The 57096-nt window shown below is 71.0% G+C and carries 50 protein-coding genes, 1 pseudogene and 2 riboswitches (2 of these 53 cut by a window edge); of the genes and pseudogenes, 31 read left to right on the top strand and 20 right to left on the bottom strand.

What is annotated here, in order from left to right; all coding sequences use genetic code 11:
* On the top strand, window positions 1-108 hold the 3' end of the coding sequence (locus CI089_RS03050; RefSeq protein WP_256977427.1) for a hypothetical protein. The gene continues 435 nt to the left of window position 1, outside the view; the window shows 108 of its 543 coding nt (coding positions 436-543); its start codon lies off the left edge, out of view; its stop codon occupies window positions 106-108.
* 728 nt (window positions 109-836) lie between these two features.
* Here the strand turns inward: CI089_RS03050 and CI089_RS03055 are convergent.
* Entirely contained in the window at window positions 837-1718 is an 882-nt protein-coding gene (locus CI089_RS03055) for an endonuclease domain-containing protein (RefSeq protein ID WP_256977428.1), read from the bottom strand.
* 403 nt (window positions 1719-2121) lie between these two features.
* On the opposite strand from CI089_RS03055, the gene CI089_RS03060 reads away from it, so the two are divergent.
* The 8 genes from CI089_RS03060 (at window position 2122) to CI089_RS03095 (ending at window position 9495) form a co-directional block, all read left to right on the top strand.
* The gene (locus CI089_RS03060) at window positions 2122-2685 is read left to right on the top strand and encodes a GNAT family N-acetyltransferase (protein ID WP_094260205.1); all 564 of its coding nucleotides are present in this window, start codon (window positions 2122-2124) and stop codon (window positions 2683-2685) included.
* A gap of 96 nt (window positions 2686-2781) precedes the next feature.
* Window positions 2782-3645: an Fpg/Nei family DNA glycosylase gene (locus CI089_RS03065; RefSeq protein WP_094260206.1), complete on the top strand. Its 864-nt coding sequence runs from the start codon at window positions 2782-2784 to the stop codon at window positions 3643-3645.
* 90 nt (window positions 3646-3735) lie between these two features.
* A riboswitch (FMN riboswitch) is annotated at window positions 3736-3882 on the top strand.
* Between the two features lie 57 nt (window positions 3883-3939).
* On the top strand, window positions 3940-5022 hold the full coding sequence (gene ribD / locus CI089_RS03070) for a bifunctional diaminohydroxyphosphoribosylaminopyrimidine deaminase/5-amino-6-(5-phosphoribosylamino)uracil reductase RibD (RefSeq protein WP_094260207.1): 1083 nt from the start codon (window positions 3940-3942) through the stop codon (window positions 5020-5022).
* Window positions 5022-5654 carry a riboflavin synthase gene (locus tag CI089_RS03075; protein WP_094260208.1) on the top strand — a complete coding sequence of 211 codons (633 nt, stop codon included), beginning with the start codon at window positions 5022-5024 and terminating at the stop codon, window positions 5652-5654. The genes ribD and CI089_RS03075 overlap by 1 nt, the downstream gene beginning before the upstream one ends.
* A complete protein-coding gene (gene ribA, locus CI089_RS03080; RefSeq protein WP_094260209.1) occupies window positions 5651-6970 on the top strand; it encodes a GTP cyclohydrolase II in 1320 nt (439 codons plus the stop codon). The genes CI089_RS03075 and ribA overlap by 4 nt, the downstream gene beginning before the upstream one ends.
* On the top strand, window positions 6967-7440 hold the full coding sequence (gene ribH / locus CI089_RS03085; RefSeq protein ID WP_023955566.1) for a 6,7-dimethyl-8-ribityllumazine synthase: 474 nt from the start codon (window positions 6967-6969) through the stop codon (window positions 7438-7440). Before ribA ends, ribH begins: the two co-directional genes overlap by 4 nt.
* A 40-nt stretch (window positions 7441-7480) precedes the next feature.
* Window positions 7481-7831 (top strand): Fe-S protein, encoded by a 351-nt coding sequence (locus CI089_RS03090; protein ID WP_094260210.1) that lies wholly within the window; start codon window positions 7481-7483, stop codon window positions 7829-7831.
* A 221-nt stretch (window positions 7832-8052) separates the two neighbouring features.
* Window positions 8053-9495 (top strand): MFS transporter, encoded by a 1443-nt coding sequence (locus CI089_RS03095; protein WP_094260211.1) that lies wholly within the window; start codon window positions 8053-8055, stop codon window positions 9493-9495.
* An 81-nt stretch (window positions 9496-9576) separates the two neighbouring features.
* Here CI089_RS03095 and CI089_RS03100 read toward each other — a convergent pair whose 3' ends face one another.
* The 3 genes from CI089_RS03100 to CI089_RS03110 are packed head-to-tail and all read right to left on the bottom strand — an operon-like array spanning window position 9577 to window position 12202.
* Entirely contained in the window at window positions 9577-10407 is an 831-nt protein-coding gene (locus CI089_RS03100; protein ID WP_094260212.1) for an ABC transporter permease, read from the bottom strand.
* Window positions 10404-11264, bottom strand: a complete 861-nt coding sequence (locus CI089_RS03105) for an ABC transporter permease (protein WP_094260213.1) — start codon at window positions 11262-11264, stop codon at window positions 10404-10406. Before CI089_RS03105 ends, CI089_RS03100 begins: the two co-directional genes overlap by 4 nt.
* Entirely contained in the window at window positions 11261-12202 is a 942-nt protein-coding gene (locus CI089_RS03110; RefSeq protein ID WP_094260214.1) for an ABC transporter ATP-binding protein, read from the bottom strand. The genes CI089_RS03105 and CI089_RS03110 overlap by 4 nt, the downstream gene beginning before the upstream one ends.
* Window positions 12203-12264: 62 nt before the next feature.
* On the opposite strand from CI089_RS03110, the gene CI089_RS03115 reads away from it, so the two are divergent.
* The 3 genes from CI089_RS03115 (at window position 12265) to CI089_RS03125 (ending at window position 15672) form a co-directional block, all read left to right on the top strand.
* Window positions 12265-13116 (top strand): sulfurtransferase, encoded by an 852-nt coding sequence (locus CI089_RS03115; RefSeq protein WP_094260215.1) that lies wholly within the window; start codon window positions 12265-12267, stop codon window positions 13114-13116.
* A gap of 22 nt (window positions 13117-13138) precedes the next feature.
* A complete protein-coding gene (rraA, locus tag CI089_RS03120) occupies window positions 13139-13606 on the top strand; it encodes a ribonuclease E activity regulator RraA (RefSeq protein ID WP_094260216.1) in 468 nt (155 codons plus the stop codon).
* A gap of 104 nt (window positions 13607-13710) precedes the next feature.
* Entirely contained in the window at window positions 13711-15672 is a 1962-nt protein-coding gene (locus tag CI089_RS03125) for an ABC transporter ATP-binding protein (RefSeq protein WP_094260217.1), read from the top strand.
* A 120-nt stretch (window positions 15673-15792) separates the two neighbouring features.
* Here the strand turns inward: CI089_RS03125 and CI089_RS03130 are convergent, their stop codons facing one another.
* On the bottom strand, window positions 15793-17694 hold the full coding sequence (locus CI089_RS03130) for a phosphoenolpyruvate carboxykinase (GTP) (RefSeq protein ID WP_094260218.1): 1902 nt from the start codon (window positions 17692-17694) through the stop codon (window positions 15793-15795).
* Between the two features lie 118 nt (window positions 17695-17812).
* Between CI089_RS03130 and CI089_RS03135 the strand changes: the two genes are divergently transcribed.
* A complete protein-coding gene (locus CI089_RS03135; RefSeq protein ID WP_094260219.1) occupies window positions 17813-19255 on the top strand; it encodes an XRE family transcriptional regulator in 1443 nt (480 codons plus the stop codon).
* Window positions 19256-19377: 122 nt separating this feature from the next.
* Here the strand turns inward: CI089_RS03135 and CI089_RS03140 are convergent, their stop codons facing one another.
* Window positions 19378-20502, bottom strand: coding sequence for a winged helix DNA-binding domain-containing protein (locus tag CI089_RS03140; protein ID WP_256977435.1), 1125 nt, complete (start codon window positions 20500-20502; stop codon window positions 19378-19380).
* Between the two features lie 246 nt (window positions 20503-20748).
* Here CI089_RS03140 and CI089_RS03145 point away from each other — a divergent pair, with 246 nt between their 5' ends.
* The 3 genes from CI089_RS03145 to CI089_RS03155 are packed head-to-tail and all read left to right on the top strand — an operon-like array spanning window position 20749 to window position 23236.
* Window positions 20749-21603: an ABC transporter substrate-binding protein gene (locus CI089_RS03145; RefSeq protein ID WP_094260220.1), complete on the top strand. Its 855-nt coding sequence runs from the start codon at window positions 20749-20751 to the stop codon at window positions 21601-21603.
* 20 nt (window positions 21604-21623) lie between these two features.
* Entirely contained in the window at window positions 21624-22469 is an 846-nt protein-coding gene (locus CI089_RS03150; RefSeq protein WP_094260221.1) for an amino acid ABC transporter permease, read from the top strand.
* Window positions 22469-23236: an amino acid ABC transporter ATP-binding protein gene (locus CI089_RS03155; RefSeq protein ID WP_094260222.1), complete on the top strand. Its 768-nt coding sequence runs from the start codon at window positions 22469-22471 to the stop codon at window positions 23234-23236. Before CI089_RS03150 ends, CI089_RS03155 begins: the two co-directional genes overlap by 1 nt.
* An 84-nt stretch (window positions 23237-23320) precedes the next feature.
* Here the strand turns inward: CI089_RS03155 and CI089_RS03160 are convergent, their stop codons facing one another.
* Both CI089_RS03160 and glyA read right to left on the bottom strand, forming a co-directional pair.
* The gene (locus CI089_RS03160) at window positions 23321-24202 is read right to left on the bottom strand and encodes a bifunctional methylenetetrahydrofolate dehydrogenase/methenyltetrahydrofolate cyclohydrolase (RefSeq protein ID WP_094261217.1); all 882 of its coding nucleotides are present in this window, start codon (window positions 24200-24202) and stop codon (window positions 23321-23323) included.
* Between the two features lie 152 nt (window positions 24203-24354).
* Window positions 24355-25629 (bottom strand): serine hydroxymethyltransferase, encoded by a 1275-nt coding sequence (glyA, locus tag CI089_RS03165; protein WP_094260223.1) that lies wholly within the window; start codon window positions 25627-25629, stop codon window positions 24355-24357.
* Between the two features lie 52 nt (window positions 25630-25681).
* A riboswitch (ZMP/ZTP riboswitch) is annotated at window positions 25682-25765 on the bottom strand.
* Between the two features lie 68 nt (window positions 25766-25833).
* On the opposite strand from glyA, the gene CI089_RS03170 reads away from it, so the two are divergent.
* The 5 genes from CI089_RS03170 (at window position 25834) to CI089_RS16540 (ending at window position 30749) form a co-directional block, all read left to right on the top strand.
* Entirely contained in the window at window positions 25834-27366 is a 1533-nt protein-coding gene (locus CI089_RS03170) for a beta-N-acetylhexosaminidase (RefSeq protein ID WP_094260224.1), read from the top strand.
* Window positions 27354-28514 carry an N-acetylglucosamine-6-phosphate deacetylase gene (gene nagA / locus CI089_RS03175; RefSeq protein ID WP_094260225.1) on the top strand — a complete coding sequence of 387 codons (1161 nt, stop codon included), beginning with the start codon at window positions 27354-27356 and terminating at the stop codon, window positions 28512-28514. Before CI089_RS03170 ends, nagA begins: the two co-directional genes overlap by 13 nt.
* Window positions 28515-28576: 62 nt before the next feature.
* The gene (locus tag CI089_RS03180) at window positions 28577-28975 is read left to right on the top strand and encodes a YrdB family protein (RefSeq protein WP_023955620.1); all 399 of its coding nucleotides are present in this window, start codon (window positions 28577-28579) and stop codon (window positions 28973-28975) included.
* Entirely contained in the window at window positions 28972-30339 is a 1368-nt protein-coding gene (locus CI089_RS03185) for an FAD-binding oxidoreductase (protein WP_094260226.1), read from the top strand. Before CI089_RS03180 ends, CI089_RS03185 begins: the two co-directional genes overlap by 4 nt.
* Window positions 30336-30749 (top strand): NUDIX hydrolase, encoded by a 414-nt coding sequence (locus CI089_RS16540; RefSeq protein ID WP_256977438.1) that lies wholly within the window; start codon window positions 30336-30338, stop codon window positions 30747-30749. Before CI089_RS03185 ends, CI089_RS16540 begins: the two co-directional genes overlap by 4 nt.
* Before the next feature lie 107 nt (window positions 30750-30856).
* Here the strand turns inward: CI089_RS16540 and CI089_RS03195 are convergent.
* The 5 genes and pseudogenes from CI089_RS03195 to CI089_RS03215 all read right to left on the bottom strand — a co-directional run.
* Window positions 30857-31621, bottom strand: a pseudogene (locus CI089_RS03195) (ROK family protein); the annotation flags it as partial.
* Window positions 31618-32583: a carbohydrate ABC transporter permease gene (locus CI089_RS03200; RefSeq protein ID WP_088380567.1), complete on the bottom strand. Its 966-nt coding sequence runs from the start codon at window positions 32581-32583 to the stop codon at window positions 31618-31620. The pseudogene CI089_RS03195 and the gene CI089_RS03200, both read right to left, overlap by 4 nt.
* Entirely contained in the window at window positions 32580-33551 is a 972-nt protein-coding gene (locus CI089_RS03205) for a carbohydrate ABC transporter permease (RefSeq protein ID WP_094260227.1), read from the bottom strand. The genes CI089_RS03200 and CI089_RS03205 overlap by 4 nt, the downstream gene beginning before the upstream one ends.
* 64 nt (window positions 33552-33615) lie before the next feature.
* Window positions 33616-34875 carry a sugar ABC transporter substrate-binding protein gene (locus CI089_RS03210; RefSeq protein WP_064955728.1) on the bottom strand — a complete coding sequence of 420 codons (1260 nt, stop codon included), beginning with the start codon at window positions 34873-34875 and terminating at the stop codon, window positions 33616-33618.
* Window positions 34876-34970: 95 nt separating this feature from the next.
* Entirely contained in the window at window positions 34971-36119 is a 1149-nt protein-coding gene (locus tag CI089_RS03215) for an ROK family transcriptional regulator (protein WP_094260228.1), read from the bottom strand.
* Between the two features lie 172 nt (window positions 36120-36291).
* On the opposite strand from CI089_RS03215, the gene CI089_RS03220 reads away from it, so the two are divergent.
* From CI089_RS03220 to CI089_RS03230, 3 genes are all read left to right on the top strand, one after another.
* Window positions 36292-36729: a hypothetical protein gene (locus tag CI089_RS03220; RefSeq protein ID WP_094260229.1), complete on the top strand. Its 438-nt coding sequence runs from the start codon at window positions 36292-36294 to the stop codon at window positions 36727-36729.
* A 123-nt stretch (window positions 36730-36852) separates the two neighbouring features.
* A complete protein-coding gene (locus CI089_RS03225; RefSeq protein WP_094260230.1) occupies window positions 36853-38292 on the top strand; it encodes a L,D-transpeptidase family protein in 1440 nt (479 codons plus the stop codon).
* 68 nt (window positions 38293-38360) lie between these two features.
* On the top strand, window positions 38361-38813 hold the full coding sequence (locus tag CI089_RS03230; RefSeq protein ID WP_094260231.1) for a GNAT family N-acetyltransferase: 453 nt from the start codon (window positions 38361-38363) through the stop codon (window positions 38811-38813).
* A gap of 75 nt (window positions 38814-38888) precedes the next feature.
* Here the strand turns inward: CI089_RS03230 and CI089_RS03235 are convergent, their stop codons facing one another.
* Entirely contained in the window at window positions 38889-41105 is a 2217-nt protein-coding gene (locus CI089_RS03235) for an NADP-dependent isocitrate dehydrogenase (RefSeq protein WP_094260232.1), read from the bottom strand.
* A 115-nt stretch (window positions 41106-41220) separates the two neighbouring features.
* Here CI089_RS03235 and CI089_RS03240 point away from each other — a divergent pair, with 115 nt between their 5' ends.
* The 7 genes from CI089_RS03240 to yicI all read left to right on the top strand — a co-directional run bounded on the left by CI089_RS03240 (window position 41221) and on the right by yicI (window position 49932).
* Window positions 41221-42201: an acetylxylan esterase gene (locus CI089_RS03240; protein WP_094260233.1), complete on the top strand. Its 981-nt coding sequence runs from the start codon at window positions 41221-41223 to the stop codon at window positions 42199-42201.
* Window positions 42198-43115 (top strand): N-acetylglucosamine kinase, encoded by a 918-nt coding sequence (locus CI089_RS03245; protein ID WP_094260234.1) that lies wholly within the window; start codon window positions 42198-42200, stop codon window positions 43113-43115. Before CI089_RS03240 ends, CI089_RS03245 begins: the two co-directional genes overlap by 4 nt.
* Before the next feature lie 211 nt (window positions 43116-43326).
* Window positions 43327-44340 (top strand): LacI family DNA-binding transcriptional regulator, encoded by a 1014-nt coding sequence (locus CI089_RS03250; protein ID WP_094260235.1) that lies wholly within the window; start codon window positions 43327-43329, stop codon window positions 44338-44340.
* Window positions 44341-44471: 131 nt separating this feature from the next.
* Window positions 44472-45776: an ABC transporter substrate-binding protein gene (locus CI089_RS03255; protein ID WP_179223212.1), complete on the top strand. Its 1305-nt coding sequence runs from the start codon at window positions 44472-44474 to the stop codon at window positions 45774-45776.
* A gap of 57 nt (window positions 45777-45833) precedes the next feature.
* Complete coding sequence (locus tag CI089_RS03260) at window positions 45834-46799, top strand: carbohydrate ABC transporter permease (RefSeq protein WP_094260237.1); 966 nt, start codon at window positions 45834-45836, stop codon at window positions 46797-46799.
* Window positions 46799-47695 carry a carbohydrate ABC transporter permease gene (locus CI089_RS03265; RefSeq protein ID WP_094260238.1) on the top strand — a complete coding sequence of 299 codons (897 nt, stop codon included), beginning with the start codon at window positions 46799-46801 and terminating at the stop codon, window positions 47693-47695. The genes CI089_RS03260 and CI089_RS03265 overlap by 1 nt, the downstream gene beginning before the upstream one ends.
* Window positions 47695-49932 (top strand): alpha-xylosidase, encoded by a 2238-nt coding sequence (yicI, locus tag CI089_RS03270; RefSeq protein WP_094260239.1) that lies wholly within the window; start codon window positions 47695-47697, stop codon window positions 49930-49932. Before CI089_RS03265 ends, yicI begins: the two co-directional genes overlap by 1 nt.
* Window positions 49933-50024: 92 nt before the next feature.
* On the opposite strand, the gene CI089_RS03275 is transcribed toward yicI, so the two are convergent.
* From CI089_RS03275 to CI089_RS03300, 6 genes are all read right to left on the bottom strand, one after another.
* Window positions 50025-51836 carry an ABC transporter ATP-binding protein gene (locus CI089_RS03275; protein ID WP_094260240.1) on the bottom strand — a complete coding sequence of 604 codons (1812 nt, stop codon included), beginning with the start codon at window positions 51834-51836 and terminating at the stop codon, window positions 50025-50027.
* Window positions 51833-53683, bottom strand: coding sequence for an ABC transporter ATP-binding protein (locus CI089_RS03280; protein WP_094260241.1), 1851 nt, complete (start codon window positions 53681-53683; stop codon window positions 51833-51835). The genes CI089_RS03275 and CI089_RS03280 overlap by 4 nt, the downstream gene beginning before the upstream one ends.
* 304 nt (window positions 53684-53987) lie before the next feature.
* Window positions 53988-54548, bottom strand: coding sequence for a methylated-DNA--[protein]-cysteine S-methyltransferase (locus tag CI089_RS03285; protein WP_094260242.1), 561 nt, complete (start codon window positions 54546-54548; stop codon window positions 53988-53990).
* Entirely contained in the window at window positions 54545-56059 is a 1515-nt protein-coding gene (locus CI089_RS03290; protein ID WP_094260243.1) for an AlkA N-terminal domain-containing protein, read from the bottom strand. The genes CI089_RS03285 and CI089_RS03290 overlap by 4 nt, the downstream gene beginning before the upstream one ends.
* 307 nt (window positions 56060-56366) lie before the next feature.
* Entirely contained in the window at window positions 56367-57068 is a 702-nt protein-coding gene (locus CI089_RS03295; RefSeq protein WP_143738859.1) for a hypothetical protein, read from the bottom strand.
* A 3-nt stretch (window positions 57069-57071) separates the two neighbouring features.
* On the bottom strand, window positions 57072-57096 hold the end of the coding sequence (locus CI089_RS03300; protein WP_094260245.1) for an alpha/beta hydrolase. The gene runs 1679 nt beyond the window's last position; 25 of the gene's 1704 nt are visible here — the last part of the coding sequence; the start codon falls outside the window, past its right edge — the gene reads right to left on this strand; it ends in the stop codon at window positions 57072-57074.

Raw genomic sequence — 57096 nt, forward strand, 5'->3', positions numbered from 1 at the left:
GCCGGCGTCGAAGCGATGGTCTTCGACGCGCCCCGCAACGGTGCGATGGCCCCGCTGTCGAACCTCGCCGCGATGGCGGTCTACATCTCGCAGAACCCGTCGGTCTGATCCCGGGAGCGCCCCCGCCGCTGCGAGGGCCCGTCCGCTGCGGGCGGCCCCGTCCGCTGCCGGCGGCCCGTCGCGACCGGCGGGGCTGCCGGAACCCCCGTCGCCGCCGGCGGGCCTACCGGCACCGTCCTGCGGGGTAGCCGTCCCCGTCCTGCGGGGTAGCCGTCCCTGTCCTGTGGAGTAGCCGTCGCTGTCCTGTGGAGTAGCCCTCGCGCCGGCGCCCTGTCTCCTCGTCCCGTCAACAGGCTCAGCGCCCCACCCAAGCCTCTACGCGCGACCGCGAGCCGGTTCAGCCTGCGGACGGCACGCGGAGCAGCATGCATCCGCACTCCGGTCGACCGGCGACCGAGACCGGTCGACCCGCCGACCGAGAACCGCTCCACGCGCCGGGCGGCCCGGAGAACAGCCCTGTCTTCGCGTCATCCCCGTTCCGTCAACAGGCTCAGCGCCCCACCCAAGCCTCTACGCGCGACCGCGAGCCGGTTCAGCCTGCGGACGGCACGCGGAGCAGCATGCATCCGCACTCCGGTCGACCGGCGACCGAGACCGGTCGACCCGCCGACCGAGAACCGCTCCACGCGCCGGGCGGGCCGGAGAACAGCCCTGTCTTCGCGTCATCCCCGTCCCGTCAACAGGCTCAGCGCCCCACCCAAGCCCCTACGCCCCACCGCGAGCCGTCTCAGCCTGCGCACGGCACGCAGAGCAGCAGGCATCCGCTGGTCGAAGCGTCAGCGCACGCGAGCCGGCCGCACACCGGATGCGAGAACGCCGCGCACGGCTTCGAGGACCCGATCGGGTCGCCACATGATGTCCGCCGCCATCGGTCGTAGCGTCAGGTAGCCGAGGGCTGCGGCCGCGAGGTCGCGCGCGCTGTCTCGTCGGCGCGCGTCGAGCCCGGAATGGTGAGCATCGCTGTCGCACTCCACGATCAGCCATCCATCGACCAGCAGATCGACTCGTCCCACTCCGGGGATGCGCACCTGAACCTCGACCGTCTTGGCGATTCCGCGCAGGAGGAGCCGCATGAGCGTCTCCGGTCCGGATTCGGCCCGCCCGTCGATCAGACGCCGGAGCGGGCGGTATCGGAGAGGCAGGGCCGCAAAGACGCTGTCGAGATCCGCAGCCTGGAGCAGCCCGAGGTGAAGCGCACTGTCGAGCGTGGCAACGGCAGCTCGGAGCGGCTGGCACTGCACCGCACGCACCAGCGCGTCGATCATGCTCGAGCATGCGAACCATCTGGGGCGCGGAGCGATGGGAGGTGTCCAATGCAGCACCGACTTCGACCCCGCGAGGGTCTCGCGCGTCGGCACACGGGAGGCCGTCCGCGGTAGCTGCACATGCGGCCCGGCCGGCTCGAGGACGAACACCCCGAGAAGGCGCAACAGGCTCACACAGGTGAGACGACCGCCGAGCGAGACCGCGGCGACGACGGATGGTGGCGCGTCCGCGACGAGGTACGACCCCCGCCGGGGCCTCACGAGTCGGCCGGCGGCGACGGCATCCGCGATGTCGCGCTTGCGGAGACCGCCTGCGCGCAGATCGGATGTCGACCAGCAACGCAACTCCATGATCTCTGCGGGAAGCCATGTTGACGAGGCGTGAGGGTCCATGCCGACACGGTGTCTTCCGTGACCCCGCGCACGGCCGGGGTAGGAGGAGATTGTGAGCAGTTCAGCTCACCCGAAGCCTGTGGGAAAGCCGCTGGTTCCGTGCCGCCAACAGGCTCAGGCGCCGCACGTCGCACGATGAGACGCCCCGTGGCGCCTGCAGCCTGTTGACGGCACGGCTCGACGCCGCCTGGCACGCACACAACGACGAGTCATCCGTCGACGCGCGAGCTGTCGGCTGACCGGAGCTCGGTCCCCCGGGACAGCTGAAACGCGTGCCGCCAACAGGCTGAGAGCGGGGCCCGGGGCCGCGAGGCACGGCGGCACCGGGCTGAGCCTGTCCGCGGCACAGCGACGAAGGCTGGGCGCGATCGAACCGCCCGGCAGACCTCAGTAGGGTCGGGGGATGGAACCGGTGACCCTGCGTACTGCGCGGCTCGAGCTCTCGATCCCCACGCTCGCGGACGTCGATGCGATCACGACCGCGGCTCAGGACCCGGAGGTGCCGCGCTGGACGACCCTGCCCTCGCCCTACCACCGCTCGCACGCCGAGGACTTCGTCGCGAAGGCCGCGGCCTGGTGGGACGAGCAGTCCGAGCTGACGTGGGGCATCCGCCGAGACGGCGCCTGGATCGGCATGATCGGTCTCCACCGCACGAGCCCCGGCGGCGCGGCGGAGATCGGGTTCTGGATGAGCGCGCCGGCGCGCGGCCACGGCTACCTGAGCGAGGCCGCACGGGCGGTCATCGACTTCGGGTTCGCCGAGCCGCTGGCGCTCGCGCGGATCGAGTGGCGAGCCATCGCCGGCAACATCGCCTCAGCGCGGACCGCGCGCGGTCTCGGCTTCCGGTACGAGGGGATGCTGCGCCAGGGTCTCTCCGACGTCCGGGGTCGCCACGACGGCTGGATCGCCGGCATCCTGCCTGCTGACGACCGCGCCCCGCAGCCGTGGCCGATCCTCGCCGACTGAACGGGGCCTGAACCAGGCCCGAACCACCCCTGAACCACACCGCGATCCGCGCGCAACCCCGTGCCCCGTGGGGGTGGTGCGTGCCAGGATGACGCCATGCCCGAGATGCCGGAAGTGCAGGGACTCGTCGACTACCTCGGCGGTCGCCTCGCCGGACGCCGCATCGTCAAGGCCCGGGTCAGCGCGATCTCGGCCCTGAAGACCTACGACCCGCCGATCGAGACCCTCGAGGGCACGACCGTGACCGCCGCAGCCCGCCACGGCAAGTTCGTCGACCTCGCCACCGACAGCGGCACGCACCTCGTGTTCCACCTCGCCAAGGCGGGATGGCTGCGCTGGTACGACGTGCTGCCGTCGACCGTCATCCGCCCCGGCAAGACCCCGATCGCGCTGCGCATCGGGTTCGACGACGACTCCGGTTTCGATCTGACCGAGGCCGGCACGAAGAAGTCGCTCGCGGTCTACGTCGTTCGCGATCCGGCCGAGGTGCCGGGCATCGCACGGCTCGGTCCCGACCCGCTGGATCCCTCGTTCGACCGCGACGCCCTCGCGAGCCTGCTGGCGGGCCGCCGCACGCAGATCAAGGGCGTGCTGCGCGATCAGTCGATCGTCGCCGGCATCGGCAATGCCTACTCCGACGAGATCCTCCACGTCGCGAAGCTGTCGCCGTACGCACTGGCGGCGAACCTCGACGACGCCGAGATCGACCGCCTCTACGCAGCCCTCAGCGCGACGCTCGCCGAAGCCGTGGCCGCGGCATCCGGCAAGCCGCCCGCCGATCTGAAGGACGCGAAGCGCCGCGGGATGCGGGTGCACGGCCGCCGCGGCGAAGCGTGCCCGATCTGCGGCGACGAGGTGCGCAGCGTCTTCTTCGCCGACAACAGCCTCGAGTACTGCCCGACGTGCCAGACCGGCGGCAAGCTGCTCGCTGACCGGCGCCTCTCCCGGCTGCTCAAGTAGCGTCCGCTCGGCAGACCGCCAGCCCCGCACATGACGATGCGAGTCGGGAATGCCGCGCGCGTCCCCGCGTTGAGTACGATCGGAGTATTGAACGTGCTCCGGGGTCGGTGAGAATCCGAACCGGCGGTGAGAGTCCGCGACCCTCGAGGCCCTCGGGCCGAGAGGTTGATCCGGTGGAATTCCGGGACCGACGGTGATGCGACGCAAGTCGCTAGTCCGGATGAGAGGAAGCACGGCAGCGTTCGCGCTGCGCGCGCCCACCCGCGTCCCCGGAGACTGACCGAAGGACGAAGGATGCCGGGCACCACCGACCGCGAGATCGCCGCGATGCGTCGCGCTTTCGAGCTCGCCGGCAACGGTCCGCGCGGGCTGAACCCCCAGGTCGGCGCCGTGCTCCTGGCGCCCGACGGCTCGGTGCTCGCGGAGGGCTGGCATCGCGGCGCGGGCACTCCGCACGCCGAGGTCGACGCCCTCTCTCAGCTGCCCGCCGGGGCCGCCCGCGGCGCCACCGCCGTCGTGAGCCTCGAGCCCTGCAACCACACCGGCCGCACCGGCCCGTGCGCGCTCGCGCTCATCGAGGCCGGCGTCGCGCGCGTGGTCTACTCGGCGCCCGACCCGGGCGACGCCTCGGCCGGCGGGGCGCAGCGCCTGCGTGATGCCGGGGTCGACGTCGTCGGCGGAGTGCTCGCCGACGAGGGCCGAGCCCTCATCCAGGACTGGCTGACCGTGCAGCGCCTCGGTCGTCCGCACGTCACCGTGAAGTGGGCGCAGTCGCTCGACGGTCGCGCCGCGGCCCCCGACGGCACGAGCCAGTGGATCACCGGCCCCGCCGCCCGAGCAGACGTCCACCGCCGGCGCAGCGAGGCCGATGCCATCGTCGTGGGCACCGGCACGCTCTTCTCGGACGATCCCGCTCTGACTGCCCGGCGCCCGGACGGCACCCTGTACGACCGGCAGCCGATGCCCGTCATCCTCGGCCAGCGTGCCGTGCCCGACGACGCGCTCGTTCGCCGTCATCCGCGACCGTTCCTGCACCGCGACGGCGAGAACCTGGGCGGCGAGAGCCCAAACGAGCCCTCACTGATGGCGGAGCTGCGAGAACTCGGCGTGCAGCGTGTGTTCGTCGAGGGCGGCCCGACCATCGCGAGCGCCTTCGTGCGCGCCGGACTCGCCGACGAGATCCTGGCCTACATCGCCCCGACGCTCATCGGCTCCGGATCCGCCGGCGACGACCGCCCGGCGCTGCGTTCGCTCGGCATCGAGACGATCGCCGACCAGCGACGTCTGCGCGTGAGCTCGATCGAGACCCTCGGCGACGACCTGCTGATCGTCGCCTCCCCCGTGCCCCCGACATCCCCCTCCGAAGGAGACGCCTGATGTTCACCGGAATCATCGAAGAGATCGGCGAGGTCGTCGCCGTCGAGCCGTCGGGCGACGGCGTGCGGATCACCGTGCGTGCGCCGAAGGCGGTGTCGGATGCCGGCCACGGCGACTCCATCGCCGTCAGCGGCGTCTGCCTCACGGTGGTCGACCAGGGCGACGACTGGTTCACGGCGGACGTGATGCGCCAGACCCTCGACGTGTCGAGCCTCGCCGGGATCGAGCCGGGCCGGGCCGTGAACCTCGAACGCGCGCTCGCGGCGCACACCCGCCTGGGCGGGCACATCGTGCAGGGACATGTCGACGGCCTCGGCCGCGTGCTCGAGGTGCGTCCCGGCGAGCAGTGGCGCGTCCTGCGCATCTCGGTGCCCGCCGACCTCGCCCCGCTCGTCGTCGACAAGGGCTCGATCACGGTCGATGGCGTCTCGCTGACCGTCAGCGACGTGAGCGCCGCGATCGCGCCGGAGGCCTGGCTCGAGGTCTCCCTCATCCCCGAGACGCTCGCCGCGACGACCCTCGGCGACCGGATCGCCGGCGACGCGGTCAACCTCGAGACCGACATCCTCGCCCGACACGTCCAGCGGCTGCTGGCATTCACCACCCTTTCGAACGAAGGAGGCTCCCGATGAGCCTTTCTCCCCTCTCCGAGGCGCTCGACGCGCTGCGGGCCGGAAAGCCGATCATCGTCGCCGACGATGAGAACCGCGAGAACGAAGGCGACGTCATCCTGTCGGCCGCCCTCGCCACGCCCGAGTGGATCGCGTGGACGGTGCGCCACTCGAGCGGCTTCATCTGCGCTCCGATGCCCGCCGAGTGGGCCGACCGTCTCGACCTCCCCCCGATGGTCGAGACGAACGAGGACGCGCGCGGCACCGCCTACACCGTGTCGGTCGACGCGGCCGAGGGCGTGACCACCGGCATCAGCGCCGCCGACCGGGCCCGCACCCTCACGGTGCTGGCCGATCCCGCGTCGACGCCGGCCAGCGTCATCCGCCCCGGCCACATCCTCCCCCTGCGCGCCGTCGAGGGCGGCGTGCGCGAGCGCAGCGGCCACACCGAAGCCGCGGTCGAGCTCATGCAGCTCGCCGGTCTCGAGCCCGTCGGCGCGATCGCCGAGATCGTGGCCGACGACGGCTCGATGATGCGGATGCCGGGTCTGCTCGAGCTCGGCGAGCGCGACGGCATCCCGGTCATCACGATCGAGCAGCTCATCGCACACCTCGACGAGACCGACCCGCGCCCGGCCGGCGGTGCAGCATCGAACCGGCGCCGCGTGAGCCTGCGGGCCGAGGCGCAGGTGCCGACGTCGCACGGTGCGTTCCGGTTCCTCGCATACAAGGACCGCGTGACGGGCACCGACCACATCGCCGTCGTCTCGGGCGACCTGACCGAGGCGGCCCCGCTCGTGCGCGTTCACTCGGAGTGCCTCACGGGCGAGGCGTTCGGCTCGCTCAAGTGCGAGTGCGGACCGCAGCTGGATGCCGCTCTCGACGCGATCGACCGCGACGGCGGGATCGTCATCTACATGCGCGGGCACGAGGGTCGCGGCATCGGCCTCATCAACAAGCTCCGGGCCTACCAGCTGCAGGAGCGCGGGCTGGACACCCTCGACGCGAACCTCGCGCTCGGACTCCCCGCCGACGCCCGCGACTATGCGGCGGCGGCCGGCATCCTCGCGGACCTCGGCGTGGGCAGCATCCGACTGCTGACGAACAACTCCGACAAGGTGTCGCAGCTGCGCGCGCTCGGCCTCGACATCGCCGAGCAGGTTCCTCTGCTCGTCGGCGTGGGCGCCAACAACCACCAGTACCTCGCCACCAAGCGCGACCGCATGGGCCACATCATCGACGACGCCGAGCTGAGCGCGGCGCTCGCCCGCGGCACCGTCGCAGCCACCGCGGACGAGACCACCGACCCCCGACAGAACTCGGAGAACATCGCATGAGCGGACACGGCGCTCCCGAACGCCAGCAGATCGACGCGAGCGACCTGAAGGTCGTCGTCGTCGCCGGCCAGTGGCACGACGTCATCACCGACGGCCTCATCGCCGGTGCCGAGCGCGTGCTCGAGGAGTCGGGGGCAGCCTGGCGCCTCGTGCGCGTGCCGGGATCGTTCGAGCTTCCGGTGGTGGCGAAGGCCGCGCTCGATTCCGGAGCGGATGCCGTCGTCGCCCTCGGCGTCATCATCCGCGGCGGAACGCCCCACTTCGACTTCGTGTCGTCGGCGGCCACCGACGGGCTGACGCGCGTCGCGATCGACACGGGCAAGCCGGTCGGTTTCGGCGTGCTCACCCTCGACGACGAGCAGCAGGGCATCGACCGGGCGGGTCTGCCCGGCTCGAAGGAGGACAAGGGTGCCGAGGCCGCGGATGCCGCACTGCGCACGGCGCTGACGCTGCGTACGCTTCGCGGCTGACACCGTGTCGGAACCCCATACCTTCAGGTAGGCTGAGGGTATGGAAATGCTCCGCGGAATCGTCCTCGTCGTCCACCTCATCGGTTTCGCCACGCTCTTCGGCGCCTGGCTCGTCGAAGCCCTCGGCGCCCGCCGTATCACCCGCGTCATGAGCTACGGCCTCCTCGTCGCCGGTGTCGCCGGGCTCGCCCTGGCAGCACCGTGGGGCACCGACCACGAGTTCAACTACACGAAGATCGCCGTCAAGCTCGTCATCCTGCTCGTGATCGGTGCACTGCTGGGCATCGGCTCGGCCCGCCAGAAGCGCACCCAGGCGGTTCCGGCGGCCATCTTCTGGCTGATCGGAATCGGCACGGTGGCCAACGTCGCGATCGCGGTGCTCTGGCGCTGACGACGCGGGCCCCGGCCCACCACGCACGCGGATGCCGCGACTCGGACGCCGGGTCGCGGCATCCGCCGTAGAATGGACGATCGTGCGTCGCCGACACCGTCGACGCCGCCGGTGATCCCCGCGTCGAACGTCCGCCGCACCACCCCGCCTCGGACGTCCGCCCACCGGCACGCTCCCACGAGGGCGCTCACCCGTTCTCCCAGACAGGCATCACACCGCACATGTCATCCGCCACCGCGGCCCCCGCCGCGCCCGCGAACCCCCGTTCCCGCGTCATCACCGCCAGCCTCGTCGGCACCACGATCGAGTTCTACGACTTCTACGTCTACGCGACCGCGGCCGTCCTGGTCTTCCCCATCCTCTTCTTCCCGAGCGACGACGACACCGCATCGCTCCTGGCCTCGTTCGCGGTCTTCGGCGCGGCGATGATCGCCCGCCCCGTCGGCGCCGTCGTCTTCGGTCACTTCGGCGACAAGTTCGGCCGCAAGGCGACCCTCGTCGCGTCGCTCCTGACGATGGGCATCGCGACGATCCTCATCGGATGCCTGCCCACCTTCAACGACATCGGCTGGTGGGCGGCCCTGCTGCTTCTCGTGCTGCGTCTGGCGCAGGGCTTCGCCCTCGGCGGCGAATGGTCGGGAGCGGCGCTCGTGGCCACCGAGAACGCCCCGAAGGGCAAGCGCGCCTGGTACGGAACCTTCCCCCAGCTGGGCGCCCCGATCGGGTTCATCATCGCCAACTCGGTCTTCCTCGTGATCTACTTCGCGCTGCCGCACCCCGACGGCCCCGCCCAGCGCTCCGAGGAGTTCCTCGCCTGGGGCTGGCGTGTGCCGTTCCTGTTCTCGGCGGTCATGGTCATCGTCGGCCTGTGGGTGCGTCTCAAGCTCGTCGAGAGCGAGACGTTCGCGAAGGCGGAGAAGACCGGCGCGATCCGCAAGTTCCCGCTCGGGTCGGTCATCCGCGGACACTGGCGCGCGCTGATCCTCGGCACGTTCATCATGCTCGCGACCTACGTGCTCTTCTACCTGATGACGAGCTTCACCCTCGCGTACGGCACGAAGCCGACCCTCGAGGCCGCGCAGGCGACCGCCGAGGCGTCGGGAGCGACCTTCGACGCGGCGGCCTACGTCCCGGGCCTCGGGTTCGGATTCACCGACTTCGTCATCATGCAGATCGTCGGCGTCATCTTCTTCGGCATCTTCACGCTGCTGTCGGGCCCCGTCGCCGACTCGATCGGCCGCCGCACCCTGCTGCTGTGGGTCACCGGTGTCATCGCCGTGTTCGGTCTGCTGTTCGCGGTCTTCCTCGCGCCGCAGCTCGACCCCAAGTTCACCGGCGCGCTCGTCCAGGCGTTCCTCGTGCTCGGCTTCATGCTCATGGGCGCGACGTTCGGTCCGATGGGAGCGCTGCTCCCCGAGCTGTTCCCGACCAACGTGCGGTACACCGGCTCGGCCATCTCGTACAACGTGGCGTCGATCCTCGGCGCGGCCGTCGCCCCCAGCATCGCGACGACCCTGTGGGCGCTCGCGGGCGGATCGACCTGGCTCGTCGGCGTGTACCTCACGGCCTCCGCCGTGCTCACCTTCATCGCCCTGTGGCTGTCGAAGGAGACCAAGGACTCCGAGTACGACACCAACATCGGCGACGCGGCAGCCACGCGCTGATCTCCGCTCCGAACGGACGGATGCCGCGGGCCTTCGGGCTCGCGGCATCCGTCGTTTCTGCGCGGGTCGCTCTCCGAGGCGTCAGTCGAGGAACAGGGCGCGCAGCCGCTTCGTGGTGAAGACGAGACCGAGCGCGATCATCACGACGAAGTAGAGCACGTGCCACAGCATTCCGGCGGAGAGGATGCCGGTCGTCAGGCCGCGGATCAGCTCGACACCGTGCCACAGCGGCAGCGCCTGCACGATCACCTGCACCCATTCGGGATAGACCGTTATCGGGTAGAAGGTGGCCGAGAAGAGGAACATGGGCAGCAGGACGAAGTTGATCCAGTCCATGTGCTGGAAGGTCTTCATGTAGCTGGTGACGGCCATCCCGATGCTCGCGAACCCGAAGGCGATGAGCAGCACCGCCGGGAGGGCGAGCACGGCGGTCCACGCGAGGTTGAGGCCGAGCACCTGCATGATGATCATGAAGCCGGTGGCGTAGACGAGACCGCGCAGCAGCGCGTACAGGATCTCGCCGAGGGCGACGTCGAGCGGCCCGAGCGAGGTCGACAGCATCCCCTCGTAGAGCTTGCCGTAGTTGAGCTTGAAGAAGACGTTCCACGTCGAGTCGTACACGGCGCCGTTCATCGCCGAGACCGCGAGGAGCGCGGGAGCGATGTACGCCGCGTACGGGACCTCGGCTCCCGACGAAGTCTCGACCTCGCCGATGAGCGCGCCGAGCCCGATGCCGAGAGACGCGAGGTAGAATACGGGCTCGAAGAAGCCCGAGAGCACGACGATCCAGCTCGACGAGCGGGCCGCGATGAGACCGCGCTGCACGACCGCGCCCGGGTTGCCGGCCCACAGTGCGCGTACGCCCCCGCGGCGCCCCGTCGGCGACGTCTCTCGCACGATCGCGGCACTCATTTCGCGAGCCTCTCGGTGAAGACGCGCCGGCCCCAGAGATAGCCGACGGCGGCGAGTGCGAGCAGGTAGAGCACGTGCACGGCGATCATCCCGGCACCGATGTCGGCCCCGTACGTCGCCGCGCGCCCCAGCTCGGCGCCGTGCCACAGGGGCGAGATCCACGCGATCCACTGCAGGCCGATCGGCAGGGTCTCCACGGGGTAGAACGTGCCCGAGAAGAGGAACATCGGCATGAAGATGAACCGCTGCACGAGAGCGAACTGCCCCTTGTCGTCCTGGATCGACCCGGCGTACGCCATGAGCGGGATGCCGAAGGCGATCCCCGCCGCAACGCCCGCGAGGATCGACAGCCACCCCGTGGCGGGATTCGGCACCGCCCCGAAGGGCAGGAGCCAGATGAAGAGATAGTAGGCGGAGACGGCGACGATCATCCGCGCCGTGGCCCCGATGATGACTCCGTTCGCGATCTGGGGGCTCGACAGTGCCGACGCATTGAACCCGTAGAAGTAGCGGCGCCACTTGAAGCCCGCCATCACCGGATAGGTCATCTCCTCCGAGGCCACCGCGATCGCGGCGGTGACGAGCAGCGCCGGCGCGACGAACGGCAGATACCCGACCTCCTGCCCGTGAGCGGAGATCGGCGCGGTGATGAGGGCCGCGAGGCCCACCGCGAGCCCGAGCAGATACATGATCGGCTGCCCGACGGCGCCGACGACGATCGTCCAGCCGTAGGCGCGCATGGCGCGGATCATGTGCTCGGCGACGTACCAGGTGCCGTAGCGCCGGGGCTTGCGCCCTCCGGCGAGCGCCTCGGCACGCAGTTCGTCGAGCGTGGGATGTGCGGCCTGGGTGCTCATTCGATCAGCGACCGTCCGGTCAGGCGCAGGAAGACGTCTTCGAGGCTCGAGCGGCGCACGAGGCTCGTGAGCGGCGTGAGACCCGCCGCGGACACGCGCTCGAGGGCCGCCTCACCGTCGTGCGCGTAGACGAGGATGCGGTCGGGCAGCACCTCGATGCGATCGCCGATGCCCCGTAGCTGCGCGGCCGCGGACTCGTTGCGGTCGGAGCCGAAGCGCACCTCGAGCACTTCGCGACTCGAGTGCTCGCGGATGAGGGAGGCCGGGGTGCCCTCGGCCATGATCCGCCCCTTGTCGACGACGATGAGCCGGTCGCACAGCTGCTCGGCCTCGTCCATGTAGTGGGTCGTGAGCACGAGCGTCGTGCCGCGCTCCTTCAGCCGGAACAGCCGGTCCCACAGCACGTGGCGGGCCTGCGGGTCGAGGCCCGTCGTCGGCTCGTCGAGCAGCAGGATGCGCGGGTCGTTGATGAGGCCGCGCGCGATCGTGAGGCGCCGCTTCATGCCGCCGGACAGCTGATCGACCTTGTTCTTCGCCTTGTCTTCCAGCTGCGCGAACGCGAGCAGCTCGTCGGCCTTCTCGTGGCAGACCTTGCCCGGCAGACCGAAGTAGCGCCCGTAGATGTAGAGGTTCTCGCGGGCGTTCAGCTCGCCGTCGAGGTTGTCCTGCTGGGGCACCACCCCGAGCCGGGACCGGATCTCGGGGCCGTAGCGATCGGGATCGAGCCCGAGGATCTGCAGGTCGCCGCCGCTGCGGGTGGACACCGCACCGATCATCTTCATCGTCGTGGACTTGCCGGCGCCGTTCGGGCCGAGCAGCCCGAAAGACTCGCCCGGCGCCACCTCGAACGACAGGTCGTCGACGGCGACGAAATCGGGCTTGCCCTTCACGGCGTAGGTCTTGCGCAGCCCACGGGCGGAGATGACGGATTCTGGCACGCGACAACACTAGCGACGACGTCCGACGACGACCGAGGCCGCGGTGCGCGAGAATCGCACGCATGGACCGCATCCTCACCACTGCCGCTGACCTCCGAACCGCCATCGTGGCAGGCCGCTACCCCGACGGCGGCCCCGTGCGGGTGCTCGACGTCAGGTGGTGGCTCGACCGCCCCGACGGACGCCCCGCGTTCCGTGCGGGCCACATCCCCGGCGCGCGCTACGCCGACCTCGACACCCAGCTCGCCGAGCACGGCGAGCCGGCGGAGGGCCGGCATCCGCTGCCCTCGCGCGAGACGCTGCAAGCGGCCGTGCGCGACTGGGGCATCGACGAGGGCGACACCGTCGTCGTCTACGACGACGTCGCCAACCTCGCGAGCGGCCGCGCCTGGTGGGTGCTGCGGGATGCCGGCATCGCCGACGTCCGTGTGCTCGACGGCGCCCTGGCCGCCTGGACCGATGCGGGATTCGACCTCGAGGAGGGCGACGCGCCGGCCGTGCGTCCGGGCACCGCGGTCGTCTCGCCCGGCACGTTGCCCGTGCTCGGGATCGACGACGTCCTCGACCATGCCCGCACCGGACTGCTGCTCGACGCCCGCGCCGGCGAACGGTTCCGGGGCGAGGTCGAGCCGATGGACCCGCGCGCCGGGCACATCCCGGGCGCGGTGTCCGCGCCGACGACGCAGAACAACGACGAGTCGGGGCGGTTCCGGAGCCCGGACGAACTGCGCGAACGTTTCGCGGCGCTCGGCGCGGAACCGGGCGCGACGGTCGGCGTCTACTGCGGTTCGGGCGTCAGCGCCGCGCACGAGGCCATCGCCCTCAGCCTCGCGGGATATCAGCCGGTGCTCTACCCCGGCTCGTGGAGCCAGTGGTCGCAGCATCCCGATCGGCCGGTCGCGACCGGCGCCTGAGCTGCGTCGCTAGTCTGTCGACATGACGACCGCGACCGCCGATCTCTACGACGAACGCGGCGAGGAGTTGGACTCTCTTGCCCTGCCGCTGCTCGACCTCGGTGGTCGAACGGCATTCGACGGCCCCGTCCGCACGATCCGCTGCCATCGCGACAACGCGCTCGTCAAGCGCGTGCTGGCGACCCCGGGCGCCGGGGCGGTGCTCGTCGTCGACGGCGGCGGGTCGCTCGAGTCGGCGCTCGTGGGTGACCTGATCGCCGCCTCGGCGGTCGAGAACGGGTGGGCGGGCGTCATCGTGAACGGGGCGATCCGCGACCGGGCGGCGATCGCCGCTCTCCCCCTCGGGGTCAAGGCCCTCGGCTCGAACCCCCGCAAGAGCGCCAAGGACGGTGTGGGCGAGGTCGACGTCCCCGTCACGGTCGGGGGCGTCGTCTTCACGCCCGGGCGACACGTCTGGGCCGACGCCGACGGCGTGCTCGTCGAGCGCTGACGGCCGGGGCCGCCGGCCGGCCTCCCCCGCACCCACCGCACCCACCGCACTGTGCGGACGAAGTACGGTCGAAGGAGAGAGCTTCGCCGAACCGAGGGGACCGCATGTCCGACACCCGCAGCCGCATGCGCGGCGGACGCCGCCGCACCGACGAAGGCCCCCGCGCCCGCCTCTCGCAGCTGCTCCCCTACCTCTTCGAGCACAAGGGCGTGCTCGTGGCCGTCGCGGTGCTCAGCATCGTCGAAGCGGTCGCCACGCTCGGGCAGCCCCTCGTCGTCGGGCAGGTCATCGAGCGCGTGCAGACGGGCGACACACTCGGCATCCTCGTCTGGGCGCTGGTCATCCTCGTCGTCGTCTCGTCGGCCATCGGCGCTTTCCAGCACTATCTGCTCCAGCGCACCGGCACGGCGGTCGTGTTCTCGAGCCGCCGCCGGCTCATCGCGCGCCTGCTCCGGCTGCCGATCTCCGAGTTCGACGCGCGGCGGACCGGCGACCTGGTCTCGCGGGTGGGCACCGACACGACCCTGCTCTACGCCGTGCTCACCCAGGGGCTCGCCGACTCCGTCGGCAACGCGCTCATCTTCGTCGGCGCCATCGTCGCGATGCTCTTCATCGACCCGTTGCTGCTGCTGCTCATCGTCATCGTGATCGGAGCGTCGGTCGCCGTCGTGGTGGGTCTCAGCACGCGCATCCGTCGCGCCACGCGCGAGCAGCAGGAGCGGGTCGGAGAGCTGGCGTCGGGCGTCGAGCGGGCGATCGGGTCGATCCGCACCATTCGCGCCGCCGGAGCCACCGAACGCGAGGAGGCCGCCGTCACGGGAGCCGCACGCCAGGCGTACGACGCCGGAGTGCGCGTCGCGAAGGCGTCCGCCCTCGTCGTGCCGGTTGCCGGCGTCGCGCTCCAGCTGTCGCTGCTCGTCGTGCTCGGCGTCGGCGGATACCGGGTGGCATCGGGAGCCATCTCGATCGCGAGCCTCGTGACGTTCGTGATGTTCCTGTTCTTCCTGGTGCAGCCGCTCGCGTCGTTCCTCGGGGCGATCACGTCGGTCAACCAGGCGCTCGGCGCGCTCGGCCGCATCCAGGAGGTTCTCGACCTGCCCACGGAGGACTCGACGGATGCGGATGCGGATGCCGCTGCCGGCGTCGCCGTCTCGGGTGACAGCGACGTGGCGATCGAGTTCCGCGACGTCCACTTCCGTTATCCGGAGGCCGTCGTCGCCGCTCGGCGCTCGGCATCCGACGAAGCGTTGCGCACCCTCGCGGACGCACGCGTCGACACCTCGGCGGTGGCCGCGGTCGCCGAGGGAGCCGGTGCTCCGGAGAGCGATGCGGGTGCTGCGTCCGTGGCCGCCGCCGCGGCAGCCGGGGAGGCCGCCGCTGCCGAGGGCGACGTGCTCCGGGGCGTGAGCTTCCGCGTTCCCCGCGGCGCGCGCGTGGCCCTCGTCGGCCCCTCGGGTGCGGGCAAGTCGACGACCCTCGCCCTGATCGAGCGGTTCTACGACGTCACCGGCGGAGCGGTGCTCGTCGGGGGTGACGACATCCGGTCCCTCCCCCGCGCCGAGCTGCGCGCGCAGCTCGGCTACGTCGAGCAGGACGCCCCCACCCTCGCCGGCACGATCGCCGACAACCTGCGCCTCGCCTCGCCCGAGGCCACCGACGCCGAGTGCGAGCGCGTGCTGCGCGCCGTCAACCTCGGCGACGTGCTCGAGCGCAGCGACCTGGGTCTTCAGGCGCCGGTCGGCGAAGCGGGCGTCATGCTCTCGGGCGGCGAGCGTCAGCGCCTCGCGATCGCCCGCGCGCTGCTGGCCGCTCCCCCGATCCTGCTGCTCGACGAGTCCACGTCATCGCTCGACGGACTCAACGAGCAGCGGATGCGCGAGGCGATCGACGCCGTCGCGACCGGCCGCACTCTCGTGGTCATCGCCCACCGCCTCTCGACGGTCGTCGACAGCGACGTCATCGTGGTGCTCGACCACGGCCGGGTCGTCGGCCAGGGCACGCACTCCGAGCTCGTCGCCACGGTCCCCCTGTACCGCGACCTCGCGAAGCACCAGCTGCTGGTCTGACGCGCTCGCCCCGCGAGCCCGCTCGCCCGCGAGAACGCACCGTCGCCGCGAACGCGCACCCTGTACGGTGCGTTCTCGCGGAGACGGTATGTTCTCGTGGCGCGGGCGCCGCGGCCGGGGTCAGGCGCGATGGCCGAGGCGGTAGCGGAGGGCCTCGAGCTCGGCGCGCAGGGCCGCGGGCAGCCGGTCGCCGAAGGTGTCGTAGAACTCCTCGGTGAGGTCGGCCTCGCGCAGCCACGACTCCGTGTCGACCGCGAAGAGCTCATCGAGATCGCGCTGCGGCACCTCGATGCCGTCGAGGTTGAGATCCTCAGTGTGCGGCAGCCGCCCGATCGGGCTGTCGACCGCGCCGACCTCGCCGTTGAGGCGCCGGACGATCCAGTCGATCACCCGCGAATTGTCGCCGAACCCGGGCCACAGGAACCGCCCGTCGGCCCCCTTGCGGAACCAGTTCACCTGGAAGACCCGCGGAGCCCGGTCGAAGCGCAGCTTCTGCCCGACCTTGAGCCAGTGCGCGAAGTAGTCGCCCATGTTGTAGCCGCAGAACGGCAGCATCGCGAAGGGGTCGCGGCGCAGCTCGCCGAGCGTCCCCTCCGCCGCCGCCGTGCGCTCCGACGAGATGGTCGAGCCCATGAAGACGCCGTGCGTCCAGTCGGTCGCCTCGACGACGAGCGGGACGTTCGTCGCCCGGCGTCCGCCGAAGAGGATGGCGTCGAGCGGCACGCCCTCGGCGGCATCCCAATCCGACGCGATCTGCGGGCACTGGGCGGCACTGACGGTGAAGCGCGAGTTGGGGTGCGCGGCGGGCCGACCCGAATCGGGGGTCCAGGGCTTGCCCTCCCAGTCGATGAGCTCGGCGGGCGCCTCGTCGGTGAGTCCCTCCCACCAGACGTCGCCGTCGGGACGCAGCGCGACGTTCGTGAAGATCGTGTTGCCCCACAGCGTCTCGACCGCCGTGACGTTCGTCGATTCGCCGGTGCCCGGGGCGACGCCGAAGAAGCCCGCCTCGGGGTTGATCGCCCACAGCCGGCCGTCGGATCCCGGACGCAGCCAGGCGATGTCGTCGCCGAGCGTCTCGACCCGCCATCCGGGGATCGTGGGACGCAGCATCGCGAGGTTCGTCTTGCCGCAGGCCGAGGGGAACGCCGCGGCCACGTGGTAGGCCTTGCCGGCCGGGTTGATGACCCGGATGAGCAGCATGTGCTCGGCGAGCCAGCCCTCGTCGCGGCCGATCACCGACGCGATGCGCAGCGCGAAGCACTTCTTGGCCAGGATGGCGTTGCCGCCGTAGCCCGACCCGAACGACCACACCTCGAGGGTGTCGGGGAAGTGGACGATGTACTTCTCGTCGTTGCACGGCCACGCGACATCCGCCTCGCCGGGCGCCAGCGGCGCGCCGACCGAGTGGACGGTCTTGACCCAGGGCTTGCCGCCGGCGATCTCCTCGAGCACAGCTGCACCGACGCGGGTCATGATGCCGATGGATGCCACCGCGTAGGCGCTGTCGGTGACCTGCACGCCGATGTGCGAGAGCGGGCCGCCGACCGCTCCCATCGAGAACGGCACGACGTACATGGTGCGCCCGCGCATCGACCCGGCGAACAGGGGTGTGATGGTCGCCCGGATGTCGTCGGGTGCGACCCAGTTGTTGGTGGGGCCCGCATCCTCCTCGCGCTCTGACGCGATGAAGGTCCGCGCCTCGGTGCGGGCGACGTCGCTCGGGTGCGAGCGGGCGAGGTACGAGCCGGGCCGCCACTCGGGGTTGAGCTTGATGAGCTTGCCCTCGTCGACCATCTCGCGCAGCAGGGCATCGTTCTCGGCCGCCGAGCCGTCGACCCAGTGGACCCGATCGGGCTGCGTGAGCGCGGCGATCTCGTCGACCCACGCGACGAGGTCGGCGAGCGGACCGGATGCCGCCGACGGCCGGGCGCCGAGGTCGGGCCGGGCGCGGCGGGGCGCGGCGGTGCCCGCGGCGGATGTGCCGGTGACGGCGGGGCGGGTGAAGAGGTCGGCGATGGCCATGTCGGTCTCCTACGTCGGCGGCGAGATCGGTGATACCTGACGATTCCAACGCACGAATACCCCGTCTTGCGACGCTCTATGCTTTCAAGAAACCTGATTCTTTCCCTATGATCAAGGAATGGCCGCATCCGGAATCGAACTCGCGACCCTCGGGCACCGCATCCGTCACCACCGCGTCGCCCGCGGGCTGACACTCGACGAGCTCGGCGCTCAGGTCGGCGTCGCCGGCAGCCAGCTGAGCCTGATCGAGAACGGTCGTCGCGAGCCGAAGCTGTCGCTGCTGCAGGCGATCGCCTCGGCGACCGGCACCGACGTGACCGACCTCCTCTCGCCCGAACCGCCGAACCGGCGAGCCGCCCTCGAGCTGGAGCTCGAGCGGGCGCAGGCCAGTTCCGTCTTCCGGCGACTCGGCATCGCACCGGTGCGCGCGGGCAAGACGATGAGCGACGAAACGCTCGAGTCGATCCTCGGATTGCACCGCGAACTTCAGCGCCGCGAACGCGAGGCGATCGCGACCCCGGAGGAAGCGCGACGGGCGAACACGGAGCTGCGCCTGCGGATGCGGGAGGTCGCGAACTACCTGCCCGACATCGAGCGCCTCGCCGAGAAGCAGCTGAAGGCGGCCGGGCACACCTCGGGTGCGCTGACTCATCGCACCGTGAGCATCATGGCCGAGCAGCTGGGGTTCGAGCTGCTGTACGTCGCCGACCTCCCGCACTCCGCCCGCTCGGTCACCGACCTCGAGAACGGGCGCATCTACCTTCCGCCGGCGTCGATCCCGGGCGGACACGGCCTGCGGTCGATGGCGCTGCAGGCGATGGCGCACCGCTTGCTCGGCCACACTCCCCCGAGCGACTACGCCGACTTCCTGCAGCAGCGCCTCGAGATCAACTACTACGCCGCGTGCTGCCTCATGCCCGAGACGGCCTCGGTCGCGTTCCTGTCCCAGGCGAAGAAGGACCGCAACCTCGCGGTCGAGGACTTCCGCGACGCCTTCGGGGTGACGCACGAGGCAGCCGGGATGCGGATGACGAACCTGATGACCCGGCATCTCGGCATCCCGCTGCACTTCCTGCGCGTGGATGGCGCGGGGGCCATCACGCGGGTCTACGAGAACGATGGCCTGCCGCTGCCGATGGACGTCACCGGCAGCGTCGAGGGCCAGGTCGTGTGCCGCAGGTTCTCGGCCCGGTCGGCGTTCGAGGAGCAGAACCGCACGGTCGAGCACTACCAGTACACCGACACCCCGGGCGGCACCTTCTGGTGCTCGAGCCAGACCGGGACCACCGCCGAGGGCGAGTTCTCGATCACCGTCGGGGTGCCGTTCGACGACGCCCGCTGGTTCCGCGGCCGCGAGACGCAGAAGCGGGCGACATCCACGTGCCCCGACGAATCGTGCTGCCGGCGCCCCGACCCCGACCTCACGTCGCGATGGGAGGGCAAGGCCTGGCCGAGCGCCCGCGTGCACATGCAGATGTTCTCGCCGCTGCCGCGCGGCAACTTCCCCGGCGTCGACGACGGCGAGGTCTACGCGTTCCTCGACCGCCACGCCGCCGGCTGACCCGCGGCCGGCGCCACAACTCCTCAGATTCACGCCGTCGGCAAGCCGGGCACACGAGGTCGCGCGGGTTCGTACGGGTGGCCGCGGCGAGTTTGAGGAGTTAGTGCGAGGCGGTCCAGGGCTCAGCCGCCGAGGAAGCGCGAGATCCGGGTCAGCGACGCCTCGATGGCGGATGCCGCGACCGACGCATCTGTCACGAGCACGGGCTCCGCTGGCAGGTGGTGGCGCCCCGCGGCGACGGAGTGGCGCCAGGTGCCGATGACCCGCCCGCCGGAGACCAGGATCGGTGCGACCTGACCGTTCGGGGTCGGGCCGATCCGAGCCGCGAGGTCGGGGGCGCAGACGGTCGTGCGGTCGGCATACGACAGGTAGTACTCGTCGAAGGCGGGGAGGGCGACGACATCCCCGCCGTCGCTCTCCGGGCCCGCCCCGGGATCGGATGCCGGCACCGCGGGCTCAGCGGTGGTCGCGGCGAAAACTCCGGCCTCGATCTCGACGACCCGGTCGGCAGCCGCCGCGGCCGCGCGTCGCGACATCCCGATCGGCAGACCCGCCCACCAGCGGAAGTCCTCGACGCGCGCCGGTCCGTGCGAACGGATGTAGCCGGCGAACATCTCGGCCAGCGGATCATCGGGCACCCGGGCCGACGGCAGCTCGTCCACCGCCACGAGGTACTGGTCGCGCGTCGGACCGCCCTCGCGCGGCACCACCGGACCGAACGCGAGCACGCCGCGGACGGCGAGCGCCGACAGGATGTGGTTGCCGCGCGAGCGTTCGGTCTCGATGCCGGCGCCGCGCAGCAGGTCGGCGAACTCGTCACGCGTGAGCCGGTTCCCGCCGCGCAGCGCGTACCGGGCGGCGCGCTCGGCCGTCGCCAGCACCGCCTCGTCGATCGCGAGTCCGCGCAGGATGCCGGCCGCCGCGCGCTGCTGCCGGTCGGCGGTCACCGCGAGCATGCCGGCGAGGTCGACCGAGCGCACGATGTGCAGGGTGCCGCGCTGGGTCCACGAGCGCACGAGCGTGCCGTTCTCGAAGGCGGCATCCACCGCGCGAAGCGCAGGGTCACCGACGGTGCGGACGGCGAGCGCCCAACGACCCGACCAGAACTCCTGCGCCTGCACCGCGAGCATGTGCGCCGCGGCCTCGCCGAGCGACGGCGCGGGTTCGCTCAGCAGGTGCGAGCGCAGCCGCTGCGCCGCGATCGCCCCCGCTGCCTCGCATCCTCCCCCGCCGCCGTCGTCTCGCACGCCGCCGATCCTGCCCGACCCCGCCCCGCGGGTCCAGCCCCTGCGAGGTCCCACTTGGGCCGGGTTTGAGCCGCGCTCACCCGGCCCAACTGGGACTTCGAAGGGTTCGGGCCGGCCACCGGGCCTGCAGGGAGGCCGCGTAACACGACGACCCGCGCGCGCCGCGGCATCCGGGCCGGGTGAGAATGGATGCAGCCGCCGGTGACAGCACGCCGATGCGCGGCATCCGCACCCGGAGGTTCCCCGATGTCCCGCTCTCTCGTCCGTGCCGCCTCGATCGGCGTCGCCGCTCTCGCGATCGTCCTCGCCGGCTGCTCGTCCTCGCCCGCGCCCGCCGCCTCGGGCGATGCCGCGTCGGGACCCGCCGCCGAGGACTACGTCACCCCCGGCAAGCTCACCTTCGCCACGGGCGAGACGGCCTACGAGCCGTACTTCGTCGACGACGACCCGGAGTCGGGCGAGGGGTTCGAGGCCGCCGTCGCCTACGCCGTCGCCGACAAGCTCGGGTTCGCTCCGGAGGACGTCGTGTGGGTGCGTACGAGCTTCGAGGCCGCGATCGCGCCGGGCCCGAAGAGCTTCGACATCAACGTCCAGCAGTACACGATCACCGACGAGCGCAAGCAGGGCGTCGACTTCTCCTCGCCCTACTACTCCGCGAGCCAGTCGATCGTCGCGATCTCCGGCGGCGCGGCCGACGGCGTCTCCGACATCGCAGGGCTGACCGACCTGACGATCGGCGCGATGGCCAACTCCACGAGCGCGCAGACCCTCGCAGAGGTCGCGCCCGACGCCGAGGCTCGCCTGTACAACTCGAACGAGGATGCCGTGGCCGCCCTCGGCGCGGGACAGATCGACGCGATCGTGCTCGACACTCCCACTGCCTACCTCGCGGTCAACTTCTACATCGAGAACTCGTTCTTCGTCGGCGAGCTGCCGAAGGCCGGGATCGAGGACGAATGGGGCCTGCTGCTCGCGAAGGACTCGCCGCTCACCCCGGCTGTGACGGCCGCCGTCGACGAGCTGCGCGAGGACGGCACGCTCGCCGAGCTCGAGCAGAAGTGGCTGTCGGGCCTCACGGAGGGCGTGACGCTCCTCCAGTGAGGGCGCGCTAGCGTCTATCCGTGACCACCTCCGTCCCGAGCGCGCTCGAACTCGAGCGCCGAGCGTACCGGCGCGGCCGCGAGCGCCGGTCGGTGCTGATCGCCGTCGCCTCGACACTCGCCTTCGCCGCCGTCGTCTGGGTGACCGTGATCAACACGGAGGGATGGGCGACCGTCCAGCGGAGCTTCTTCGACCCCGCCGTCGCGCTGCAGGCGCTCCCCGAGGTGTGGCGAGGCTTCCTCGTCAATCTGCAGGTGCTCGCGATCTCGGTCTTCACGGTCGCCGCGGTGGCGCTGGTCCTGGCGCTGCTGCGGACCCTGCGCGGACCGGTGTTCTTCCCGCTCCGCCTCATCGCTGCGGCCTACACCGACCTCTTCCGCGGCCTGCCCTTCGTCATCGTGCTGTATCTGATCGGATTCGGGCTGCCGACGATCCTGAACACCCGGATCGACCCGGTGCTTCTGGGAGTGCTCGCCATCACGCTGACGTACTCCGCCTATGTCGCGGAGGTCGTGCGGGCGGGCATCGAGTCGGTGCATCCGTCGCAGCGTCTCGCCGCCCGCGCGCTCGGACTCAGCTACCCGCAGACCCTCGTGCGGGTCGTGCTGCCGCAGGCGCTGCGCAAGATGACGCCGCCGCTGATGAACGACTTCATCTCCATGCAGAAGGATGTCGGGCTGATCTCGATCCTCGCGGCGTTCGACGCGATCGCCGAGGCGCGGGGCGTGGTCGCGACGACCTACAACTTCACGCCCTACGTCGTGGCCGGCGTGCTGTTCGTGCTGCTCGCGATCCCGACGATCCGGCTGACGGACTGGTACACCGCGAGGCTCCGACGCCGCGAGCAGACGGGATCGATCCTGTGATGCAGAACGGACCCGCCACCGAGCCCGGCAGCGTCGCCGATGTGCTGCACGCCCGCGGCATCCGCAAGTCGTTCGGCGACAAAGAGGTGCTGCGCGGCGTCGACGTGTCTCTCGCCCGGAACGAGGTCGTCGCCCTCATCGGCGCGAGCGGTTCGGGCAAGTCGACGCTGCTGCGCTGCCTCGGGCTGCTCGAGCCGATCGACGACGGGCAGATCCTGCTCGCCGGCGCGGACATCTCCGACCCCCGCGTCGACGCGAACGCGGTGCGCGCGCGGCTGGGAGCGGTGTTCCAGAGCTACAACCTCTTCCCCCACCTGTCGGTGCTCGACAACGTGACCCTCGCCTCGCGTGTCGTGCACCGCGTGCCCCGGCGCGAGGCCGAGGCTCGTGCGCGTGAGCTGCTCGCGCGCATCGGGCTGGCCGACAAGGGCGGTGAGCACCCCGACCGGCTCTCGGGCGGACAGCAGCAGCGGGCGGCGATCATCCGCGCGATCGCGACGGATCCCGAGGTGCTGCTGCTCGACGAGATCACCTCGGCGCTCGACCCCGAGCTCGTCGGCGAGGTGCTCGAGCTCGTCCGCGACCTCGCGGTGGCGGGCTCGACGATCCTCATGGCGACGCACGAGATGGCGTTCGCGCGGGATGTCGCCGACCGCGTCGTCTTCCTCGACCAGGGCGTCATCGTCGAGGAGGGCGCGCCGTCCGAGGTGTTCGCCGCCCCGCGCGAACCGCGCACGCGCGCCTTCCTGTCCCGCTTCCTCCTCTGAGCTCCCGTCGACTCGCCAGAGAACGCGGATCCGGGCGGGCCGGCATCCGCACTTTCTGGCGAGTCGACGCGGGAAGCGGGGGGTTCAGGCGGTCGCGCGCTCGGCGGCCTCGACGACGTTGGTCATCAGCAGGGCGACGGTCATCGGGCCGACGCCGCCGGGGTTGGGCGAGAGGAAGCCGGCGACCTCGGCGACATCCGGCGCGATGTCTCCGTAGACCTTCGACTTGCCGGTCTCGGGGTCGTTCTCGCGGGTCACGCCCACGTCGAGGACGGCGGCGCCGGGCTTCACATCCGCGGCGGTGACGAGGTGCTTCACACCCGCGGCGCCCACGATGACGTCGGCCTCGCGCAGGTGCGCGCCGAGGTCGGTGGTTCCGGTGTGGGTGAGGGTCACCGTGGCGTTGATCTCGCGGCGGGTCAGCAGCAGGCCGATGGACCGGCCGATCGTCACGCCGCGGCCGACCACGACCACGTTCTTGCCGGCGAGGTCGTAGCCGCCCCGCTGCAGCAGCTCGATGACGGCGCGCGGCGTGCACGGCAGCGGGGTCGTGATGGGGTCGTTGACATTGAGCACGAGACGGCCGAGGTTGACGGGGTGCAGGCCGTCGGCATCCTTCGCCGGATCGATGCGCTCGAGGATGCGGTCGGTGTCGAGGTGCTTGGGCAGCGGCAGCTGGACGATGTAGCCGTGGCACGTCGGGTCGGCGTTGAGGCGGTCGATGACCTCTTCGACCTCGGCCTGCGTCGATTCGGCGGGCAGCTCGATCTGGATCGAGTTCATGCCGATCGCCTCGGACTCGCGGTGCTTCATCCCCACGTACAGCTGGGATGCCGGGTCGGCCCCGACGAGCACCGTCGCGATGCCCGGGGTTACTCCACGGGCCTTCAGCGCGGCGACGCGGTCGGCCAGTTCGGTCTTGATGGCAGCGGCGGTGGCCCGCCCGTCGAGCTTCTGCGCGGTCATGTCGTTCTCCGTTCGAAGGGTCGCGGTCGCCCGGTCGCGGTCGCCGGTCCCGGTCGCCGAGAACATACCGTCCGGGCGAGAACGTACCGTGCGGGGTGCGTTCTCGCGGGGAGGGTGCGTTCTCGGCGACCGGCCGGCGACCGGCCGGCGGGTTACTGCTGCAGCGCGGGGTAGAGGGGGAAGGCGTCGGCGAGGGTCGCGACGCGGGCGCGCAGCGCCTCGAGGTCGGCGCCGGGCTGCAGCGCGAGCGCGATGATGTCGGCGACCTCGGTGAACTCGGCGTCGCCGAAGCCGCGCGTCGCGAGCGCGGGCGTGCCGATGCGCAGGCCCGAGGTGACCATCGGCGGGCGCGGGTCGTTGGGCACCGCGTTGCGGTTCACGGTGATGTGGATCTCGTGCAGCAGGTCTTCGGCCTGCTTGCCGTCGATCGCGGCGTCGCGCAGGTCGACGAGCACGAGGTGCACGTCGGTGCCGCCCGACCGTACGGCGATGCCCGCGTCGGCGACATCCTGCTGCGTGAGGCGCTCGGCGATGATCGCGGCGCCGCGCACGGTGCGCTCCTGGCGCTCCTTGAACTCCGGCGTCGCGGCGAGCTTGAAGGCCGTCGCCTTCGCTGCGATGACGTGCATGAGCGGACCGCCCTGCTGGCCCGGGAAGACGGCGGTGTTGATCTTCTTGGCGAGGTCGGCGTCGTTGGTGAGGATGATGCCCGAGCGCGGGCCGCCGATCGTCTTGTGTACCGTCGACGAGACGACGTGGGCGTGCGGCACCGGCGAGGGGTGCACGCCCGCGGCCACGAGACCGGCGAAGTGAGCCATGTCGACCCAGAGGTACGCGCCGACCTCGTCGGCGATCGCGCGGAACGCGGCGAAGTCGAGCTGACGGGGGTAGGCCGACCAGCCGGCGATGATCACCTTCGGCTTGTGCTCGATCGCGAGGCGGCGGACCTCGTCCATGTCGATCAGCGAGGTCTCGGGGTTCACGCCGTAGGCGACGATGTCGTACAGCCGACCCGAGAAGTTGATCTTCATGCCGTGCGTGAGGTGGCCGCCGTGGTCGAGCGAGAGGCCGAGGAGCGTGTCGCCGGGGCGGGCGATCGCGTGCAGGACGGCGGCGTTCGCCGTCGCTCCCGAGTGCGGCTGGACGTTGGCGAACTCGGCGCCGAAGAGCGACTTGGCCCGCTCGATCGCGAGCTCCTCGGCGACGTCGACTTCTTCGCAGCCGCCGTAGTAGCGGCGACCCGGGTAGCCCTCGGCGTACTTGTTGGTGAGCACCGACCCCTGCGACTGCAGCACCGAGACGGGCACGAAGTTCTCGGATGCGATCATCTCGAGGTAGCCGCGCTGGCGGTCGAGCTCACGCTCGAGGACCTGCGCGATCTCGGGGTCGACCTCGGCGAGCGGGGCGTTGAAGTACGAATCGGTCATGACGATCTCCAGACGACGGCTTTCGGGACGGATTTCACGAGCAGAGAAGTTCCGCATCGGCCCAGGCGTGCGGTCGAATGCCGTGTCGGTCGCTCCCCGGTGGTGGCCCACCTCAACGCCAGTCGCGACGCGTCGAGCATAACGGATGCCGCGCTGGTACGCTGGCTCGAAAGTTTGTTAGGCACCCTTACAGATAGGGGCGCGATGACGTCGCTGCCGCTGGTCCCGTTGCCCTCCTCGGTCACGCCCGCGAAGGGGGTGACGTTCGCCCTGTCGGACACCGTCGCGGTGACGGGAGACCCGGATGCCGCGGGCGTCCTGCACCGGCTCGTCCTGACCCGGACCGGCCTCCACCTCGCCGGTTCCGCGTCCCCCGGCACCGCGTCCCCCGGCACCGCAGAACCCGGTCGCGCCGTCATCGATCTCACCGTCGACGGCGACGGCTCGCCCGAGTCTTACCGGCTGACGGTCGCGGAGAACCGCGTCACCGTCCGCGGCGCCGACGCGGCCGGACTGTTCTACGGCGTGCAGACCCTGGGCCAGCTCATCACCGGCTCGCCCGACGGCTGGGTGATTCCGGGGGTCGACATCGCCGACGCCCCCCGCTTCGCGTACCGCGGCGTCATGCTCGATGTCGCGCGCCACTTCCACGACGTCGCGACCGTCACCGCCTACCTCGAGCGGGCGGCGAGCCTGAAGTTCAACGTCCTGCACCTGCACCTGAGCGACGACCAGGGATGGCGGCTCGCGCTGACCCGCCGGCCGGAGCTCACCGCCCGGGCGGCGGCGAGCGCGGTGGGCGGCGGTGCCGGCGGCTTCTTCACGGCCGACGACTATCGCGCGATCATCGCCCACGCCGCGGCGAACCACATCACGGTCGTGCCCGAGTTCGACATGCCCGGCCACACCCACGCCGTCGGGCTCGCCTACCCCGAGGTCGCCGCGCCACCGGCGCTGGACGGGTGGGATGCCGCGGGCGGCCCCACTCCCGTCGCCGGCGAGGCGTACACGGGCATGGGCGTCGGCTTCTCGTCGCTGCGCATCGGCGCCCCGGAGACCGATGCGTTCGTCGACGACGTCCTGGCGGAGCTGGCGGAGCTGACCCCCGGCCCCTACCTGCACTTCGGCGGCGACGAGGCGCACGGCACCCCGGCGGAGGACTTCTCGGCCTTCGTCGCCCGCACCTCGCAGGTCATCGCCGACCTCGGCAAGACGCCGATCGCCTGGCACGAGGCCGGCGTCGCCGCGGATCTCGCGCCCGGGACGATCGGCCAGTACTGGGGCCTCGTCTCGCCGACCGACGGTGCCGACGAACGTGCGCGAGCCTTCGTGGCACGCGGCGGGCGCGTCATCCTCTCCCCCGCCGACGCCGTGTACCTCGACATGAAGCCGGCTGCCGACGCTCCTCTCGGGCTCACCTGGGCGAACGGTCCGACGAGTCTCCAGCGCTCCTACTCCTGGGAGCCGCGCGAGATCGTTCCCGGCATCGCAGAGGACGACATCCTCGGTGTCGAGGCGCCGCTGTGGACCGAGACCGTCCGCGACCTCGACGACATCGACGCGCTCGCGTTCCCCCGCATCGCGGCGGCCGCCGAAGCCGCCTGGTCGGTTCCGGCAGGCACCGCGGCCGACCGCACATGGGATTCCTTCCGCGAGCGGGTGGGCGGGCTCGGGCCGCTGTGGACGACGCTCGGCATCCGCTTCCCCGCGTCGCCGGAGGTGACATGGACGCTCTGAACCGCGTCATACATTCCGCCCGCCTCGTCGACGGCGGACGCGAGACCCCCGACTGCTGGCTCGTCGTGCGGGGCGGCCGAGTCGCCGCGCAGGGCACCGGCGACGCGTGGCGGGATGCCGTCGCCGGAGAACCGGTCGACGAGATCGTCGACGCCGCCGAGGCAGCCGGCGCCGGCGCGACCCTCACTCCCGGCTTCATCGACATCCACGGCCACGGTGGCGGCGGCGCGGCGTACGACGACGGCGCCGACGCGATCCGCGTGGCCCGAGAGCTGCACCGGGCGCACGGCACGACGCGAGCGGTCATCTCGCTGGTCACGGCATCGGTCGACGACCTCGCCCGCCGGGTCGCCGCCGTCGCCGATCTGGCGGAGACGGATGCCGCGGTGCTCGGCTCGCACCTCGAGGGGCCGTTCCTCGATCCCGGGCACCACGGCGCACACGACCCCCAGCTGCTCATCGGCCCCGCCGCCGACGCCGTGGCCCGGCTGCTCGAGGCGGGTCGCGGCACCGTCCGTCAGGTGACGATCGCCCCCGAACTGCCGGGCGCCCTCACCGCGATCGAGCGCATCGTCGCGGCGGGTGCGGCCGCCGCCGTCGGGCACACCGACGCGGATGCCGAGACCGCACGGCGGGCCTTCGACGCCGGCGCGACGATCCTCACCCACGCCTTCAACGCCATGCCGGGCCTTCACCACCGCGAGCCCGGCCCGATCGGCGCGGCCACCGCCGACCCGCGCGTCACGCTCGAGGTCATCGCCGACGGCGTGCATCTGGCCCCCGAGGTGGTGCGGATCGCTTTCGCGGCCGCCCCCGGCCGCATCGCGCTCGTGACTGACGCGATGGCTGCCGCCGGGTCGGCCGACGGCGACTACGTGCTGGGAGCGCTCGCGGTGCGCGTCGAGAACACCGTGGCGCGACTTGCCGACGGCACGATCGCCGGCTCCACCCTGACCCAGGATGCCGCGCTGCGGACGGCCGTCGCCGCGGGTGTGGCGCTCCCGGCGGCCGTGACGGCGCTCACCGCCGCACCGGCGCGCGCGATCGGACGCCCCGACCTCGGCACGCTCGAGGTCGGCAGCCCGGCCGACGCGGTCCTCCTCGACGCCGACCTGCGCGTCCGTCGCGTCTGGACCGGGCGCGCGTGACCGGGTCGCCGCAGGTCTCCTCCCGGGGCGGCGACGTGAGGCCGGCGCCTAGAATCGGAGGCATGTCCGAACTGCCGAACGTCCGTCCCGCCACCCCCGAGGCGCCGCAGCAGGCGGCCGGCACGCGACGCGCTCTCTCGGCGATCGAGCTCCTCGCCTTCGCCTGCCAGCTCTTCGCCTTCGCGACCTTCGCGATCTGGGGCTTCGCAGCGTGGGACTTCCCTCTCAACCTGGTCTTCGGCATCGGCGCGCCCGTCGTCGCGATCCTCCTGTGGGCCCTGTTCGTCTCGCCGCGCGCCGTGCTCATGGTGCACCCGTTCGTGCGCGCCCTCGTCGAGCTGTTCGTCTACGCCTCGGCGACCATCGCGTGGTGGAGCATGGACCAGGCCTGGATCGGCCTGGTGTTCGGAGTCATCGCGGTGACCTGCGGCGTGATCGCCGGGCGCCGGCGCCTGTCATGACCGATCCCGACGTCGTCGCCCGGCTCGTGGCCGAGCTCGGCGACCGCGTCGACGTCTCGGATGCCGGTCGGGCCGCCGCTCGGGCGGACAAGTCGGGCCAGGCGGCATCCGGATCGGCCCTCGCCGTCGTCCACGCCCGCACCGTCGAGGACGTCCAGGCGACGATGCGCATCGCCTCCGCCACCGGCACCCCCGTCGTGCCGCGTGGCGCCGGCACCGGTCTCGCGGGCGGAGCCAACACGGGCGCGGGTGAGATCGGGCTCTCGCTGCGTTCGATGGACCGCATCCTCGAGGTCCGCCCCGACGACCTCATCGCTGTCGTCGAGCCCGGCATCCTCAATGGGCAGCTGAACGCGGCGCTCGCGGAGCACGGGCTCTGGTGGGCACCTGATCCCGCGAGCCGCGACATCTCCACCGTCGGCGGCAACATCGCCACCGGCGCTGGCGGCCTGCTCTGCGCGAAGTACGGCGTGGTGCGGGACGCGGTCCTCGGCCTCGACCTCGTGCTGGCCGACGGTCGCCTGATGAGTCTCGGACATCGCACAGTGAAAGGGGTCACGGGCCTCGACCTGACCTCGCTCGTCATCGGCTCGGAGGGCATCCTGGGTGTCGTCGTCGCCGCGACGCTGAAGCTCCGCCGCCTCGTTCCCGGCGAGGCGCGCACGATCGCCGCGACGTTCACGGATGTCCGCTCCGCGGCCGTGGCGGCATCCGCGGTCACGGCGGCCGGAATCCAACCGGCGATCATGGAGCTGATGGACGCGACCTCCCTCGCCGCCTCGCACCGCCTCCTCGGGCTTCCCGACCCCACGCCCGGCGCCTCGCAGCTGACGGTTCAGACCGACGGCCCGGGCGCGACGGCCGAGGCGGAGGCCGTCGTCGCGGTGCTCACGGCCGCCGGCGGCACCGTGCGCCTCGCCGCCGACGACGCCGAGGCCCAGCAGCTGTGGACGGTGCGGCGGTCGATGCATCCCGCGATGGAGACCCTGGGAACCGCGCTCATCGAGGACGTCTCGGTGCCGCGCAGCGCCCTGCCCGCGATGTTCGACGAGATCGCCCGCATCGAGGAGCGCTTCGGCCTGACGATCCCGACCGTCTGCCACGCCGGCGACGGCAACCTGCACCCGAACTTCATCTTCGACGGCGACGAGGTCCCGGAGGTCATCTGGGAGGCGGCGGAAGACCTCTTCCAGTCGGCGCTGCGCCTCGGCGGAACGCTCACCGGCGAGCACGGTGTCGGCGTCCTGAAGCGACGCTGGCTCGCCGACGAGCTCGGCGACGACCAGTGGGAGCTGCAGCGGCGCATCGCGCAGGTGTTCGACCCGGCCGGCATCCTGAACCCGGGAAAGGTGTTCGCGCCGTGACCGGGCCCGCCCCCGCAGGCGAGGTCCACGTCAGTGCGGCGGTCGTGACCGACGGTGACGGGCGCACGCTCCTCGTCCGCAAGCGCGGCACCGAGCGGTTCATGGCTCCCGGCGGCAAACCCGAGCCGGGCGAGTCGGCCGGCGCCGCCCTGGTCCGCGAGCTGCATGAGGAGCTCGGCGTCGTCGTGGCCGAGCGCGACCTCGTCTACCTCGGGCGGTTCGAGTCGGATGCCGCGAACGAGCCGGGCTTCCGCGTGATCGCCGAGGCGTTCGCGGTCACGCTCGATCCCGCGTCGGTGCGTGCCGCCGCCGAGATCGCCGAGGCCCGCTGGCTCACCGCGATCGAGGCCGCCGCACTGCCGCTCGCCCCGCTCAGCACCGAGCACCTGCTTCCGCTCGCCTGGGCCTGAACGGCGGCGCCCAGGGCACCCACGGGCACGTCGCGGGGCGCGAGCTCGACCCGCTCGTCCAGGCGCAGCGACCGCAGGAACGGAGATGCGCCGGCGGATGCGGCGAGCGCGGCCCGCACCGGGACGAGGAGCCGGTCGGCGAGCGCGGATACGCCCCCGCCCAGGACGACCGCGTCGACGTCGGTCGTGAGCACCAGGAGCCGGACCGCCGCCTCGACGCCGCGCACCACGTCGGCGCGGATGCCGGCGGCCCGCTCGTCCCCCGCATCAGCAGCGTCGAAGACGGCGAGCACCGGCAACGGGGCGGATCCGCCCCAGCGCTCGGCGACGGCTCCCCCGCCCGCGAACGCCTCGATGCATCCGCGCTGTCCGCAGCGGCAGCGCGGACCGTTCGGGTCGATGGGGACGTGCCCGATCTCGCCGGCCGCGCCGCGCCCGCCGCGGCGGGGCCCCGTCTCATCGACGATGCCGGCGGCGACGCCGGTCCCGAGGTTGAGGTAGGCGAGCGATCCGCCCGCGGGACGAAGCGCCTGCGCCCCGACCGCCGCGTACCGCACGTCGTTGTCGATCGCCGGCCGGACGCCGATCCGCGCCGCCACGGCTGCCGCGAGGTCGTACCGGTCGATCCCGAGGTTCAGGGCATGCTCGACGACACCGCTGCCGGGCCGGATCTGCCCGGGCACGCCCACGCCGACGGCGACCTCCGGCGCAGCCCCCGCGAGGTCGGCGACGACCGCCGCGACGCCGTCGGCGACGGCATCCCCGCCCCACCCGGTCGGCCGACGAAGGCGGGCGATCTCGCCGCCGTCATCGTCGACGGACACGGCGAGGATCTTCGTGCCGCCCACGTCGACACCGATGCGCAGCGTCATCCCTTCACGGCCCCCGATACGAGCCCGCCCGACATCCGCCCCTGCACGATGAGGAAGAAGATCACGACGGGGATCGAGATGAGGGTGGATGCCGCCATCACCGCGCCCCAGTTCGTCGCGGCCGTCGCCGACTGGAACGACAGCAGCCACGGCGGGAGGGTCAGGTTGTAGCCCTTCATGAGCAGCAGCGCCATCGTGAACTCGTTCCACGACTGGATGAAGGCGAAGATGCCGGTCGCGACGAGTCCGGGAGCCAGCAGGGGGAACGTGACCTTCCAGAACGCCTGGGTGCGAGTGCACCCGTCGATCATGGCCGCCTCTTCGAGATCGGCAGGGACACCCGCGACGAACCCGCGCAGCGTCCAGATCGTGAAGGGGATGACGGCGGCGACGTAGACGATTCCGAGGCCGATGAGGGTGTTCATCAGACGCCAGTCGTCGATCATGCCGTAGATCGTGAACATCATCGCCTCGCCAGGGATCATCTGCACGATGAGCACCGCGACGATGAACGATCGCCGCCCGCGGAAGCGGATGCGGGCGACGGCGATCGAGGCGAGGAAGGCCAGCACCAGCGTGACGACGAGCACGCCGACGGTCACGAGGGTCGACGAGAGCAGCCCGTGCACGAAGTCGGTCTGCCCGGGGGCCGCCTCGCGCGTCCACGCCGTGGCGTAGTTGCCGAGCGTGAAGTCGAAGGGGAGGAAGCTCGGGGTGCGGCTGATGATGCTCTCGCCGCGCGTGAACGACATGTTCAGCATCCAATACACCGGGAACACCGAGCACACGAACACCACGAGTGCGGCGAGGTTGAGCCCTGCTCGCGAGAGGATGCGGCGACGCGGCGGTCGTCGCACGGCGAGCGAACGCGGCCGGGGACGCTTCGCCCGACCCACCTCGCCGACGACCTCGTCGACCCCGATCGTGCCGAGCTGGGTCGCGGGGGTGACCTGGGTGCTCACAGCTCCTCCTCCTTGAGCGTGGTGCGGATGTATCCCCACGAGAGGGTGAGGAGCAGCACGACCATGAGCACGCCGATCGCGCTCGTGACGCCGAACTCCCCCGGTCCCTGCCGGAAGATGTAGGTCCCGAGCACGTTGGTCTCGGAGATGAGGCCGCCGCGCTGCTGCAGCGCGTAGACCTGCGTGAAGATGCGGAGGTTCCAGATGACCTGCAGCACCACGACCACGGTGACGACGTTGCGCAGGTACGGGAACACGACGAGTCGGAAGCGCTGCCACCCGACCGCGCCGTCGAGGGATGCCGCCTCGAGCACCTCGGCGGGGACCTGCCCGAGCGCCGCGTACAGGGTGAAGGCGGCGAAGGGCACGCCCTGCCAGACGACGATCACCGTCAGGACGAAGAAGAACGACCACGGGTTCGCCAGCCACGAGTGGTTGGTCCAGTCGGTCGACCCGGTCATCGTGTTGAGAGCCCAGTTGACGATGCCGTACTGCGAGTCGAAGATCCACCCCCAGACCGTGGTCGCCGCCAGCGGCGGCATCGCCCAGGCCAGCAGGAGACCGAGGGAGACGAGGACACGCCATCCGCGCCGCAGGCGCGTCATGAGCACCGCGACCAGGGCGCCGAGCCCCACGATCAGCACGGTCATCGCGACCATCAGCCCGAGGCTGCGGACGAGGACGGCCGGGAAGTCGGACTGCGTGAAGACCTCGAGGTAGTTCTCGAACCCGATGAAGTCGGGGAGGGTGCCCTGCACCTTGTTGCGGATGGCGTAGTCGGTGAACGACTGCACGAGCATCAGCACGGCGGGGTACCCGACCATCACCCCGAGGATGACGAGCGAGGGGCCGAGGAGCGTCAGCGCACCGACGTCGTCGCGGCGCCGGCGTGACCGTTCCCGCGCGCTCGGCGTCGGCGACGCGGGGCCCTTCGCACGACGGGGCGTGCGCGTGAGGACGTCTGTCATCGTCCTGTCCTCTCTGCGATCGTCGTGGGGCGCGGAGCCCGGCCCCGCGCCCCACGACGTCCGACTACTTGTTGAGGATCGCTTCGATCTGGCCGTCGAGCTCGGTCGCGATCGCCGTGACGTCGCCGCCCTGCGCGATCTTCACGAGGGCGTCCTTGATGACACCCGACGACTCGACCTCGGACCAGTTCGGGCTCGCCGGCACGGCCTTCGACGATGCGACGGCCTTCGCGGCCTCGGCCGTGATCTCGTCGTCGGGCAGGAACTCGGCGAACGAGGTCAGCGCGGGGATGAGCCCGTTCTCGGCGAGGATCTTCTGGTACCCCTCCGAGAGGATGATCTTCAGTGCGGCCTCGGCCTTGTCGGGAGCGTCCGACTTCGCCGCGATGGCGATGTTCGAGCCTCCCGCGAACACCGGAGCGACCTCACCGGCGGTCATGCCCGGGAGGGCGAACGCCTTTAGGTCGGCACCGGCGGTCTCGGGGCAGCCCGGGGCCTTCGCGTCGTCGGCGGGCGCGAGGATCGACCACTTCACCCATGCCGGAGCGGACAGGAAGCCGATCTCACCGGCGCAGAACGGAACCTGCGGGTCGGTCTCGTCCGCGTCGGCCGGCGCGATCGTCGCGTTCTGGTAGACGTCCTGGAGCATCGTCAGACCCGCGATGCCGCCCGAGCTGGAGAATCCGCCCTTCCAGGTGTCGCCGTCCTGCGTCGCGATCTCGCCGCCGTTCGCCCAGACGTAGGGCAGCGCGTTGTACCAGTCCTTGCCGGGGGCGTAGATCCCCGACTTCGTGGCGGTCGTCGCGGCGATGCCGTCGGCGACGTACTCCTCGAGCGTCGTCGGCACCTCGCCGCTGTACGAGGAGGGCGAGTAGAAGACGATGCGCGACCCCGCGTAGTAGGGGGCGGCGTACAGGCTGCCGTCCGCCGAACCGAGCTCGACGAAGCTCTGCAGCAGCTCGTCGCCCCCGAGGTCCGCCTCGAGATCGGAGATGTCGAGGAACAGGCCCTGGTCGATGAAGCCCGGCGACTGCGTGTTGCCGACCTCGACCAGGTCGGGCGCGTCGTTCGATGACAGCGCGGCGACGTAGTTGTCCGCGGTGTCGGCCCAGGTCTTCTCCTCGATGGTGAGCGTCCAGCCCTCGTTCTCGGCTTCGAACGTCTTCTTGAGGTAGTCGCGCGCGTCCTGCGGCGTGTCGGTGCCGACCAGCCACACGGTCAGGTCTCCGGTCTCGGCGCTCTGTCCCGCGTCGCCGCTCGCGCAACCGGCGAGCAGCAGGGCGGAGACACCGAGGAGCGACAGTGCTCCGAGGCTCTTCTTCATGGTGATTCCTTCTTCTCTGGTGTCGACGAGTCGGATGGGCTCGTCCGGGTGTGGAGCGGGTGGTGCAGGTGGGGCTATGGAGCTGTGGAGCGAGGTCAGGAGACGCCGAGGCGTCCTGACAGGACCATGACGGCAGCACCGCGCAGGACGATGTCCTGCCCCTGCTCCGTCATCCGCACCTGCAGCTCGTCGTGGAACGTGGCGAGCGTGCGGGTGCGCACCGTCTCGGCCGCGGCGCTCGCGAGCGCCCCGTCGAGAAGTTCCGCGGGGCCGGAGAGCACGATCTCCGACAGGTCGAGAGCGCCGACGATCGGCGCGAGGGCGATGCCCAGGCGCTCACCGGCGTCGCGCAGAAGTCCTTCGCGGTCGCTCGCGTCGCCGGCATCGATGCGGGCGGAGAGCGAGGGAACCGAGATCCAGGCCTCGAGGCATCCCACCTTGCCGCAGACGCAGTCGGGGCCGCCGTCGGTGCCCACCGTGACATGCCCGATCTCGCCGGCGGCCGAGCGCGCGCCGCGCAGCGGGTCGCCACCCGTGAGCAGGCCCGCACCGACACCACGGCCGACCTTCACGAGGATGATGTCGTCGCCGGCACCGCCGAACGTGTGCTCAGCGAGCACCGCGGCGTTGGCGTCGTTGGCGACGAGCACCGGCGCGCCGACCGCCTCGCTCAGGATGCCGGTGAGGTCGACCTCCTCCCAGCCGAGGCCGGGCGCCGCGAGCACGACCCCCGCGGCGTCGACGACACCCGGGGTGCCGACGCCGACGCCGAGCACGGGCGCGTGCGCGTCGCGCACCAGCGTGCGTGCCAGTTCCACGACCACCGGCAGGATCTCGGTGCGGTCGCGGGGCACGACAGCCTCGTGACGGGCGACGATCTCGCCGTCGAGGGTCATCACCGCCCCCGTGAAGCGGTCGTTCCCCGAGAGGTCGAGGCCGACGATGCGGTGCCCGTCGCGGGCGAGATCGACGAGGATGGCGGGCTTGCCCGGGCCTGCGGCCTCGCGCGTGCCCTGCTCGGCGACGAAGCCGTCGGAGATGAGCTCTGCGACGAGGTCCGAGATCGTGACGCGCGTCAATCCGGTCTCACGCGCGAGGTCGGCGCGGCTCATCGCTCCCCCGTGGAAGAGCCGCTCGAGCACGAGTGCGCGATTGTGCGCCCGAGCGTGCTCGGGGAGGATCTTCGCCCCCGGGCGCCGGGTGCGCGTCGTGCGCCGCGGGGCGTCGGTCTCGGTGCTCGTCATGTTTGTTAGTAGACCTTACGAATGGGGCGCGCACAACCCGCGGAAGCGGGTTTGCTAGTGATGTTTACAAACCTGTTACATCGGCGGTCCGCATCCCGAGCCGATGTCAAGGGGAACGTTCGAGCGCCGTCCCTCCGTAGGGTGGAGGAATCGCCGCACCGAGGAGAACCCCATGAACCGTCGCCTGACCGCCCTCGCCGTCACTGCTCTGGCACTCGCCGCCCTGACCGGCTGCACCGGAGGGAACGACTCCGCAACCGGCGGCGCGAGCCCCGCGAGCACCCAGTCGGTCGAGGAGGCGTGCACCCAGGTCGACGACGTCATGACCGAGGCGACGCAGGGCATCCAGGAGATCGACCCCTCCGACCCCGCCGCCGCGGCCGGCGCACTGCGCACGATCTCGGACGGCATGGGCGACGCGGCCGCCGAGGTGACGAACGCAGAGGTGTCCGGCATCCTGCCCGATCTCCAGACCGCGTTCTCATCGGCCGCCGACTCGATGGAGGCCGTCGCCGCCGGCGACACCGATCGGGCGACCGAGCTCACGACGGCACTGAGCGACGTGCAGGGCAGCATCGACACGTACACCGACCTCTGCGGCACCAACTGACCGTCGGGCGCGATCCGGTTCGCGCCGCTGCATAACGCTCTGGTTTCACTCAGGCCGCTCTCGGACTGCTGTCGCGTACCATGAGTTCCGAGTGCGCGTTAACGCGCAGACGGGGGTACAGCGGTGACGGATGTCGCGTCGAAGCACGATCATGAGAGCACGGCCGAGTCGGACGTGCTCTCGAGCGATCCCGGACAACGCGTCGAGTGGGCACCGGTCGAGCCACCGCGCAAGAAGCGACACCTCGGCCTGTGGATCGGCGTCCCCGTCGGCGTGGTCGCCCTCGGAGCCGCGGCCGCATCGTTCTTCCTGATCGCTCCCGGCACGACCATCTCGGGCGTCCCGGTCGGCTTCATGACCCCCGGTGCCGCGGCCTCCGCCGTGCAGGACCGTCTCGACCAGACCAGCGTCACCCTCGGAGAGGGCGGCACGAGCATCTCGGGCGCCGACCTCGGAGCGCAGGTCGACGCCACCGCGCTCGCGACCTCGGCCTTCGACGCCCGGCCCGCCTGGAACATCACTCAGTGGTTCGGCGACCCCATCGACGCCCCGATCACGCTCGACGAGGCGACCGCCACCGACGCTCTGCGCAGCGCCGCAGGCGACCTGTATGTCGAGCCCACCCCCGCATCCCTCTCGTTCGACGGCTCGTCGTATGTCGTCAGTCCCGACGTCCCCGGCGCGGGAGTCGATCCCGAGGCGGCCCGCGCGGGCCTGCAGATCGCGTTCGACTCGGGCACGACCGACGCGGTCATCGACCCCGAGCTCACCCCCGTGTCCGCGCTGACGACCACCGCCGCAGCCGAGGAGACCGCCGCTTCGCTCAACGGCATGCTCGACGGTGTCGGCTTCTACGTGGGCGACGAGCGCACGGTCCCGGTCGACCGCGCGACGGCCGCGAGCTGGCTCACGATCGGCACGAAGGACGACGGCTCGTTCGAGATCACGGCGGACCCCGCCGCGATCCAGCCCGTCGTCGACACGCTTCCGGGGCTCGTGGACCGCGCGCCCGTGAACGGCGTGGTGTTCGCCAACGCCGCCGGTGAGATCATCGACGACTCCGACGCCGGCCTCGAAGGCCGCACGCTGACCTCGACCGACGGCATCGCCGCCGGGTTCGCCGAACAGCTCGCGACGGGCGATGCCGCCTACCGGCTGCCGGTCGAGGTCGTTCCCGTCACCACGCAGACCATCACCCGCCTGCTCGAGGTCGATCTCGGCGAGCAGCGCCTGTATCTCAAGGAGAACGGCGTCGTCGTCGATTCGTGGCTCGTCTCGACCGGCCGCCCCGGCGCCGACACGCAGACCGGCTACTACACGATCGGCTGGAAGACACCGCGCCAGGACATGCGCGGCACCGCCCCCGACTCGGGCGTCAGCTACGTCCAGCCCGACGTGAAGTGGGCCATGTATTTCAACGGCGACCAGGCGTTCCACGGCGTTTACTGGCACAGCAACTGGGGCAACCGCATGAGCGCCGGCTGCGTCGGCATGCCCGACTCCCGCGCCGCCCAGATCTACGAGTGGGCCGTCGCCGGAACCGACGTCTACATCCACGCCTGATCGACGCATACCGTCTCATCGTCCGATCGACCGATGCGCGCCGGATCGATCACCGTTAGCCTGTGACCATGGCTGACCTCCGAGTGGAAGAACTGTCGGCGTCGACGATCGTCGCGGTGAACAACCTGTCGCTGAAGCCCGGGCAGGAGCGCTTCGTCGTGCCCGAGAGCTACGCCATCGCCGCGACCGTGGTCGACCCGGCGACCTCGTGGCAGCGCGTCATCCTCGACGGCGACGAGGTCGTCGGCTTCGTCAGCGCCGGGTTCGACCCCGATGCGCCGCACGAGCACTTCCGCTCCGTGCTGTGGCGCATCAACGTCGACGCCGACGACCAGGGCCGCGGTGTCGGACGCTTCGCCGTCGAGCAACTGGTCGACGAGGCGCGCAAGCGCGGATTCGACTGCCTCAACGTGATCTACGAGGCGGGCGAGGGCGGCCCCGAGGCGTTCTTCACGCGCGTCGGCTTCACGCCCGTCGACGAGACCGAGTACGGCGAGGTCGTCGCAGAGATCCGCTTCTGACGGACTCCCCCACGCACGACGAGGAACGCCCCGGACGCCGAAGCGACCGGGGCGTTCCGCCGTATCGAGTAGGGCTCAGAGCCCGTCGATGATGCGGTTGAGCGTCGCCGAGGGGCGCATGACGGCGGCGACCAGCTCGGCGTCGGGACGGTAGTAGCCACCGATCTCGGCCGGCGAACCCTGCACCGCGATCAGCTCTTCCACGATCGTGGTCTCGTTCGCGGCGAGAGCCTCGGCGACCGGCGCGAAGGCCGCGGCGAGCTCGGCGTCGACCGTCTGAGCCGCCAGCTCCTGCGCCCAGTACAGCGCGAGGTAGAAGTGGCTGCCGCGGTTGTCGATCGTGCCGAGGGCGCGGCCCGGCGACTTGTCCTGCTCGAGGAACGTTCCGGTCGCGGCATCCAGCGTGTCGGCGAGCACCTTCGCGTGAGCGTTCCCGGTGTACTCGGCGAGGTGCTCGAACGAGGCGGCGAGGGCGAAGAACTCGCCCAGCGAGTCCCACCGCAGGTAGTTCTCGGCGACGAGCTGCTGCACGTGCTTCGGAGCCGAACCGCCCGCGCCGGTCTCGAACAGGCCGCCACCGGCCAGCAGCGGGACGATCGAGAGCATCTTGGCGCTCGTGCCCACCTCGAGGATCGGGAAGAGGTCGGTCAGGTAGTCGCGCAGCACGTTGCCGGTGACCGAGATCGTGTCCTCGCCGCGACGGATGCGCTCGAGCGAGTAGCGCGTCGCGTCGGCGGGCGCCAGGATCTCGATCGTGAGGCCGTCGGTGTCGTGGTCGGCGAGGTAGGTCTTCACCTTCGCGATGAGGTTCGCGTCGTGCGCCCGGTTCTCGTCGAGCCAGAACACGGCGGGCACGCCCGTCGCACGCGCGCGGGTGACGGCGAGCTTCACCCAGTCGCGCACCGCGACATCCTTCGTCTGCGTCGCACGCCAGATGTCGCCGGCCTGGACCTCGTGCGACAGCAGGACGCTGCCCGACGAGTCGACGACCTCGACGGTTCCCGCCGCGGGGATCTCGAAGGTCTTGTCGTGCGAGCCGTACTCCTCGGCGGCCTGAGCCATCAGACCGACGTTGGGGACCGAGCCGATGGTGGCGGGGTCGAGGGGGCCGTGCTCGATGACGTCCTCGATCGTCGCCTGGTAGACGCCGGCGTAGGAGGAGTCGGGGATGACGGCGATCGTGTCGTCCTCGCTGCCGTCGGCGCCCCACAGCTTGCCGCCGTTGCGGATGAGGGCGGGCATCGAGGCGTCGACGATCACATCGGAGGGCACGTGCAGGTTCGTGATGCCCTTGTCGGAGTTGACGTACGACAGGCGCGGGCCGGACGCGATGGCGGCCTCGAAGGCCGCGCGGATCTCGTCGCCGTTCGCGAGCTGCGAGAGCCCCGCGAGGATGGCGCCGAGACCGTCGTTGGGCGTGAGACCGGCGGCGGCCAGGTCGTCGCCGTAGCGCGCGAAGACGTCGGCGAAGAACGCGCGGACGACGTGGCCGAAGATGATCGGGTCGCTGACCTTCATCATCGTCGCCTTCAGGTGCACCGAGTACAGCACGTCGTCGGAGGCGGCCTGCGCGACCGTGTCGGCGAGGAAGGCGTCGAGGGCCGCGGCCGAGAGGAAGGTCGCGTCGACGACCTCGCCCGGCAGGACCTTCAGGCCCGACTTCAGCTCGGTGACGGTGCCGTCCTCAGCCGTGAAGCGGATGGCGAGGACGTCGTCGCCCTCGATGACCGTCGAGGTCTCGTTCGACTTGAAGTCGTCGTGGCCCAGCGTCGCGACGCGGGTCTTCGATCCGTCGGCGAACGGCTTGTTGCGATGCGGGTGCTTGCGCGCGTAGTTCTTCACCGACAGGGGCGCACGGCGGTCGCTGTTGCCCTCGCGCAGCACGGGGTTCACGGCGGAGCCCTTGATGCGGTCGTAGCGCGCGCGGACGTCCTTCTCGTCGACGTTCTGCGGCTCGTCCGGGTAGTTCGGGATGTCGTATCCCGCGGCCTGCAGCTCGGCGATGGCGGCCTTGAGCTGCGGGATCGAAGCCGAGATGTTCGGGAGCTTGATGATGTTGGCCTCGGGCAGCGTCGCCAGGCCGCCGAGCTCGGCGAGCGCGTCGCCCACCTGCTGCTCGGGGGTGAGGTTCTGAGGGAAGGCGGCGAGGATGCGGCCCGCGAGCGAGATGTCGCGGGTTTCGATGGCCACGCCGGCCGCACCGGCGAAAGCCTCGACGATGGGCAGGAAGGAGGCGGTGGCCAGTGCCGGCGCCTCGTCGGTGTACGTGTAGATGATGGTCGAGTCGGGCACGTGTCGTCTCTCCAAAAAGCGCGTCGAGGGTCGGTCCTCAGCGTATCGCACGGGGGTGGTTCTCTCGATGTCGAGATATCTCTCGCGGCCGCGGGCTTCGCGCTAGGGTGAGCGCGTGCCGCGCTTCGATCTCTCACTCGCCGAACTGCAGGACTACCGCCCGGAGGTGAGCGAGCCCAGCGATTTCGACGAGTTCTGGTCCGCCACGATCGCGGGCTCGCGTGAGGCCGGCGGTGAGGTGACCGTGTCCGCGGCATCCGAGCTGTACGCGACGGTCGATGTGCACGACGTGACCTTCCCCGGGTACGGCGGCGACCCCGTGAAGGCCTGGCTGATCCTGCCCGCGCATCGCGAGGGGCCGCTGCCTGCGGTCGTGGAGTTCGTCGGCTACGGCGGCGGACGCGGCCTGCCGACCGAGCGGCTCGCCTGGGCCACCGCCGGGTACGCCTCGTTCGTCATGGACACCCGCGGACAGGGCAGCGTGTGGGGCAGCGGCGGCGAGACCCCCGATCCCCACGGCTCGGGCCCCGCCGTGCCCGGCTTCATGACGCGCGGCATCGAGTCGCCCGAGACCTACTACTACCGGCGCGTGTTCACCGACGCGGTGCGTGCGGTCGACGCCGTGCGGTCGCTGCCGGAGGTCGACGCCTCGCGGGTCGCCGTCACCGGTGGCAGCCAGGGCGGCGGCATCGCGATCGCCGCAGCCGGCCTGAGCGAAGGCCTCGTCGCGGCGATGCCCGACGTCCCGTTCCTCTGCCACTTCGAGCGCGCCATCGGATTCACCGGCAGCGACCCCTACCAGGAGGTCGTGCGCTGGCTCGCCGTCCACCGCGGCGATGAGGCGCGCGTGTTCGAGACGCTGTCGTACTTCGACGGGGTGAACTTCGCCCGCCGTGCCGACGCGCCGACCCTGTTCTCGGTCGGACTGCTCGACCCCGTGTGCCCGCCCTCGACGGTCTACGCGGCGTTCAACGCCTACCGCGGCGCGCACAAGGAGATGTCGGTCTTCCCCTTCAATGAGCACGAGGGCGGCCAGGGGTACCAGTGGGAGGCCCAGGCGGCGTTCCTGCGCCGTGTGCTCGGGGGCACCGCGTGAGCGAACGGCGGGTGCTCGCGATCGACGCGGGGCAGAGCGGGATCAAGGTGCGCGCGGCTGCGGCATCCGGTGGCGACCTGCTCTTTCCCGGCATCCGGACCGGCGAGCCGCTGCTCCCCCAACTTGCCGCCGTCGTCGCCGAGACCGCGGCGCGCACGGGCTCACCGTCCGACGTGGTGGTCGCGGGCATCTCGGGGCTGACCGAGGCGAATGCCGACGCCGACGCGATGCTCGCTCTCACGGCGGCCCACGGCGTGCGCGGCGTCGTGCTCGCCCACGACTCGACGACCTCGTTCCTCGGCGCGCTCGGTCACCGGCGCGGGGCTGTCGTCGCGGCCGGGACCGGAGTCGTCACGCTCGCCGTCGGCGCGGAGACCACAGCTCGCGTCGACGGGTGGGGCTGGATCATGGGCGACGCCGGCAGCGGATACTGGATCGGCCGCGAGGCCCTGGATGCCGTGATGCGCGCGTACGACGGCCGGGGGCCGACGACCGAGCTGACGGCGGCGGTGTCGGACCGGTGGCCCGACCTGTCGCAGGCGTACATGAGTCTGCAGGCCGACCCCGACCGGGTCCGCGTCGTCGCGAGCTTCGCCGCCGTCGTCGCGCGTGCCGCGGTCGCCGGCGACGCCGTCGCGCAGGACATCTCGGTGCGTGCCGCGCACGAGCTCGCGCAGAGCGTGCGTGCGGCGATCGCCCAGGTCCGCACCGACGAGGAGACCTTCCCGGTGTGCGCGATCGGCGGTGTGTTCGGCTCGGCCCCGCTCCTGGACGCATTCACCGCCGACCTGCACGCCGGTGACGCGTCGGTGCGCCTGGTGGCGCCCGTCGGCGTCGGCATCGACGGCGTGATGGCCCTCGCCGATCTCGACGCCGCCCACCCCCTCGCCGCGGTCACCCACCGCGCCGGCTGAGCCGCCCGCCGCGAGAACGCACCGCCGCCGCGAGCACGCACCGTTTCGGGTACGTTCTCGCGGGCGCGGTGCGTTCTCGCGATCCCCACCCCGTTTGTTGACCAAGTCGACAAAAAGCTTGCGGTCGCGGATCGGGCAGACGTACACTCGCTGTCGAAACGCTTCGAGAACGGTCTCGACGTTCTGATCCGCGATCGACGAAGAGGTGGAGATGGCTCGCATCGACGAGGTGGCAGCTGCTGCCGGCGTGTCGATCTCCACCGTGTCGTACGCGCTCAGCGGCAAGCGCTCGATCTCCCCGGAGACCCGTCAGCGCGTCGAGCGCGCCGCGCGCGAACTGGGCTACGAGCCGCACGCCGGCGCTCGGGCGCTGGCCGGGCGCCGCACCCAGATCTTCGCGCTCACCGAGCCGCTCCGCGCCGACACCCACGCGCCCACGCACATGGCCTTCGTGCTCGCAGCCTCGGTCGCAGCGCGTCGCCGCGATTACGACATCCTGCTGCTGACAGACGAGGAAGCCTCGAACGGGATGCGGCGGGTCGCCGCGAGCGATCTCGTCGATGCCATCCTCGTCCTCGATGTCGCCCCCGACGATGCTCGCGTCGACATCGCGCGGTCCATCCGCATCCCGACGGTGTTCATCGGGATCCCCGACGACCACGCGGGCCTCGACTGCGTCGACCTCGACTTCGAGGCCGCTTCCGCACTCGCGGTGAACCGCCTCGTCGACGCCGGTCACCGCGGTGTCGCCATGATCGGGCAGAGCGAGATCGCCTATCGCACCTCGAACTTCCCCCCTCGCGTGCGAGCGGCGGCAGCGGCCCGGGCCACCGAGCTGGGTATCCGCCACGCCTTCGCGACGGCGGGCGCGACGACGACGGAGCCGGCCGTCGTCCGCGCCGCCACGGCGAAAGCGCTCGACGACGGCTTCACCGCGTTCGTGCTCCATGCCGCGGAGGACGCGCACGAGCTCGTCCTCGAGACGATCGCCGAGCGCGGCCTCATGGTCGGCCGAGACGTCTCGCTCATCTCCGTGGCATCGGTCTTCGATGCCACCCGACTGTCGACGCCGCTCGACACGATCCCTCTGGTGCCGGCGGTGTCCTGCGACGCCGCCGTCGACCTCGCCATCGCGCGCCTCCACGACGCGAGTCGCGCTCCCGCCCTCCACCTGATCCCCCCGGAGTATCGCCCCGTCGGCTCCGTGGGCCCCGTCCCCGCCTGACGTCGCCCGCGTACCGCGGCTTCTCACGCCCATTGTCGAAGCGCTTCGACAATGGCGCGGATCCGTTCACCCATCCGCACCGACCACCCGAAGTACCGACCGTCCTGGTCACCGAGAAAGGAGTGCCGACGATGGCACGCATGACACGACGCGCCGCAACCCTCTCCGCGGTCGCCGCCCTCTCCGCCGCAGGCCTGGCCCTGAGCGGATGCAGCAGCGGCGGCGACGCCGGAGGCGACGGCGAGACTCTCCGCCTGTGGCACTACGAGAGCGCGGACAGCGCCATGGGCAAGGCCTGGGATGAGGCGATCAGGATCTTCGAGGAGGAGACCGGCGCCACCGTCGAGTTCGAGGAGAAGTCCTTCGAGCAGATCCAGAAGACCGCGAGCCAGGTGCTGGACACGGATGCGGCTCCCGACCTCATGGAGTTCAACAAGGGGAACGCCACGGCGGGGTTCCTCGCCAGCACCGGACTGATCTCCGACATCTCCGACGCCGTCGACGAGTACGGCTGGGCCGACAAGCTCGCGCCCTCGCTGCAGACGACCGCGAAGTACACCGAGGAGGGCGTCATGGGCGGTGACGCCTGGTACGGGATCCCCAACTACGGCGAGTTCGTCGGCGTCTACTACAACCTCGACATGTTCGCCGAGGCGGGCCTCGAGGTCCCCACCACGTACGACGAGTTCGTCGCCGTGCTCGATGCGTTCGTCGCGCGCGGGGTGACACCGCTCGCCGAGGCCGGCGCCGAGTACCCGCTCGGACAGCTGTGGTATCAGCTGGCCCTCTCGCAGGCCGACCGGTCGTTCGTCGACGACTACCAGCTCTACGAGAAGCCCGTCGACTGGTCGGGTCCCGAGGTCGCTTACGCGACCGAGACCCTCGCCGAGTACGTCGACAAGGGCTACATCGCGAAGGACGTCTCGTCCGTCGTCGCGGAGGATGCGGGCGTCTCGTTCATCAACGGCACCTCGCCGATCTTCGTGTCGGGCTCATGGTGGTACGGCCGCTTCGTCGCAGAGGCGACCGGCTTCGACTGGTCGCTCGAGTCGTTCCCCGAGTCGCAGCTCTCGCTCGGCTCGTCGGGCAACCTGTGGGTCGTCCCGGCCAACGCCGCGAACGCGGAGCTCGCCTACGAGTTCATCGACATCACGATGCGTCCCGAGATCCAGGCCATCATCGGCAACAACGGCGGCGTGCCCGTCGCCGCCGACGCCGCCGACATCACCGACGAGAAGAGTGCCGCGCTCATCGAGACCTTCAACGGGATCCTCGACGAGGACGGCCTCTCGTTCTACCCCGACTGGCCCGCGCCCGGCTTCTACGACGTCCTCGTCCAGGAGCTGCAGGGCCTCGTGACCGGCGCCCAGGATGCCGCGACCACCGCGGCGAACCTCGGCAAGCAGTACGACGCAGGCACGGCGGACTACCGCTGATCCGATCGGGAGGGGCGGATGCCGCATCCGTCTCTCCCCCCGACCCCGGAGTCACTCATGACCGCTACGGAAACACGTGCCCTGCGCACATCGCTCCCGCCCGATGAGCCGTCCATTCCCCAGCGCGGAAAGAGCCGCGCCGGCTACTGGTTGTACCTGCTGCCGGGCTTCGCCCTGCTCGTCGTGATCATCATCGTTCCGCTCGTGTGGAATCTGCTCCTCACCTTCACCGACTGGCGCGGTGTCGGCACGCCCGAGTTCATCGGCCTCGAGAACTGGGCGGCGATCCTCGTCGACGAGGACTTCTGGACGTCGTTCGCGAACTCGGTGTGGATGGTGCTGGCCATGGTGGTCGTTCCGACCATCGTCGGCCTCTTCGTCGCCGCCGCGCTGTTCGACGTCATCGGGCGCAAGTTCGGCGGCAAGCTGGCGAGTTTCCTCCGCGCCACCTATTACCTTCCGCAGATCCTCCCCGCCGCCGTCGCGGGCATCGTCATCGGCTGGATCGTCCGGCCCGGCGGCGACGGCGCCCTCAACCAGATCCTCGGGGTCGTCGGCATCGGGCCCGTCGACTGGCTCGGGCAGATGCCCTCCGCCCTGATCGTCCTGATGGTCGTGCTCGTGTGGGTGCAGATCGGGTACCCCGTCGTGGTGTTCATGGCCGCGCTGCAGCGGGTGGACCCCGAGCTCTACGAGGCCGCCGAGCTCGACGGGGCGAACTGGGGCCAGCGCTTCGTCGCGATCACCATGAGCATCATCCGGCCCGAGATCTTCGTCGTCACCCTCACGTGCACGATCGCAGCCCTCAAGGTGTTCGGCCCGGTCTACGTCATCACCCGCGGCGGACCCGCGGGCTCGACCCTCGTGCCGGCGTACTACGCCTACCAGGAGTTCTTCACCAAGCGCGACGTCGGCTACGGCGCGACGATCGCGACCGTGCTCACGATCGTCGTCGTGATCGTCTCGATCGTCTTCGTGCGCGTGCAGAACTCGCTCGAGCGCAAGGAAAGGGCGGGCCTGTGATGGCGACCTCCACTCTGCTTCCCCCGAATCCGGCACGCACGGCTCGGCGGTCGCGCGGGCGCGGCGGGATGTCGCGGCCGCGCGGACGGGACTGGATCGTCGTGGCTCTGGTCACCCTCGGCGCCCTCGCGGTGATCGCGCCGTTCTACCTCGTCATCGTCAACTCGTTCAAGTCGCCCACCGACTACGCCACCTCGGGTGCGCTCGCACTGCCGCAAGCGCTCGATTTCACCGGCCTGAGCCGGTTCTGGGACCGCGTGAACTTTCCCGAGAAGGTGTGGAACTCGATCTTCATCTCGGGAGTGGTCGCCGTCCTCGCGGTGCTCATCTCGATGCTGAACGCCTTCGCGATCGGGATCGGCCGCGTGAAGTACCGCACATCGATCGTGCTGCTTTTCCTGCTCGCGAACCTCCTGCCCCAGGAAGCGCTGCTCTATCCGCTGTACTACATGTTCAAAGAGGTCGGCCTCTACGACAACGCGTGGGCGGTCATCGTCATCTTCGTCGTCATCCAGGCGGCGTTCGGCACGTACCTGCTGAGCTCCGTGTACGGCACGTTCCCGAAAGAGGTTCTCGAGGCGGCATCCCTCGACGGCGCGAGCCGATGGCAGATCCTGTGGCGGGTGGTCTTCCCGATCAGCCGTCCGACCCTGTCGGTGCTCCTCATCTTCTTCTTCATCTGGACGTGGAACGAGTTCCTCATCCCGCTGACCTTCCTCGCCTCGAACGCGAACCAGACGGTTCCCGTGGCGATCAGCGTTCTGCAGGGCGACCGGCTCATGGACGTGACGACGACCAGCGCGTCGGCCCTGCTCGGCATCATCCCCACGCTCATCTTCTTCCTCGTCTTCCAACGCACCCTCACCCGGGGCATCACCGCAGGAGCAGTCAAGTAATGAAGTTCACCGATGGTTTCTGGCAACTGCGTCCGGGCGTCAGCCCGCTCTACGCGCAAGAGGCCTACGACATCGACTCCGGCACCCACCCGACCGACGGCGAGGCGGTCGTCGTCTCGGCGACCACCGCGATCATCGCCCACCGCGGCGACACCCTGAACCGCCCGGTCCTCACGGTCACCCTGTCGTCGCCGCTCGAGGGCGTCGTCCGGGTGCGGATCGAACGCCACACCGGCGGGCGCCGGCACGACGGCTTCGCGCTGCCCGGCGCCACCGCGGGCGGAGCCGGCACCGCATCCGTCACGTCCCGAGAGGGCACACTGCGGACCGGGCCGCTCACCGCCCGCATCCGGCGCGGTGCGCCGTGGGGGCTCGACTTCGACGTCGAAGGACGGCGCATCACCGGCAGCGGGTTCCGCGCTCCTGCGTGGCTCGGAATCGACGACGACGCGCAGGTCGACCCGGGGATGCCGGGCGAGACCGTCAGCGGCATGGACCTCCCCCGCGCGGCGACCTACATCCGCGAGCAGCTCGATCTCGGCGTCGGCGAGCTCGTCTACGGGCTCGGCGAGCGGTTCGGACCGCTCGTGAAGAACGGGCAGACGGTCGACATCTGGAATGCCGACGGCGGCACCTCGAGCGAGCAGGCGTACAAGAACGTGCCGTTCTACCTGACGAGCAGCGGCTACGGCGTGCTGGTCAACGATCCCGGGCACGTGTCGTTCGAGGTCGGGTCGGAGGCGGTCGAGCGCGTGCAGTTCGCCGTGTCGGGCGAGGCACTGGAGTACTTCGTGTTCGCGGGCCCGACCCCCAAGGAGGTGCTGGCCAGGTACACCGCGCTGACCGGCCGTGCGGCGGTGGTGCCCGCCTGGTCCTACGGCCTGTGGCTGTCCACGTCATTCACGACGGACTACGACGAGGCCACGGTGACGTCGTTCATCGACGAGATGGCCCGGCGTGAGCTGCCCGTCTCGGTCTTCCACTTCGACTGCTTCTGGATGCGTGAGTTCAACTGGTGCGACTTCGAGTGGGACCCGCGGGTGTTCCCCGATCCCGACGGCATGCTCGAACGCCTGCACGCGAAAGACCTGCGGGTCAGCGTGTGGATCAATCCCTACATCGCGCAGCGGTCGCCGCTGTTCGCCGAAGCGGTCGAGGCCGGGTACCTGGTCCGGCGCGCCGACGGCACCGTCTGGCAGTGGGACAAATGGCAGGCCGGAATGGGACTGGTCGATTTCACGAACCCCGAGGCGACCGCCTGGTATCAGGACAAGCTGCGGGCCCTCGTCGACCAGGGCGTCGACTGCTTCAAGACCGATTTCGGCGAGCGCATCCCCGTCGACGTCGCATGGGCGGACGGCTCGGATCCCGAGCGGATGCACAACCTCTACACCCAGCTCTACAACCGGGCAGTCCACGACGTGCTCGTGGACGCACGCGGCGACGACGAGGCGGTGCTCTTCGCCCGATCGGCGACCGCGGGCGGTCAGCAGATGCCCGTCCACTGGGGCGGCGACAACACGTCGACCTTCCCGTCGATGGCCGAGACGCTGCGCGGCGGCCTGTCGCTGGCGTTCAGCGGGTTCGCCCACTGGAGCCACGACATCGGGGGCTTCGAGGGGACGCCCGACCCGCTGGTGTACAAGCGGTGGACGGCCTTCGGTCTGCTGAGCACGCACAGCCGCCTGCACGGGTCGAGCTCGTACCGCGTCCCCTGGAGCTTCGATGAGGAGGCTGTAGCGGTCACTCGCCGGTTCACCCACCTGAAGATGCGGCTCATGCCCTACCTGTACCAGGCGGGTCGCGAGGCCGCCGCCAGCGGCATCCCGGTCTTCCGTCCGTTGCAGCTGGAGTTCCCGGATGACCCGGCCGTCGGATACCTGGACCGCCAGTTCATGCTCGGCTCGGAGCTGCTGGTCGCACCGGTGATGTCCGCCGACGGCGCCGTCGAGTTCTACCTGCCCGCGGGGACGTGGACGAACCTGCTGACGGGCGAGACGGTCGAGGGCGGCAGATGGCGACGTGAGACGCACGACGTCTTCTCACTGCCGCTGTATGCGCGCCCCGGCGCGGTCATTCCGTGGGGCGCCCGCACCGACCGGCCCGACTACGACTACCTCGACGGCCTCGCACTGCGGGTGTTCGCCGGAGGCTCCGGCACCCGCGAGGTGACGGTGACGACCCCCGTGGGTCGCGCCGAGACCTTCACGGTCGACCTCGCCGACGTCACCGGCTGAGCCGCCGCCGCCACCGCCGAGAACGCACCGCGCCCGCGAGAACGCACCACCCCCGGTGCGTTCTCGCGACGGCGGTGCGTTCTCGGCGGGCCTCAGACGAGCGACTCGCGCCAGGCGCTGTGCAGCTGGGCGAACTTGCCCGTGCCGGCGATGAGCGCGGCGGGAGTGTCGTCCTCGATGATGCGGCCGTGCTCCATCACGAGCACCCGGTCCGCGATGGCGACCGTCGACAGGCGGTGCGCGATGATGATGGCCGTACGGTCGGCCAGCAGCGTGCCCAGGGCCTCCTGGATCTGCCGCTCGCTCGGGATGTCGAGCGACGCCGTCGCCTCGTCGAGGATCAGCACCGCGGGGTCGGCGAGGAAGGCCCGGGCGAACGAGATCAGCTGACGCTGCCCCGCCGACACGCGCCCGCCGCGCTTGTTGACGTCGGTGGCGTACCCGTCGGGCAGCCGCTCGATGAACTCGTGCGCCCCGACGGCCTTCGCCGCCGCCTGGATCTCGTCCATCGTCGCGTCGGGCTTGCCGAGCGCGATGTTGTCGGCGACCGTCCCGCTGAACAGGTAGGCCTCCTGCGTGACCATGACGATCGCCCGGCGCAGATCCTTCGGATGCAGCTGGCGCAGGTCGACGCCGTCGAGCGTGACCCGCCCCTTCGTGGGGTCGTAGAACCGCGCGACGAGCTTGGCGAGCGTCGACTTGCCCGCACCGGTCGTGCCCACGAGCGCGATCGTCTGCCCCGCGGGCATGTCGAGCGCGAAGTCGGGCAGGATCGTCACGGCATCCGAGTATCCGAACGTCACGTCCTCGAAGCGCAGGTGCCCGCGGGCTTCGCGCAGTTCGACCGGATCGGTCGGGTCGGGGACGGTCGGGTCTTCCTCGAGCACCCCCGAGACCTTCTCGAGCGCCGCCGTCGCCGACTGGTACGAGTTGAGGAAGAAGGCGACCTCCTGCATGGGCGCGAAGAAGTTCCGCACGTACAGCACGGCCGACAGCAGGAACCCGAGGCTCAGCGTGCCGTCGACCACCCGGAATCCGCCCCAGGCCAGCACGAGGGCGAGCGAGACGGATGCCACGGCCATGAGCGCCGGCTCGAACGTTCCGAACAAGCGGATCGAGCGCATGTTCACATCGCGGTAGTCGCTCGACAGTCCGCCGAACTCGGCGTCGTTCGCGGGTTCCTTGCGGAACGCCTTGACCGCGCGGATACCGGTCATCGACTCGACGAACTTCACGATCACCTTCGCGCTGATGACGCGCGACTCGCGGTAGACGACCTGCGACCGCAGGTAGAACCAGCGCATGAGCAGGAACAGCGGGATGCCCATCACCGCGAGGATGATGCCCGACTGCCAGTCGAGCAGCAGCAGCGCGATGAGCGTGAATCCGCCGTAGAGCAGACCCGAGACGAGCTCGTTTAGGCCGCCGTCGAGCAGCTCGCGGATGGTGTCGAGGTCGCTCGTCTGGCGCGAGATGATGCGCCCCGACGTGTACGACTCGTGGAACTCGAGACTGAGGCGCTGCGTGTGGCGGAAGATGCGCTTGCGCAGGTCGATCATGACCGCCTGGGTCAGACGCGCCGCCACCACGGCGTACCAGCCGATGAGCGCGGCGCCGCCGAGAGCGGTGATGAGGAAGACGACGACGACCGCGATGGTCGGCATCCAGTCCGCTTCCTTCTGAACGGCGGGCAGGGCGTTGGCGATACCCCAGCCGACGAGGGCGGGGCCTGCGACGCGCAGCGCCGTCGAGACGACGAGCACGACCGCAGCCAGCGCGAGCTGCATGCGCAGCGGCGAGACCAGCGACCCGAGCAGGCGCAGCGAGCGGCGCCGGATCTCGCGGCTCTCCTCGCGGGTGTAGTCGGAGCGGTCCTCGCCGCTCGTCCCGGTGACGGTGCTCACAGGGTCACCTCCGTTTCGTCCTGTCGTTCCTGGTCATGTCGTTCCTGGTCGTGTCGTTCCTGCTCGTCCTCGAGGCTCGAGATGACGTGCCGGTAGTGCTCGCTCGTGCGCAGCAGCTCGGAGTGCGTGCCGACGGCGGTCACGCGCCCCTCCTCGAGCAGCGCCACGCGGTCGGCGAGGGTCACGGTCGAGGGGCGATGCGCGACGATGAGTGCCGTCGTGTCGGCCAGCACCTCGCGGAGTGCGTCCTCGACGAGCGCCTCGGTGTCGACGTCGAGCGCCGACAGCGGGTCGTCGAGCACGAGTACGGCGGGGCGGGCGGCCACGGCACGGGCGAGCGCCAGGCGCTGGCGCTGTCCGCCCGACAGGCTCAACCCCTCTTCGCCGATGACCGTGTCGACTCCCTCGGGCAGCGTGTCGACGAAGTTCGCCTGCGCGACCGACAGCGCCTCGCGCATGACGCGCTCGGCCTCGGCGCTGCCGCGCTCGAGGTCCTCGCGGCCGAGCAGCACGTTCTCCCGGACGGTCTGCGAGAACAGCGTCGCATCCTCGAACGCCATGCCGACGTGACGGCGCAGCTCGTCGAGCCGCAAATCCCGGACGTCGACGCCGTCGAGCAGCACGCGGCCTCCCGTGACGTCGTACAGGCGCCCGGGCAGCGTCGTCAGCGTCGTCTTGCCCGAACCGGTGAGGCCGACGAGGGCCATCGTCTCGCCCGGCCGCAGCGCCAGGTCGATGCCGTCGAGCAGGTCGCGCTCGCTCTCGGGGGCGTCCTGGTACCGGAAGCGAGCGCCCTCGAAGACGAGCTCGCCCCGCGGCTGCGCGATGGTCGTCGGGTTCTCGGGGTCGACGATCGTGTTCTGCTCGTCGAAGACCTCGAAGATGCGGTCGGTCGCCGTCCGCGCGTCGACGAGGAACGAGAAGAGGAAGCCGATCGACTCGACGGGCCAGCGCAGGATCGTCGCCATCGCGAAGAAGGCGATGAGCGAGTCGACACCGAGCTCACCCGCCTGGACGAGGTAGATGCCCGCCCCGAGGCACAGGGCGAAGGCGATGTCGGGCAGCAGCACGAGCCAGAACCAGATCCAGCCGACCGCCTTGGCCTTCTTCACCTCGGTCTCGCGCAGGGTCTCGGCCTGACGCGTGAACTTCTGCAGGGCGTGACCGCCGCGGCCGAAGGCCTTCAGCACACGGATGCCGTGCACCGACTCCTCGACGGCGGTGGCGAGGTCGCCGGCCTGGTCCTGGCTCTGCCGGGAGAGGAGACCGTACCGATTCTCGAACACGAACCCGGCGACCCACAGCGGCGCCGAGACGACGACGAAGATCGTGCCGAGCAGCCAGTGCCACCGGAACAGGATGATCGAGCCGACGACGATCGTCAGCATGTTCACCACGAGCAGGACGATGCCGAAGGCGAGCCAGCGGCGGATGAGGCTGATGTCCTGCATCATCCGGCTGAGCAGCTGGCCCGACTGCCAGCGGTCGTGGAAGGCGACCGGCAGTCGCTGCAGGCGCGCGAAGAAGTCGGTGCGCAGCTCGTACTCGACCTTGGTCGCCGGAGCGAGGACGAACCAGCGGCGCGCCCAGACCATGAGTGCCTCGAGCAGGCCGAGGGCGAGGACGGCGGCGGCGCCGAGAACGATGAGCCACGGGTCGCCCGAGTCGATGGGCCCGCCAGGCCCGACGATCACCTCGAGGACGAGCGGGATGCCGAGGGCGAGCAGGCTCGCGATGAGCGCGCTGACGAAGCCGAGGCTCAGTCGGGGCAGCACCGGCTTGGCGAACGGGAGCAGACGCGCGAGCGCGCGCGGCGTGGACAGACGAGGGGGCGTCGAGGAGGTCATGATCCTGAGGTGTGTCGAACGGATGCCGTGGACGGCGAGGAGCGCGCGCGAGCGCGCCGAGGCGGGACCGGGGGCCCGAGGGGAGGAACGTCGGAAGCGGCGAAGCGCTTCCCGGAGCTACCGGACGATTCCTCCGCGTGCGGAGCGCCCGTCGACCGCGATGAGGAGGGCGACGGACTTCGTGATGACGATGGCCGGGGACATGGCTTCCTCCTGGGGTCGAGCGGACATGGCACCCGCTGCACACACGGGAGCCCTCCAGGCTATACCTGTGTATTCGCTGAGTGCAAGGACGAATCCGCGCTCAGCCGTTGTCCCGCGCCTCTCGCGCCAGCAGCCGCTCCTTGACCTCGACGCCCCACGCGAAACCGCCGAGCGCCCCACCCGTGCGCAGCACGCGGTGGCACGGCACGAAGAGGGCCGCGGCGTTTCGCGCACAGACGGATGCCGCCGCGCGCACCGCGCCGGGCGAGCCGAGCGCCGCCGCGAAGCCGGTGTAGGTCAGCGGCTCGCCCGGCGCGATTGCCCGGAGCGCTTGCCACCCGGCGTTCTGCATCGCCGTTCCCGACTGGCGCACCGGCACCGCGTCGATCGCCGCGAGGTCGCCGGCGTAGTAGGCGGCCACCGCGGCGGCGGCATCCGTCGGTCCGTCGATGACCCGCGCGGGGCGAGCCGAGGGCCGGAGCCGGTCGAGGATCGCGACGGGGTCGGCCGTCCACCCGGACGCGAGCACCGCTCCGCCGGCCTCGAGGATCGTGAAGGGGCCGTCGGGCGTCGCGACGGTCTGGATCGAGGCGGTCTCGACCGGCGTGGCCGCGGTCGCGGCGGGCTCGAGCGGCGTGGGGGTATCGGAGGTGGCGGTCATGCGCGGGCCTTTCGAGACGGCGGGAGAGTCGGCTCGGTCGCGCTTTCGCGCCAAGCCTGCGTGACGGGGGCGGCGTACCAGAGATGCGCCATGAGGTAGCTGCGCCAGGGCGCTGTGCGTTCGGCCCACGCGACCAGCTCGGACGGACCGGCCGGGATGCCGGCGGCCGCGGCCCCCGCGCGTGCCGCGACGTCGCCGGGCAGGAGGATGTCGGGGTCTCCGAGCACCCGCATCCGCACGTAGTCCGCGGTCCAGGGGCCGACGCCCGGCAGGGCGAGGAGCGCGGCACGCTGCTCCTGGGTGTCGTCGCCGGGAGACAGGCGCAGCGAGCCGTCAGCGAGCGCGGTGGCGGCGCCGACGAGCGCCCGGATGCGGGCGCCAGGGCCGCGAAGGACATCGGCGCCGCGCTCGGCGATCGCCGCCATCGTCGGGAAGAGGGTGGCGGGGCCGGCGGCGGTCTCGACCGGCTCGCCGAGCTCGGCGGTCAAGCGCCCCTGCACGGTGCGCGCGGAGGCGACGCTGATCTGCTGTCCGATCATCGCGCGGATGAGCATCTCGTCGGGGTCCATCGCCGCCGGCAGGCGCACGCCCGGGATCCGCGCCACGAGCGGCGCGATCTCGGGATGCCGTGCGAGGGCCTCGTCGATGGCGGTCGGATCGGCGTCGAGGTCGAACAGCCGCCGCACCCGCGCGATGAGAGTCGACAGGTCGGCCAGCGAGGCCAGCTCGGCACGCAGGCGCACGCGCCCCGCGTCATCCTGGCGCACCTCGAACCACGCGGGTCCCCCGGCGAGACGGATCACGCGGGCGAAGGAACGTTCGTCGCCCGACTCGACGCCGGGGATCGCGTGCGCGCGCATCCATCCGAACAGGCCCGCGGCGTCGAACGGCTCGCGCACCGGCAGGACGAGGTCGATGCGTCCAGGCATCCGCTCCCCCGCCTGCCGGCGGGCGCGCAGCTGGCCGGGCGGCATCGCGAAGACCTCGCCGATCGTCTCGTTGAACTGCCGGACGCTCGCGAACCCCGCGGCGAAGGCGACGTCGGCGATGGGCAGGTCGGTGTCGACAAGCAGCGTGCGCGCGGTGTGGGCCCGGTGCGCGCGGGCGAGGGCGAGCGGGCCCGCGCCGAGTTCCGCCGTGAGCAGCCGGGTCAGGTGGCGCGACGAATAGCCGAGGCGGGATGCGAGCCCCGGAACGCCCTCGCGGTCGACGACGCCGTCGGCGATGAGGCGCATGGCTCGGGCTGCGAGGTCGCCGCGGAGGTTCCACTGCGGCGACCCGGGGGTGGCCTCGGGCAGGCAGCGCTTGCACGCGCGGTATCCGGCCTCATGGGCAGCGGCGCTCGTCGGATAGAAGGTCACGTTGGCGGGCTGGGGTGTGCGCGCGGGGCAGCTCGGGCGGCAGTAGATACCCGTCGAGCGCACCGCCGTGACGAACTGGCCGTCGAAGCGGCGGTCGCGCGCGTCGATCGCGCGGTACCGCTCGTCGAACGTCATCCCGTCACTGGCCATGCCTCCAGCCTGACACGCCCCGCCGACCCTCGCTCGCGGAAATCGGACACGGCTGTTCCCGGCTCCCTTCCCCGTCGACTCGCCACAGAATGCGGATGCCGCCCCTCCCGCCTCCGCACTTTCTGGCGAGTCGACGGGAGGTCTGCGGCACCGACGACGGGCCTATGCAGCTCATCGGCCATCGCCGTGAACTGCTCGCGCGCCTGGGCGTACGGATCCGCGTCGGGCATGCCGGAGCACGCACCCGTCAGGCACGCAGCGGCGACGATCGTCGCGACGACGGCGAAACGCTGACGGGCGCGCACGCTCAATCGCCGCTGGGCTGCGGCTGCACGGGGTTGCCGGACTCGTCGTAGTACAGCGGCCCGTCGGGCGGGAAGGAGAACGCCGGCTCGGATGTCGGACCGTCGAAGGCCGGGAGCCGTCGCCAGACATCCGCGGGCAGCCGTTCTTCGCCGAACACCTGGGTCGCGAGATCGTGCGCCGATCCAGGCGCGCATTCCGTCGCGGCCGAGACCCGCACCTGACCCGTTGCCGGACGAATGGTGACGACCGTGCGTTCGGCGATACCTCCCTCCGCGACGACGGTCACCTCCCGCGCCTCGCCCTGTCCGCGATCGGCGGTGCTGCTGTCGATGCCCAGGGCCTGGAAAGCCTCGGTCGCCGCTCGCGCGACCTCCAGCGCGTCGCGCCCGGGCAGGTCGAGGCCGCGGACGGCGACGAGACGGTATCCGCCATCCTCACTGAGCCCCGACTGGCACCCCGTCGGGTGCGCGCCGTAGGCGCCGTCGACGACGCGCCACTCCGCCGGCTCGATGGCCATGATGACCGAGTGCACGCCCGTCGCCAGCTCCGTGAACCGCTGCTCGGCCTGAGCGTATGTCTCGCCGACCTCGCCGGCGCCGGTATCTCCGGTCGATCCGGGGTCGCCCTGGCCGCCGCATCCGGTCATCGTCAACACCAATCCGACGGCGAGCGCCGTCATCGTCATCCGCGTGGTCGATCTCATCAGTCACGTCCGGTAAGGGTCAACGGGC

The organism is Microbacterium sp. Yaish 1 (assembly GCF_002245215.1).
GTDB lineage: Bacteria > Actinomycetota > Actinomycetes > Actinomycetales > Microbacteriaceae > Microbacterium.

What these genes read in the sequence shown, in the direction of transcription:
- CI089_RS03125 (WP_094260217.1), top strand. Translation starts at nt 13,711, where the DNA reads ATGTCCGACACCCGCAGCCGCATGCGCGGCGGACGCCGCCGCACCGAC.
- CI089_RS03170 (WP_094260224.1), top strand. Translation starts at nt 25,834, where the DNA reads ATGACGTCGCTGCCGCTGGTCCCGTTGCCCTCCTCGGTCACGCCCGCG.
- CI089_RS03130 (WP_094260218.1), bottom strand. Translation starts at nt 17,694, where the DNA reads ATGGCCATCGCCGACCTCTTCACCCGCCCCGCCGTCACCGGCACATCC.
- CI089_RS03100 (WP_094260212.1), bottom strand. Translation starts at nt 10,407, where the DNA reads ATGAGTGCCGCGATCGTGCGAGAGACGTCGCCGACGGGGCGCCGCGGG.
- CI089_RS03095 (WP_094260211.1), top strand. Translation starts at nt 8,053, where the DNA reads ATGTCATCCGCCACCGCGGCCCCCGCCGCGCCCGCGAACCCCCGTTCC.
- CI089_RS03280 (WP_094260241.1), bottom strand. Translation starts at nt 53,683, where the DNA reads ATGACCTCCTCGACGCCCCCTCGTCTGTCCACGCCGCGCGCGCTCGCG.
- CI089_RS03180 (WP_023955620.1), top strand. Translation starts at nt 28,577, where the DNA reads ATGTCCGAACTGCCGAACGTCCGTCCCGCCACCCCCGAGGCGCCGCAG.
- CI089_RS03205 (WP_094260227.1), bottom strand. Translation starts at nt 33,551, where the DNA reads ATGACAGACGTCCTCACGCGCACGCCCCGTCGTGCGAAGGGCCCCGCG.
- ribH (WP_023955566.1), top strand. Translation starts at nt 6,967, where the DNA reads ATGAGCGGACACGGCGCTCCCGAACGCCAGCAGATCGACGCGAGCGAC.
- ribD (WP_094260207.1), top strand. Translation starts at nt 3,940, where the DNA reads ATGCCGGGCACCACCGACCGCGAGATCGCCGCGATGCGTCGCGCTTTC.
- CI089_RS03215 (WP_094260228.1), bottom strand. Translation starts at nt 36,119, where the DNA reads ATGACGAGCACCGAGACCGACGCCCCGCGGCGCACGACGCGCACCCGG.
- rraA (WP_094260216.1), top strand. Translation starts at nt 13,139, where the DNA reads ATGACGACCGCGACCGCCGATCTCTACGACGAACGCGGCGAGGAGTTG.
- CI089_RS03090 (WP_094260210.1), top strand. Translation starts at nt 7,481, where the DNA reads ATGGAAATGCTCCGCGGAATCGTCCTCGTCGTCCACCTCATCGGTTTC.
- CI089_RS03160 (WP_094261217.1), bottom strand. Translation starts at nt 24,202, where the DNA reads ATGACCGCGCAGAAGCTCGACGGGCGGGCCACCGCCGCTGCCATCAAG.
- CI089_RS03145 (WP_094260220.1), top strand. Translation starts at nt 20,749, where the DNA reads ATGTCCCGCTCTCTCGTCCGTGCCGCCTCGATCGGCGTCGCCGCTCTC.
- CI089_RS03135 (WP_094260219.1), top strand. Translation starts at nt 17,813, where the DNA reads ATGGCCGCATCCGGAATCGAACTCGCGACCCTCGGGCACCGCATCCGT.
- CI089_RS03250 (WP_094260235.1), top strand. Translation starts at nt 43,327, where the DNA reads ATGGCTCGCATCGACGAGGTGGCAGCTGCTGCCGGCGTGTCGATCTCC.
- ribA (WP_094260209.1), top strand. Translation starts at nt 5,651, where the DNA reads ATGAGCCTTTCTCCCCTCTCCGAGGCGCTCGACGCGCTGCGGGCCGGA.
- CI089_RS03260 (WP_094260237.1), top strand. Translation starts at nt 45,834, where the DNA reads ATGACCGCTACGGAAACACGTGCCCTGCGCACATCGCTCCCGCCCGAT.
- CI089_RS03065 (WP_094260206.1), top strand. Translation starts at nt 2,782, where the DNA reads ATGCCCGAGATGCCGGAAGTGCAGGGACTCGTCGACTACCTCGGCGGT.
- CI089_RS03290 (WP_094260243.1), bottom strand. Translation starts at nt 56,059, where the DNA reads ATGGCCAGTGACGGGATGACGTTCGACGAGCGGTACCGCGCGATCGAC.
- CI089_RS03285 (WP_094260242.1), bottom strand. Translation starts at nt 54,548, where the DNA reads ATGACCGCCACCTCCGATACCCCCACGCCGCTCGAGCCCGCCGCGACC.
- CI089_RS03230 (WP_094260231.1), top strand. Translation starts at nt 38,361, where the DNA reads ATGGCTGACCTCCGAGTGGAAGAACTGTCGGCGTCGACGATCGTCGCG.
- CI089_RS03075 (WP_094260208.1), top strand. Translation starts at nt 5,022, where the DNA reads ATGTTCACCGGAATCATCGAAGAGATCGGCGAGGTCGTCGCCGTCGAG.
- CI089_RS03105 (WP_094260213.1), bottom strand. Translation starts at nt 11,264, where the DNA reads ATGAGCACCCAGGCCGCACATCCCACGCTCGACGAACTGCGTGCCGAG.
- CI089_RS03220 (WP_094260229.1), top strand. Translation starts at nt 36,292, where the DNA reads ATGAACCGTCGCCTGACCGCCCTCGCCGTCACTGCTCTGGCACTCGCC.
- CI089_RS03055 (WP_256977428.1), bottom strand. Translation starts at nt 1,718, where the DNA reads ATGGACCCTCACGCCTCGTCAACATGGCTTCCCGCAGAGATCATGGAG.
- CI089_RS03265 (WP_094260238.1), top strand. Translation starts at nt 46,799, where the DNA reads ATGGCGACCTCCACTCTGCTTCCCCCGAATCCGGCACGCACGGCTCGG.
- glyA (WP_094260223.1), bottom strand. Translation starts at nt 25,629, where the DNA reads ATGACCGATTCGTACTTCAACGCCCCGCTCGCCGAGGTCGACCCCGAG.
- CI089_RS03155 (WP_094260222.1), top strand. Translation starts at nt 22,469, where the DNA reads ATGCAGAACGGACCCGCCACCGAGCCCGGCAGCGTCGCCGATGTGCTG.
- CI089_RS03295 (WP_143738859.1), bottom strand. Translation starts at nt 57,068, where the DNA reads ATGAGATCGACCACGCGGATGACGATGACGGCGCTCGCCGTCGGATTG.
- CI089_RS03255 (WP_179223212.1), top strand. Translation starts at nt 44,472, where the DNA reads ATGGCACGCATGACACGACGCGCCGCAACCCTCTCCGCGGTCGCCGCC.
- CI089_RS03115 (WP_094260215.1), top strand. Translation starts at nt 12,265, where the DNA reads ATGGACCGCATCCTCACCACTGCCGCTGACCTCCGAACCGCCATCGTG.
- CI089_RS03185 (WP_094260226.1), top strand. Translation starts at nt 28,972, where the DNA reads ATGACCGATCCCGACGTCGTCGCCCGGCTCGTGGCCGAGCTCGGCGAC.
- CI089_RS03060 (WP_094260205.1), top strand. Translation starts at nt 2,122, where the DNA reads ATGGAACCGGTGACCCTGCGTACTGCGCGGCTCGAGCTCTCGATCCCC.
- CI089_RS03210 (WP_064955728.1), bottom strand. Translation starts at nt 34,875, where the DNA reads ATGAAGAAGAGCCTCGGAGCACTGTCGCTCCTCGGTGTCTCCGCCCTG.
- yicI (WP_094260239.1), top strand. Translation starts at nt 47,695, where the DNA reads ATGAAGTTCACCGATGGTTTCTGGCAACTGCGTCCGGGCGTCAGCCCG.
- nagA (WP_094260225.1), top strand. Translation starts at nt 27,354, where the DNA reads ATGGACGCTCTGAACCGCGTCATACATTCCGCCCGCCTCGTCGACGGC.